Here is a 47,174-nt window from a genome sequence, read left to right on the forward strand (position 1 = left end):
GTTCAGAGTATAATTATAAATAACTGGATTTTACGATTAAGTTTAGGAAGAAATAAAAAAATAAATAGGTGATATATATGCTACGTTCTATCTCGCATAATCCAATTTTATCGCATATACCGCCTGCTACTCAAATGCCGAAAGAAGCAAATGTCAGAACAGGACTTGCATTTTCGGATAATTTGCATGCAGATCCGAAAAAAGATAAATTACTAGAACAAATGGAAGCTTTTGTCGATAATATTGGAGAAATTAAAGAGAAAATTGAAATGGAATTAACGCTTGATAATGTAATGGAATACAAAAATACAGTAAAATCATTTTTGAATTTTTACGTGGATAATGTATTGCAGTATAAAGATGTCATGTCTCGTCACCCGCGTTACGGATATTCACAGAAAATGACGATTGTGAAACAGGCAGAAATGGGATTGAATGAATTAGAAGATGTTATGAATTTAATTAATACGAAAACAGGACATTTAGAAATGTTAAATCAAATTGGAGAAATCCATGGTTTAATTGTGAATTTAGTCTTGTAAAAGGAAGGAAGCTATATGTACATACAATTATATGAAAAACTCGTTATTATTCAAAAAGCGTATGAAAATATTCAAGCGCTTGGAGAGCAAATATATGAGAATTTAAAAAATAAAAATGTAAATGCAGTTCAAAAATTGCAAGTAGAGCAATTGCAGTACATTGATGGTTTAAAAGGGTTATCAAGCTCATTAGAAGAAATGGTTGTTCAGTTCTGTAAAGAACAAGGAGTTGAAGCGTTTCGTGTAAGTGCGTTATTTTCGTATTTTTCTCAAGAAGAAATTGAAAAAATGGAAGAATTACAAAAAAACGTAACTGAATTAGAAGAGAATGTAAAAATGCTTCTTTTGAAAAATCAATATTACTTAAACGTACTATTAAAAACTACAGAAAGTATTGTGGATTCTGTTTCTGAATATAACTTAGAGCGAAACAATAATTCGCAAATCTTTATGAACGAACTATTGTAAAGGAGAAGTGAAGCTTTATGAGATTATCTGATTATAATACACCGCTATCTGGCATGTTAGCGGCTCAAATGGGGTTACAAACAACGAAACAAAACTTGTCTAACATTCATACACCGGGTTATGTGCGTCAAATGGTGAATTACGGATCTGTTGGAGCAAGCAATGGTCATACGCCAGAACAGAGAATTGGTTACGGTGTACAAACGCTAGGTGTTGACCGTATTACTGATGAGGTAAAGACGAAGCAGTTTAATGATCAATTATCTCAGCTCTCTTACTATAACTACATGAATTCAACTTTATCACGTGTAGAGTCTATGGTTGGAACGACAGGGAAGAATTCATTATCTAGTTTAATGGACGGTTTCTTTAATGCCTTTCGTGAAGTAGCAAAAAATCCAGAGCAACCAAACTACTATGATACATTAATTTCTGAAACTGGGAAGTTCACAAGTCAAGTGAATCGTCTTGCGAAAAACTTAGATACAGTGGAAGCACAGACAGCAGAAGATATTGAAGCGCATGTTAATGAATTTAATCGTCTTGCTGCTAGTTTAGCAGAAGCGAATCATAAAATTGGACAAGCGGGTACACAAGTGCCGAATCAACTTTTAGACGAACGAGATCGCATCGTTACAGAGATGTCTAAGTATGCAAACATAGAAGTATCTTATGAATCTATGAATCCTAATATCGCGAGTGTTAGAATGAATGGTATTTTAACAGTAAATGGACAAGATACATATCCACTTCAATTAAATAAAGAAAAAGACCCAATGTCAGTTGAGATTTACGGTTCAGAAATCTCTGTAACTAGCGGAGCGATAAAATCAGCGATTGATACGAAAGCAAAGATTGTTGATTATAAAAAAAATCTCGAAGACTTAATGAGTTCAGTGAAAAATCAAGTGAATACAGTGATGGGAAAAGATTTCTTCGTTGGAGATTATGCAAAAGATATGAAGTTAAATCCAGAATTCCAAAAAGATGTTTCGAAAATGAAAATGTCTGCTGAAACAGCAAATAAACTAGCAGCAGTTACAGATGGAGATTATAAAGAAGGTCTTTCTTATAAACAAGCATTAGACCAATTTATAGTTCGTGTTGCATCTGATAAAAGTGCAGTAAATGGTTATCAAAAAATTCATGGCGATTTACTAGAAGGTATTCAGCAAGAAAAAATGAGCGTTGAAGGTGTAAATATGGAAGAGGAAATGGTAAATTTAATGGCCTTCCAAAAATATTTCGTCGCAAACTCTAAAGCTATTACTACAATGAATGAAGTGTTTGATAGTCTATTTTCGATTATTCGATAAGTGATAATAATTGATTGGAAATATATAAGGAGGAGATAGAAATGAGAGTATCTACATTTCAAAATGCAAACTGGGCAAAGAATCAGTTAATGGATTTGAATGTGCAACAACAATACCATAGAAACCAAGTAACTTCAGGGAAGAAAAATCTTCTTATGAGTGAAGATCCACTTGCAGCGAGTAAATCATTTGCGATTCAACATTCATTGGCGAATATTGAACAAATGCAAAAAGATTTAGCTGACTCAAAAAATGTATTAACACAAACTGAAAATACTTTACAAGGTATTTTTAAATCTTTAACGAGAGCAGATCAATTAACGGTACAGGCATTAAATGAGCCAAATGGTGAAAAAGAATTGAAAGCCATCGGTGCAGAGATTGATCAAATTTTAAAACAAGTTGTATATTTAGCGAATACGAAAGAGCAAGGTCGTTATATTTTCGGTGGTGATAGTGCAGAAAAGTCACCATTTACAGAAGATGGTACGTACCAGGGTGGACAAAATGATGTGAACTGGCAATTAAATGATGGTTATGAATTAAAGGCATTTCGTAACGGAGAAGCATTATTATCACCGGTTATAAAAACGTTAAAACAGATGAGCGAAGCGATGCAAAAAGGTGACCAAAAAGCGTTACAACCGTTATTAGGAGAAAATAAGAAAAACTTAGATGGCATCATTAACCGTACAACTGAAGTTGGTTCAACAATGAACACAATGGAGACGTTTAAAACAATTTTAAGTGAGCAAAATTTAGCGCTTCAAGAAAACCGTAAAGAAATTGAGGATGTTGATTTAGCGGTCGCAATTTCTGACTTGGCATATATAAATGCGACGTATGAAGCGACGCTTAAAGCGGTTAGTACGATGAGTAAAACGAGTATTTTAGACTACATGTAATCTATAAGGAGTGAGAAAAATGGCAGGAACAACGATGACAGGTATTGGTGGTAGACAACAAATTTGGAACCTCGGAAATAATATGATCGATACTTCTAACTTCGTCGAATTAGAAATGAATGCTTTAGATATGAGAAAAACACCGTATACGAAAGAAAAGAATGACCTTACAAATGATAAACTACTATATACAAGTTTAAAATCAGAATTTAGTTCTTTTACACAAACTTTTAAAAACTTAGCGGCTTTTAAAGGAAATGAGAAAAAAGTAACGACAACACAAGACGGTTATATTAATGTAAAAGCTGATGGTGGTGCGATTGCAGGAACTTTTAATATGACGATTACACAGCTTGCACAGCGTCATCAAATAGCTTCAAATGACATTAAAGATATAAATGCGAAGCTTCCTAAAGATGAAACATTAAAACTAGGTGGTAAAGAACTAAAAGTAACAACTGATATGACATATAAAGATTTAATTAATAAGATTAATGATGGAGATTATGGCGTATCAGCTTATACACTTGGAAATAAAATTTTCATGACCTCGAAAAAAGAAGGAACAGATGGAGTAATTAAGTTTGAGGGGAACACATCTACACTATTTCAAGATATTGGTTTAGCTAATGCGGATGGCGTAGCGCTTAATACAATCAATGAAGCACAAAATGCTATGTATACTATTAATGGTATCAAAGGGGAAGGTTCTACTAATACAATTGAAGCTCTTCCTGGTGTGAAAATTGAGTTGTTAAAGGTAACTGAGCCGAAAGTAGAAGGAGCGCCAGATGCTGGTACAACAACAGATCCAAAAGCAAAAGGTATAGATCTAAAATTTACAGTAAATGACTCAAACGTAACAGATGCATCGAATGTTATTAAAAAAATGGTAGCTGATTATAATAAAGCTGTTTCTACAGTAGATATCTTTGCTGGAAAAGGTGGAGCTTTCCAAGGTCAAGCTATTATGCAAAGTGTACGTCAGGCAATGAACAATGTCGTAACATTTTCTCAAGATGGTAATTATTTATTCACATTTGGTATTCAATTAAAGCAAGATGGAACGATGGAAGTTAATGATGAAAAATTAACACAAGCATTAAAAGAAAAACCCGATGCAGCGAAGCAATTTTTCTTTAGTTCTAACGGTTTAGGAAAAATGATGGAAGAACCGCTTGATAAACTATTCGGTGATAAAGGTGTAGTCGGCGAGAGAGTTAAAAACATTGACTCACGTGTAAGTGATTTAGATAAAAAGATTAAAGATATTGAGACGCAAAACTTGCAAAAGCAAGATGAAATCGTGAAGAAGTATCAAAAGCTAGAGAGTACATTGGCGGCGCTTGATAGCCAACTAAAAACAATTAAAGCAATGACAAAACAAAAAAGTGATGATTAATGAAAGTTGAGGAAGTGATCGTATGCAAGCATGGCAACGTTATATGCAAAATGATATTATGACGAGTAATCCGATTAAAAATACAATTTTTATTTATGAAAGATGTATTGTAGAGTTTCGTAATTTAGAAGAACTTTTACATACTTTTAAACTTCAAGAAGGGGACGCACTTCTTGAAAAATTAGAACGTATTTTTGAAGAACTAAAGCTTCAATTAAATCCTGAGATTACGAAAGATTTATATGATAGTCTCTATGGTTTATATGATTGGATTAGCATTCAAATTCAAACGATGAAAGTAACGCGTGAAGCGAAAGATATTGATGCAATTGTGAAAGTGTTACAAGATTTAATAGACGGTTACCGCGGAGCACTTGAAAATGAACAATGATATTTATCGGACGTTTGTCAGCTGTTTTAATGAAATCGGTGAATTGCAAGTGTCAGACAGAGAGTTTGCTGAGAAGAGTGAGATGTTAAATCGCTGGATGATGACATTGGATGAAGAAACGCGTGCACAAGTTGCAGCAGAAGTAAGCCCGTTCATTATTAAGGCAGCACAGCATATTCGGGATAAGCAAAAGATTTTGGAAGAAATGATTATGACAAATGATGGGCGAATGAAGGCTAATTCATTTTACGGTAAATATTAATAATAACGTCTGGAAACAGGTTCCCCTTTTAAAAGGGGGTCTATTCCTTCGTTTACATAAAGAACCCGCTGATTGAGGTTTCATTTTATGACTGTGATGAAATAATAATTGTAATCTAAATAATAGAAAAATGGACTTTAGTTTATATATTGAAATGTTCTATAGGTTACTGTGTGTATACAGTTTTTTGCATTCTTTTTTATATTTTTATATTTTTCTAAAGACAACAATGAAAAAATGGAATAAAATATGTAAGGGTACATAATAGTAAATATTTTAATAAATGCATATAAGAAAATAAATAATGAAGTGAAACTTCTATCAGTGGATCATTACGTTAGAAAAGGAAGGGTGTGGAATATGCCAGATTTAGTGAGTGATGTAAGCCATTATATGAATTATTTAGTGACGAAACGAAATACGGTTTCTAGTAATATTGCAAATGCGAATACACCTGGCTATAAAGCACAAGATGTAACATTTGCTGAGCAGATGAATAAAAGTAGTGCGTTATATAAAAACAATGCGGCTGATTTAAAGAGTAATCCAGATTTATATCAAACGAATGAAATGCACTTGCCGACAGTAAATACGAAAAATACATATGCAAAGATTCAAACAAAATCAATGCAAACGAATAAAGACGGAAATAGTGTGGATGTAACGACAGAAATGCTAGATTTAATGAAAGCAAATCAGTTATACGGTATTTCAGTTAACGCAATTAATACACAATATGCAATTAACCAAGCGGCACGCGGACGTTAAAAGTAGAAGGAGAGACAACGGATGTTTCAGGCAATTAATGCAAGTGGCTCAGGACTAACGACAGCGAGAAAGTGGATGGAAGTTACTTCTAACAATATTGTAAATGCAAATACGACGGCGGCTCCGGGGGCAGATTTATATGAGCGGCGTAGTGTGGTGCTAGAATCAAACAATAGTTTTGCAAGTATGTTAGATGGGGCTCCTACTAACGGAGTAAAAATAAAAAGTATTGAAGCAGACAAAACGGAAAATTTAGTGTATGATCCGACGCATCCGCACGCAAATGAAGAAGGATATGTACGTTATCCCAATATTGATGTAACTGCTGAAATGACGAATGTAATGGTTGCTCAAAAAATGTATGAAGCGAATACGAGTGTATTAAATGCGAATAAAAAAATGCTTGATAAAGATTTAGAAATCGGCCGAGGATAAGGGGGAAGATAGTAATATGAAAATTCAACCAATGTTACATACACAACCATTTGGAGCAATTCAGTCAATTGGTGCACCGAAAACTTCTCAAACATCTGTAGCTCCGGAGAAAAAGTTTATTGATTTATTGGAAGATATGAATCAAACGCAAAACAATGCGCAAACAGCAGTATATGATTTACTAACTAAAGGGGTAGGAGAAACACATGACGTTTTAATTCAGCAAAAGAAAGCTGAGTCTCAAATGAAAACAGCTGCTCTCGTACGTGATAATCTTATTGAAAATTATAAGTCACTAATTAATATGCAAATTTAGGAAAGTGGACGGGTGTGTTTAAATGGAAAAGATGAAAAATGTTATTCAATCGTTAAAAACGTGGCATAAGTTAGTAATTGGTGCTGCGATTTTAGCGATTGTAACAGGAGCACTTTTATACTTCACCTTGCCAGATAAATATGTTGTTGTATATCAAAATTTAAATGATACAGATAAACAAGAGATTACAGCAGAATTATCGAAGTTAGGTGTCGATTATCAATTAGCGGCCGATGGTTCGATTCGTGTGCAAAAGAATGATGCTCCATGGGTTCGAAAAGAAATGAATGGGATGGGCTTACCGTTTAATTCGAAAAGCGGTGAGGAAATTTTATTAGAAAGCTCTCTCGGTTCAAGTGAGCAAGATAAAAAAATGAAGCAAATTGTCGGTACGAAGAAGCAATTGGAGCAAGATATTGTAAGAAATTTTGCGACAGTTGAAACGGCAAATGTTCAAATTACATTGCCTGAAAAAGAGACAATTTTTGATGAAGAAAAAGCAAAAGGAACAGCGGCGATTACGGTTGGAGTGAAGCGTGGACAATTGCTAACAGCTGATCAAGTTGCGGGTATACAGCAAATGATTAGTGCAGCGGTTCCTGGTGTGAAAGCAGAAGAAGTAAGTGTTATTGATAGTAAAAAAGGTGTTATCTCAAAAGGAGCAGATGAAGCACATTCTAGTAGTTCCTCTTCTTATGAGAAAGAAGTAGAGATGCAGCACCAACTTGAAGGTAAATTAAAGCAAGATATTGATGCAACGTTAATGACGATGTTTAAACCGAATGAATATAAAGTGAATACGAAAGTATCTGTAAACTACGATGAAGTTACACGTCAGTCAGAAAAGTATGGTGATAAAGGTGTACTTCGTAGTAAACAAGAGCAAGAGGAAAGCTCTACTGCGCAAGAAGGGGCAGATACGAAGCAAGGTGCTGGTATTACAGCGAACGGTGAAGTGCCAAACTACGGTACGAACAATAATCAAAATGGTAAAGTTGTCTATGATAATAAAAATGGTAACAAAATCGAAAACTATGAAATAGATAAAACAGTTGAAACAATTAAGAAACACCCAGAATTAACGAAAACAAATGTTGTTGTATGGGTAGATAATGATACGCTAGTAAAACGTAGAATTGATATGACAACTTTTAAAGAAGCAATCGGAACAGCGGCAGGACTTCAAGCTGATCCGAACGGTAACTTTATAAATGGTCAAGTTAACGTTGTAACTGTTCAGTTCGATCAGCCGAAAGCCGAAAAAGAGAAAGAGCCAGAAAAAAGTGGTATGAACTGGTGGTTATTCGGTGGAATTACAGCTGGCTTATTAGCGATTGGTGGCCTAGTATGGTTCTTATTAGCAAGACGTAAGAGAAAGAAAGAAGAAGAGGAATATGAAGAATACTTAGCAGAAGAGGAAATTGCTGCAAGTAATGAAAGTATCTTGGAAATTCCTGAAGAAAAAATAGTGCCAGAGCCAAAACCTGAACCAGAAGAACCGAAAGAACCAACGTTAGATGAACAAGTGCAGGATGCTACGAAAGAACATGTAGAAGGAACTGCAAAAGTAATTAAAAAATGGTTAAACGGACAGTAAGGGAGGAACAACGATGTTAGATGAAATCTCCTCCAAAGAAAAAGCTGCCATCCTTATTCGTACATTAGAAGAAGGGGTGGCAGCAAAAGTCATAGAATATATGACAGCTGAGGAAAAAGAAGTATTACTTCGTGAAATCGCAAAGTTTCGTGTATACAAACCAGAAACGTTAGAAAATGTACTAGGAGAGTTCTTATATGAACTAAATGTAAAAGAATTGAACTTAGTCACTCCAGATAAAGAATACATTCGTCGCATATTTAAAAACATGCCAGAAGACGAACTGGAAAAATTATTGGAAGATCTTTGGTATAACAAAGATAATCCGTTTGAATTCTTAAATTCACTTACAGATTTAGAGCCACTTCTTACAGTGCTTAATGATGAGTCACCACAAACAATTGCAATTATCGCTTCTTATATTAAACCGCAACTTGCGTCTCAATTAATTGAGAGATTGCCAGATCATAAGCGCGTTGAAACGGTAATGGGTATAGCGAAACTAGAACAAGTTGATGGTGAGTTAATTAATCAAATTGGTGAGTTGTTAAAATCGAAATTAAATAATATGGCATTTAGTGCAATTAATAAAACTGATGGCTTGAAAACAATCGTAAATATTTTAAATAATGTTTCACGAGGTGTTGAAAAAACAGTCTTTCAAAAGCTGGATGAAGTCGATTATGAGTTATCTGAGAAAATTAAAGAAAATATGTTTGTCTTTGAAGACTTACTTGGTCTTGAAGATCTTGCGCTTCGCCGTGTATTAGAAGAAATTACAGATAACGGTGTTCTTGCGAAAGCACTTAAAATTGCAAAAGAAGAAATTAAAGAGAAATTATTTACATGTATGTCTTCAAACCGTAAAGAGATGATTCTAGAAGAATTAGATGGCTTAGGACCGCTTAAGATGACGGATGCTGAAAAAGCGCAGCAAACGATCACTGGTACAGTGAAAAAGCTAGAGAAAGAAGGAAGAATTATCGTTCAAAGAGGTGAAGAGGATGTCCTTATTTAAAAACAGAATTCCGAAGAATTCTGTTTCTTTTTCTGAAGAAACGTATGAATTACAATTTCCAAAACCAGCTTCAGTTCAAATAGAAGAGGAAGAATTACAAGCTGATCATGCAGAACTTCGCGCCCAGCAAGAATCGTTACATATGGAAATGAATCAGCTAAGGCAAGAGAAGCAAATGCTAGAACGAGAGCGGCAGCAGTTATTACAAGATAAAGAACAATTTCAAATGCATATTCATGAGCAAATGGAACAGATGGAAGCAGCGCGTGTGCAATTTCAAAAAGAACAACAAGAAACAGCGTATGAATGGACAGAGTTGTTATGGAATCAATCTTTTCATCTAGCAGAAAAAATCGTGAATCAAGCGGTAGATTCACGATTGCTTGATGTGTTACCTATTTTAACTGGCATCGTGCAAACATTGCCAACTTCGTTTGAAAAATTAATCATTACAGTACATCCAGAAACGTTTGAACGTATTCAAGAAGAGAAGGAGAATACGAAAGAATATTGGTTACTACAATTAGTAGAATGGAAATATGATTTCTCCCTGCAGTTTGGTGAATTTGTTCTGGAAGAAGAGAAAGAGTTCTTTGAATTTAAATTTGCACCTATATTTGCGAAACTTCGTCAGAAATGGGAAGAAGAGAAGTTATTTGAGGAGCAAAATGTATGAGCCGCCTGTTAATGAATGAGAACGAAAAATGGAATAAGTTCATTGAAACACCGCTGTATACGAAAGTAGGCAAAGTTCATAGTGTACAAGAACAGTTTTTCGTAGCAAAAGGGCCGAAAGCGAAGATCGGAGATGTTTGCTTCGTTGGAGAACATAACGTCTTATGTGAAGTGATTGCCATTGAAAAAGAAAATAATATGCTACTTCCATTTGAACAGACAGAAAAAGTATGTTATGGAGATTCAGTGACATTAGTTTCAGAAGATGTTGTTGTACCACGTGGTAATCACTTGCTCGGAACAGTGTTAAGTGCAAATGGTGAAGTGTTAAATGAGGAAGCTGAAAACATTCCATTACAGAAAATAAAACTAGATGCACCACCTATACATGCATTTGAACGTGAAGAGATTACCGATGTATTTGAAACAGGAATAAAATCAATTGATTCTATGCTAACAATTGGTATCGGTCAAAAGATTGGTATTTTTGCTGGGTCAGGTGTTGGTAAATCAACTTTACTTGGAATGATAGCAAAAAATGCAAAAGCTGATATAAATGTTATTAGTTTAGTAGGAGAACGTGGCCGGGAAGTAAAAGACTTTATTCGAAAAGAGTTAGGCGAGGAAGGTATGCGAAAAAGCGTCGTTGTTGTAGCGACGTCAGATGAAAGTCACCTTATGCAACTTCGTGCAGCGAAACTCGCAACGTCTATTGCTGAATACTTCCGTGATCAAGGTAATAACGTATTACTTATGATGGACTCTGTTACTCGTTTTGCCGATGCACGAAGAAGTGTTGATATTGCTGTTAAAGAATTACCGATTGGTGGTAAAACACTGTTAATGGAAAGTTATATGAAGAAGTTGTTAGAGCGGTCCGGAAAAACACAAAAGGGATCTATAACAGGTATTTATACGGTGCTTGTTGATGGGGATGATTTAAATGGTCCTGTACCAGATTTAGCACGTGGTATTTTAGATGGACATATCGTATTAAAGCGTGAGCTTGCAACGCTTAGTCATTATCCTGCAATTTCAGTATTAGATTCAGTAAGTAGGATTATGGAAGAAATTGTTTCGCCACATCATTGGCAACTTGCAAATGAAATGAGAAAGATTTTATCAATTTATAAAGAAAATGAATTGTATTTTAAGCTAGGAACGATTCAAGAAAATGAAGAAAATGCTTATATTTTTGAATGTAAAAATAAAGTAGAAGGCATAAATACATTTTTAAAGCAAGGTCGATCGGATAGTTTCCAATTTGATGATATCGTTGAAGCGATACAGCATATAGTATAAGGCCTCTGCCCAAGAGGTCTTATTTTTTTGTTTTTTAATATTTCACAGATTTTTTTGGAAAAAAACTATATAATAGAAAAAGAGAACGTTATAATAGAAAGGGGCTATGAAAACAGGTGGATAAACAGCAGTACGACACAATAAAATTACAAATAAACCAAGAAAAAGAACATATTTTAAAAGAAGTGTATGAATTAACAGCTGAAAAAAGAAAAATAGAACAAAAAAAAGAATATGATTTATATGTTGTGAAATCGCGTAGTAAAGTCGTACAAACTGGGCAACGTATTATGGCTGGAATGCTTTCTTCACATACGTTTTCACCTGAAAGAATAGAAGAATGGAATCGAAAAATTAAAAAAACGGAAGGTTTTATTCAAAAAAATGAAAGCCTTTTAGAGCAAGTAAAAGAAAAAGAACGTGTCATTGATGAGATGTATCAAGAAGATTGCAAAAAGCTTGCGAAAGCACAAGAAAAGCTGGAAGAAAAAATGCTTCTGGATTTGAAAATGTGTATGAATGGATGAGGTGAATGTAGTGATACAGTCTGTATTACCGGTGCAACAAAGTTTACCTCCGCAAAAAGAAAAAGGGCTAGAAGTACAATCAAAAAATGAAGATTCTTCATTCGATCGTACGATGAGAATGGAAAATAAAAAACAGCCGCAAACGGAGAAAACGAAACGAGAAGAAGCACCAAAAGAAGAGAGAAAAGATTATATTCTTTCTAAAAAATCGGTAACGGAAGAAGAACCTATTGTAAAGAAAGAAGAAAAAAAAGAGACAGAACAGTTGTTATTAGCTGTATCTGAGCAAATGGTTGCAATTGAGCAATTACATGTGCAGCCGGAATTGTTATATCAATACATACAAAAAATACAAGAGCTATATAAAGAATATGGCAATATTAAACTTAATGAATTACCTGCAGCTGAATTACAACAATTACAAGAACTTCTTTCAAATATGAATATCAAAAATGCTATATGTTTAGAAGATACAATGCAAATGGTATTAGACAAAATGAAGATGCCAGAGCAAGCGATGCAAGCATTGAAGGCTGTAGAAACAGAAACTTGTAATATTGCAAAGAAACAAGAAGAGTTTAAAGACGTAGATCTTCCGAAAGCTGAGAGCGATGATGCAAAGATAGAGTTGCCAGAAGTTGATGCATTAAACGATTCGAGCTCTGCAGGTGCAGAATTATTAAATAAAACGACGAGTACCGAACAAATAGGGAAATCAAATAGTGGTGCTGAGAAAGTTTCATTACCTGACTTAGGAAAGAAAATGGAAGCGCAAGTAGAAGCGCTGCAAAAATTTGTAGTGAAACAAGAACGTGTTTTATTTCAGTTAAATCCAGAAAAACTTGGTACATTAACAGTGTTTATGAAAAAACATGGAGATCAAATTGACGTTCACGTAGAAATGGAAAAACACGATGCGAAAAAACGTGTTGAAATCATTTTTGATGAATTGAAATTAAAGTTAAAAGAAAAAGAAATCAATATTCAAATTAGCTATTCAGATAAAGATGAAAATCGTAAAGAACAGCGAGAACAAGAGCAAAGGCAAAAACAGAAATTAGCAAATACAAATCATGAAAAACAACAATCAACAGAATTTGCGGGATTATTGGAGGAATAACGCGTGCCAACAGTTGGATTAAATACAACGAGTACAAATCATATTCCGTTACAAGCAGGGGCGCAAACAAAAAACGCATCTGTAAATGGTGTGCAATCGCCAGTTCAACAAACAAACGGAGTATCAGCAAGTAATCAAAAAACACCCGGTATTATGGATAAAGATGATTTTTTGAAACTATTTTTAGCAAGCTTTCAACATCAAGACCCGTTTAATGCGATGGATATGAACCAAATGATGAATCAAACGGCTCAACTATCGCTTATGGAGCAAGTACAAAATATGACGAAAGCAGTAGATAAACTACAATCAACGATGTATACGACAGCTCTTGATGGTGGGATGAAATTTTTAGGAAAGTATGTTAGAGGTATAAACAATAAGGGGGAGCAAGTGACTGGTCAAGTGGAAACAGTTCGACTTGCCGAAAATAACGATGTACAACTTATTGTTGATAATCAAGTTGTCTCACTTCGTTTTGTAGAAAGGGTTTCAGATAAACCGATAGCAGAAACAAATCCAGAAGATGAGAAGAAAGATGATATAGAGAAAAATGAAGAGGTTAAGCAAAATTAATCAAAGGAGTGTATATAGGTTATGATTAAAGCGTTATATACGAGTATTACAGGGATGAATGCGGCACAAAATGCATTAAGTGTTACTTCAAATAATATTGCAAATGCACAAACAGTTGGATATAAAAAGCAAAAAGCTATTTTTGATGATCTGCTATATAATAATACGGTTGGTTCACGTGGGGATGGTGCTTATGCTGGTACGAATCCAAAGAGTATCGGTAACGGTGTAAAGTTTAGTGGGACATCTACAGATTTTAGTGATGGTTCTATTACTTTAACTAGTGATAAGATGGAGACAGCCATAGAGGGAAATGGTTTATTTTTAGTTGGTGATCGTAATAGTGGAAATGTAGAGTATACGAGAAAAGGGTCTTTCGGTGTATCGAAAGATAACTATGTTACAAATACAAGTGGACAGTATGTGCTAGGTTATGGTGTGAAAACAGGAACACAAGAAATAGATTTTTCTTCACGACCAAGTCCAATTCATATTCCAATGGGATCAGCTGTTGGTGGAATTCAAACAGATAAAGCAACAATAGGTGGAAACCTTCCTAGAAATCAAAATGCATTATCTCACGAATTCACAGTTTTTGATGAGGAAGGGAACTCGTTAACGTTACGTGTAAATATTAAACAAAAGACTACAAAAGAGACTGTAGATGGTAAAGAAGTTGAAAAGCCTGTGCCAGGTGAATATACATATACAGTTTCTGTAAGAAATGATTCTAAAAACGAAAAAGAGTTTAAGCCTGTTGAAGGCATGACGGGCGAAAAAAATCTTAAATTTGATACATTAGGAAATCTAAAGGAGACAGATGAAGCTGTACAAAAAAATCCAGTAACTGGTGAAATTACTAAAGGTGGAACGGTTAAAATTCCTTTTGGTAAGGGACTGACACTGGACTTAAGTGGTTTAACAAATTATCCGACAGGGAAAACTATTTCTACAACAGAAGTAACGGGGCGTCCAGCTGCAATTGCAAATGACTATTCAATTTCTGACGGTGGTTTCGTTATGATGAGATATTCGGATGGTAGTATGAAGGTTGTAGGACAACTAGCTGTAGCTACATTCCCTAATTCAGGTGGATTAATGAAAACTGGGAATGGCAATTACATTGCCACACCATCAGCGGGGATTCCAGGGATAGGTGTTGCAGGTGAGAATGGTGCAGGTAATGTAAGAGGTTCAGCAAAAGAAAGTTCAAACGTAGATTTATCTGTAGAATTCGTTGACTTAATGTTATACCAACGCGGATTCCAAGGAAATGCGAAAGTAATTAAAGTTTCAGATGAAGTATTAAATGAAGTTGTAAACTTAATTAGATAATATATCGCATGGAAAAAATGTAATGGAGTAGAAAGGGTTTTTTATTCGTATGACAAGACAAGAGCGAATTTTACAATTGCCTTTTTTCGAAAATAAACGTGAACTTGCCGAGCAAGTATTAAAAATAGAACGAGAAGAGCATGTATATTTACCAGATCAATTTGAAATTAAGCAAGTGCCTCCGTATTCATTTGGCGAAAAACAAGCAATCATTGGCCGTATCCATGAGTTTTATTTCATAAGTGTTGGTAGCGATACTGTTTGGAAGTATCAACTGTTTAAGGATGAGATGAAGTGTCGTGAGTTTTTTGTTATGTTGCCAAATATTACGGATCAGCAGATAGCGTTTTGGTTTAATAACATAGAGTTATTGAAAGGCTCTTAAAAGCACTTTTTAGGTTTTGAGAGAGGACCTGGCGATGTTTTGGAGCGGTTAGTGCCTAATAGAGTCCCGACCGATGTGTAAGACCAGAGATATGTAGCGTTACTAGAGTAGTATGGTAGTGTAAGAAGTGGTAATATAAAATAGTTTTAAGTTAATTTAAGGTAGTTTTAGTATACAATTAGACTGAATTTCTATAAAAGGAGAGGTGAGGAGGATGGCGCAAAATAAGTATCGCGTTACATTCATTTCGCCGAGTGAGGTTGAGCAGCGGACTGTAATGGCGGCGAATAGTTTGCCAGATTTAATTCGTAAAGTAGAGAGTATTATCGCAGATCCAAACGGTTATTTTGTGAATGATAAAAAAAATAATTGTTATTTTAAAGTGATTAAAGAAAATGTTACGTTTATTCAATATGAGTTACTATTTTCGGATAAGGAAATTCATATTGAAAAATTAAAACATATAGCACCGGTAGTATTAAAACGATTATTCGAAGAAATAAATGACCCGGAATTATATGCACTTGCGCTACTTGATGTTGATATAGCAACGAAAGAATATGTGCTAGCAGAAATGAATTCTGAGCTGAGAATAAGAGTAGAGACGGAGCTTTCGAAAAAATGGGAAGCAATGCCGACGGAAATTGTAGGAGCACAAGAAGTGTTATTAGAGGCACTTGCTTCGTTTATACAAGATTAATTGTTTTTTAATAAAATGAATCGTTCGACTATCTATATTTTTTATATAGGTAGTTGACTTTTTCGCTTTTATAAAGCTTAATAATTAGATATACGGAATTAATGGAAGGGGAGCGACACCTTTATGTCACAAGCACAAAGTATTTTATTAGAAAGCGGAACAAATGAATTAGAGATTGTTACGTACACTGTTGGTGAAAACCTATTTAGTATTAATGTAATGAAAGTACGTGAAATCATTAATCCATTCCCTGTTACAACTGTGCCAGAATCTCATCATGCAGTTGAAGGTGTTGTTCAAGTACGTGGTGAAATTTTACCTGTTATTAACTTGGCAATGGCTCTTAATTTAAAGTCAACAAAGCCACTTGATCAAACGAAATTTATCATCTCAGAATTAAACCAAATGAAAGTTATTTTCCGCGTTGATGAAGTGCATCGTATTCAACGTATTTCGTGGGAACAAATTGATGAACCAGCTTCATTATCTATGGGACTAGAAGAAACGACATCTGGTATTGTAAAACTAGATGGAAAAATCATCTTACTATTAGATTATGAAAAAATTGTATGTGAAATTAGCGGCACTGGTTATGACAATAAATCGATTGCAGGATTAGAACAAAAAACAGATCGAGCTGAAAAAGTAATTTACATTGCAGAAGATTCAGCGATGCTTCGCCAAATATTAGAAGAAACATTATCATCAGCTGGATATACGAAAATGAACTTCTTCAGCAATGGTGCAGAAGCGTTAGCACAAATTGAAAAATTAGCGAAAGAGCAAGGCGAAAAAATGTTTGAACATATTCACTTGCTAATTACGGATATTGAAATGCCAAAAATGGATGGACATCATTTAACGAAAGTGGTTAAGGATAGTGAAGTAATGAATCGTTTACCAGTCATTATTTTCTCTTCATTAATTACAAATGAATTATTCCATAAAGGTGAAGCTGTAGGAGCAAATGCTCAAGTAAGTAAGCCAGATATTCAAGAGCTAATTGGTTTAGTTGATAAGTTAGTACTTTAAAAGTTTCTATTTAGCCGGAATAGAAGCTCTAGCCAAGTGTTGAGCGATCAGCGCTTAATAGAGCCCTATGCGATGTTGAGAACAGAGATATGGAGTGGTTATAGGTAAGTAGAAGAGCTAGTGTATAACATTTTTCTATTTAGTAGGAATAGAGGAACTACTTATGTAAGAAAGTTTTCAGTGCTTAATAGAGTCTCATGCGATGTGAGTTCAGAGGTATGAAGTAGTTTTAGGTAAGAAGAAGTGAGACTTCGATTGAGGATTTGAAGACTGGGTTTATAACTCTATTCTGTTAGAGAGAGGAAGGAATTAGCCATGTGTAGCATTGGCTAGTTCCTTTTTAGTATTCTATACTTTAAGCTGGCAGAAAAATAAAAGGTTTCTGAGGTGTTTGTCGCTGAATGTAAGTAAAATCTTCATTTGAAGATTTTTGATTTGAAAATATAAGAGAACGTATTTTTTGGATTATTTTAGTAATATTTTCGTGGTAACGCAAATTTTTTCGGTGAAAAAACATTTAAAATACCATATAATATAATTAAATGTAATTAATATGCAATTTTACATATTAATTAAAAAATATTTTCCAAATTTTTATACTTTCTATACATTTTTGTATGTTTATTATTTGACAGATAATTTCGAACTGTTATAATATGGATATGTAAAAATTGCTATTTTCTTAAAAGACATGGGAGTCAGATGAGAATTGTGAAAGGATGAGGGGGAGTGGCACAGATTATGTATCACCACACAGCAATTAATGTATTAGGTCTTTTACAAAACATGTCAAATAATAAAATGAACGATATGCAACTAGAGGCGGAATTAAAAAAAATAGAAAAAGAATTCCAAGTAAAGTATGAAGAATTAGTTGATTTACATAATAGAATGGTATTATTCCAAATAGATATAGAAAAAAATGGCGGGATGCGAGCATATGAAAAATCAACAATTACATGGCTGAAGTCTGAACTAGAGCTACTGTATGAAGTGTATCAATTTTGTCAACGTCACGGTTTAAACATTTTAAATATTTCAAAATACGTAAGTAAAAATGAACTAAATCTTTTTCCTAAAACGGAAAGTCAATTGCAAAATACGTATTATAAATTGAAAAAACGTGAAATACCGTTTGAAAATATTGAAAAACAAAAACCGGGACGAAAGCGAAAATATATACCAGTAAAAGAGACAATCGTTGCAAGAAAACAAGAAAACGAGTACGAATTAAAAGAAGAAATCCAGCATAAAGAGGATGAAAAAAATCTTGTAACAGTTATATCTGGTATCGTTGATAACTTTGAAACAATTAATCAATGTAGTGAAAGGAAAGAAGACGAACTACATCAGTTTATGGAAGGTATTTATAAGCTTTCTAGCATGGCGGCAGGGCGTTCTAGAGAAGCAAAGAATACACGTAGCTTAGAAGGTGAATTGCAGTCGTTACAACTAGAAAATGAAAGGCTAAAACGAGAGAAAGAAGAGCTTGTACAAGATATTAAAGGTATGACGCAGCTTTTAATTCATTTCATTACAAGTTCTGATATCGATCAAATTCGTAAATTACCAACTTTCGTAAAAGATTGTAAAATGGAATTACATAAACTCGGGCTATATAATGCACAAGACGGAAAAATGAAAATAATGGTTGACCGTAGCGGACAAGTTATGACGGTAACACAGTAATAAAATTTGGGTACAAAATAAAAGGGAGATACATAGTTTATATGTATTTCCCTTTTATTTTGTATGGAATCGTTCCAAAGAAGGAAGATGAATTTTTATGATTGTAGTAGTTTAGAGACTATTTGTGGAATTTGGTTCGCTTGTGAAACCATACTAGTTGCAACTTCAGTCAATAATTTGAACTTTAAAAAATCACTCATCTCCTGCGCCATGTCTGTATCTTCAATTAGAGATGCAGCATCTGTTAACGCCATACTTTGGCTATTTAAATTTTCAATATTAAACTGTAAACGATTTATCATAGAGCCAAGGTCGGCACGATGAAGTGACACACTTTGCAAAGCCTCTTCGATTTTACGAATTGTCGTTCTTGCTTCTTGTTCCGTTGAAATCTTGATGTCATGTTGTGTAGGGGAAGGGGAAATAGATTTTGATATATGTACCGTATGACCGATATCGTCTAATGTAACACGGCGGTTTTGACCGTCAAATACAGATAAATCATTAAACTCAGTCGTCTCGCCAATATAGCCAATTTGTTCTGTTAAAGACTGAAACTCTTTATTCAGCGAATGACGGTTTTTATTTGAATTTGTACCGTTCGCAGATTGAACGGCTAAATCACGCATACGCTGTAAAATATTTGTCACAGTTTGAAGGGCAGCTTCCGCCGTGCGAAGCATCGATATCGCATCTTCATTATTACGAATCGCCACACGCATACCACTTGCTCTCGCATGCATCCGAGTAACAATTGCGATATTTGCGGGATTATCCGAAGCGTTGTTCAACTTCTTACCAGTCGCCAAATGCTCCATTGCAACATTCATATGCTTCTCATTCTCATACAACGACTGCCTAGCATTCATACTCAAAACATTCGTACCAATACGCATAATAGACACTCCTTATAGATTGATATAATCAATATTCAAAAGCTAATAAACGGCTATGAAGAGAAAAAGAGACTTATTCTCACTTTATCTTTTTGTTTTCATACACCGAACGAGAATAAAATAGGCCCTGACCGCTACTAAATATGGCTAGAGCTTCTCTTTAAGTTAAAAAATCTTTCAATCTATCTATATAGAAAAAATAAACCTCTCCGCAAGCAGAGAGGTTTATTCAGGAAACTAACTCAAATGGCTTATTGTAATAATTTAGAAACCATTTGTGGAGTTTGGTTTGCTTGAGAAAGCATGCTGATTCCAGCTTCGTTCAAGATTTTGAACTTAGTCATTTCAGACATTTCTTTCGCCATGTCAGCGTCTTCGATTTGAGAAGCAGCTGAAGCCATAGAAGAAGATTGGCTCTTCAGGTTGTTTACGTTAAAGTCTAGACGGTTTAATGTAGCACCTAGAGTTGCACGGTTAGAAGCAATATTTTTTAATGCTGTATCGATAGATGCGATTGCACCAGAAGCATTAGCTTTAAGATCTGTAGTCTCAAGTTTTGTTAATGTAGCAAATTCTTTACCAAGTGCTTGTGCAGCAGCTTGTGCACCAGCATCATTTGCTTTATTGTAGTCTTCAAGTTTCGTTTCAATTTTCTTTACATCGTCTGCAGACATGAATGGTTTAACCTTATCGAATTCTTTCATAGCAGCAGTTACATCTGCATCAAATGCGGCCTTATCAGCACCTGTTTTTGCTCCAAGATCAGCAAATGCTTTTGTAGTTGCATCATATACTGTTTTTTCTACTTTATCAGTTCCAATAGATAAAGTATCAAGTCCTAATTCTTTAGTAGAAACATTAGATAAGTTGATGTTGATTTGCTTACTTGTATCAGCATTATCTAATGTTTGAACTGCGATAGTTTTATTTGAACCATCTAATAATTTTTTATCATTGAACTCAGTGTTTGTAGAAATATAATCGATTTGTTCTTTTAATGCATCAAACTCTTTGTTTAATGCAGCTTGGTTTTCGTTAGTATTTGTACCATTTGCAGATTGGTTTGCAAGGTCACGCATACGAAGTAAGATGTTAGATACTGAGTTCATTGCTGAATCAGCAGTACGGATTAATGAAATACCGTCTTGCGTGTTATTAGCTGCTACTCCTAATCCACTTTCACGAGCACGCATACGAGTTGCGATTGCAAGACCTGCTGCATCGTCAGAAGCGTTGTTGATACGTTTACCGCTTGATAAACGGTCCATAGCGTTGCTCATTTTAGCTTGGTTTTGGCGCATGTACTCTTGAGTACGCATGCTGTTAATGTTTGTATTAATTCTCATGTTAAGAAACCCCCATTTTTTTATATTGACTTTTCTGCAAATTGAAAAACGATAATATGCGAAAAAATCAATTTCGAGATTTATTGTAATCCCTGTCATAGCGGGTGTCAACTAAAAATTCGAATTAATAAATATAAAAAAATAACAGTTTAACAATATATTCATTTTTTTATTACATAATTATTAAAAGGATTATTGCAAACTTTAAAAAAAAACTCTAATATTAGATTATCTTTGTTTTCCGAAAAGGTGATATTATGATAGTTGGAAATATAGTAAAAGAAGTGCTTGCATATAAGAAAGGGCAAATTCAGCAAAAGCTAAGTAGTCCACAAGCATTTGTTAGTAGTCGTTTTCAAGAGAAGTTGCAGAGTGAGCCTGCGAAGGAGACGAAAGAAACTACGCAGCCGGCAAAAGTAGAGGATATGAGTCAGCCGGTACAATCTACGAAAATAGAAACGGTTGTTAATAAGCCGGAACAATCTATTAATAAAGTAGATGAAGCGAGTAAGCCCGAAGAAAAGGGTGAAACGAAGAAAGCAGATGAAGTGCAAGTTGCGCAAAAAGAGTTTGGACGACGTTTCCCAGAAACGAAAAATGAGGCTGCTGATACGTGGGGATTAACGAAGAAGTATAATATTCAAAAAATACGTTCTTCCAATGAAGGGAAGTATGAGGATATTATTGATCGTGTAAGTCGTACATATGGAATTCCAAAAACGTTAATTCAAAAAATGATTGAAGTAGAGTCTAATTTTAATCCGAAAACGGTGTCACATGCCGGTGCGATGGGTCTTATGCAGCTTATGCCAGCGAATGTGAAGGAGATGGGTGTGAAGAATCCCTTTTCACCAGCTGAAAGTATTGAAGGTGGCGTGAAAGAGTTAAGCGGTTATTTAAAGAAAAATAACGGCGACTTAGTATTGGCGCTTGCTTCTTATAATGCTGGTCCTGGTAATGTGAGAAAGTACGGAGGCGTACCGCCATTTAAAGAAACGCAAGGATATATTAAAAAAATATTAAATATCGACGTTTCAAAATAAGAAGTTTCATATATAGAGAGAACATGAAATTTTCGTGAACATGATATGGGAGTTGGCTAGATTTGAAATTACAAGATGATATTCCGTTAACAATTTATTTTGAAATCGGAAATACGAAAAAGAAAATTGAAGATCTGCTTCATATTACGAAAGGTACATTGTATCGTCTTGAAAATTCAACGAAAAATACGGTGCGTCTTATGCTTGAGAATGAAGAGATTGGAACCGGAAAGATTTTGACGAAGAATGGAAAGATGTACGTTGAAATCGTTGAATTGAAAAGGTAGGGAAGGGGATTGTCATGAGTGGCGAAAAATTAAGCCAAGAGCAAATTGATGCCCTGCTGAAGGCGGTAAATGAAGGCGAGGAAATGCCAGCTTTCGCACAAGAAGCAGGAAAGCAAGAGAAATTTCAAGAGTATGATTTTAATAGACCAGAGAAGTTCGGTGTTGAGCATTTACGTAGTTTGCAAGCGATTGCTTCTACGTTTGGGAAACAGACGTCACAGACGTTATCAGCGCGTATGCGTATTCCAATTGAACTAGAGCCTTCAACGGTTGAGCAAGTTCCATTTACGAGTGAGTATGTGGAGAAAATGCCGAAAGATTATTATTTATATTGTGTAATTGATCTCGGTTTACCAGAGCTTGGAGAAATTGTTATTGAGATTGATTTAGCATTCGTTATTTATATTCATGAATGTTGGCTTGGCGGAGATAGTAAGCGTAACTTTACGATGCGCAGACCGTTAACAGCATTTGAGTTTTTAACGCTTGATAATATATTCTTGCTTCTTTGTAAAAATTTAGAGCAATCATTTGAAAGTGTTGTTGCGATTGAACCGAAATTTGTAACGACAGAAACAGATCCGAATGCACTAAAGATTACGACAGCGAGCGATATCATTTCATTACTTAACGTAAATATGAAAACAGATTTTTGGAATACGACGGTGCGTATCGGGATTCCATTCTTATCTGTTGAAGAAATTATGGATAAGTTAACGTCTGAAAATATTGTCGAACATTCTTCAGACAAGCGTAAAAAGTATACGTCTGAAGTGGAAGTGAAAGTAAATCAAGTGTACAAACCTGTTCACGTTGCAATTGGCGAGCAGAAAATGACAATGAGTGAGATTGAACAAATTGAAGAAGGCGATATCATTCCGCTTCATACGAAAGTTTCGGATGAATTACTTGGTTATGTAGATGGAAAGCATAAATTTAATTGTTTTATTGGAAAAGATGGAACGCGTAAGGCGCTCCTATTTAAAAGTTTTGTAGAGTAGGAGGATCCATATGAAGCATGAAGTATCTCCCGTGTCATTAATGGGATTAGAAGATTTTGCAGGAAAGCGAAATGAAGCAGGCAAAGCACATATTGATACTGTTTCAGATATTTCGATTGAACTTGGTGTAAAGCTTGGAAAGTCATCTATTACACTTGGTGATGTAAAGCAGTTAAAAGTTGGCGATGTTCTTGAAGTAGAGAAAAACTTAGGACATAAAGTAGATGTGTATTTAAGTAATATGAAAGTCGGCATCGGTGAAGCAATCGTAATGGACGAGAAATTCGGTATTATCATTTCTGAAATTGAAGCTGATAAGAAACAAGCGGCGCTTATGAAAGCGCAAAGTCAAATGCAAGATAAAGAGTAGAGGAGGAGTCATATGTCGTATATGACGACCTTATTTCAAGTCGTTTTACTGTTTGGTGCGCTCGGCTACGGTGCATATTATATGACGAAAAAGACGCGCAAACAGCAGTTTTTTAAGCAGGGTGAAAATGGCCATATACAAGTAAAAGACGGCGTTTATTTAAATCATCAAACGAGTGCCTTTTTATTTGAAGTGGACGGAAAGCAAGTGTTTACTGTTATTAGTAATAACGGTGTGCAGTCTGTACAATTAACCGGAACAGGAAATCAGTTTCAACAAGCACTAGAAGACGCGGTGAAGAGTGAAACGAAAAAAGTAGAGGATCCATCATGAGAATAAAGAAACAGTTATCATTATTAGCCGTTATTTTCGTATTTTCTATCGTTTTTTCAATTATTTTTGTAAATCCAGCGTATGCAGCCCCGAACGGTTTTATTAATTTCGAAAATGGGAAAGAGTTTACGAGTAATTCAAGTGTACAACTATTTGCGCTCGTTACCCTTTTATCATTATCTTCTTCTATCGTTCTATTATTTACACATTTTACTTATTTTATGATCGTTCTAGGGATTACACGCCAAGGACTTGGGGTAATGAATTTACCACCAAACCAAGTGCTTGTTGGACTTGCATTATTTTTATCACTCTTTACGATGCAGCCTGTACTTGGGCAACTGAAGAGTGATGTGTGGGATCCGATGACGAAAGAGAAAATAACAGTAAGTCAAGCTGCGGAAACGACAGCTCCTATTATGAAAGAATATATGTCAAAGCATACGTATAAGCATGATTTAAAAATGATGCTGAAAGTACGCGGAGAAGAGTTGCCGAAAGATTTGAAAGATCTTTCACTATTTACGCTCGTACCATCCTTTACGTTAACGCAAATTCAAAAAGGTTTACTGACAGGGATGTTCATTTATTTAGCGTTTGTATTTATAGATTTGATTATTAGTACACTTTTAATGTACCTCGGGATGATGATGGTACCGCCGATGATTTTAAGTTTACCGTTTAAAATACTCGTTTTCGTATATTTAGGTGGATATACAAAAATCGTCGACATTATGTTTAAAACGGTCGCCTGAAGCGTTTGATGCTATGTGATAGGAGTCATATAAATGAATACGTCACCAATTATAGATATTTTTCAAACCTTTTTTTATAAAGGGGTTATGATTTTAATGCCGGTTGCCGGCGTAAGTATGATTGTCGTTATTATCATCGCTGTCATTATGGCGATGATGCAAATTCAAGAGCAAACGCTGACGTTTTTACCGAAAATGGCGAGTATTGTCCTCGTTATTATCATTTTAGGTCCGTGGATGTTCCAAGAGTTAACGACGCTTATTTTAGATTTATTTGATAAAATCCCATCGCTATTGCGTTCGTACTAAGATAGGTGAACTGAAATGAATATGGAATTATGGGCGGCGACGTTTTTTGCGTTTTGCCGCATTACTTCATTTTTATATTTTTTACCGTTTTTCTCAGGACGATCTATTCCAGCTATGGCGAAGGTTACATTTGGGCTCGGTCTGTCGATTACAGTTGCCGATCAAGTTGATGTTTCTCATATAAAGACGGTTTGGGATGTAGCTGCTTATGCAGCGACGCAAATTGTCATTGGATTATCTCTTTCAAAAATTGTAGAAATGCTGTGGAACATTCCGAAAATGGCTGGACATATTTTAGACTTTGATATCGGTTTATCACAGGCGAGTTTGTTTGATGTGAATGCAGGATCACAGTCTACTTTACTTTCAACACTTTTTGATATGTTCTTCCTCATTATTTTTATTTCACTTGGCGGCATTAATTATTTCGTTGCCACGATTTTAAAGTCGTTTCAATATACAGAGGCGATTTCAAAATTGTTGACGACTAGTTTTTTAGATAGTCTACTCGCAACGCTATTATTTGCGATCACATCAGCGGTTGAAATTGCTCTTCCGCTTATGGGAAGTTTATTCATCATTAACTTTGTTCTTATTTTAATTGCAAAAAACGCTCCGCAATTAAACGTTTTTATGAATGCATACGTAATTAAAATTACGTGCGGTATTTTGTTTATTGCAATGAGTGTACCGATGCTCGGTTATGTGTTTAAAAATATGACGGATGTATTACTTGAAGAGTATACGAAACTATTTAACTTTTTCTTAACGAAGTAGGGGGACGCGCATGGCAAAGGATAATAAAACAGAAAAGGCCACCCCGCAGAAGCGTAAAAAATCGCGTGAAGAAGGGAATATTGCCCGGAGTAAAGATTTAAATAATTTATTTTCCATTCTCGTATTAGCAGTTGTCGTTTATTTCTTCGGAGATTGGCTAGGGTATGAGATTGCAAATTCCGTAGCGGTGCTGTTTGATCAAATTGGAAAAAATACAGATTCAACCGAGTATTTTTATTTAATGGGGATTTTATTACTGAAAGTATCGGCTCCGATATTAATACTCGTATACGCTTTTCATTTATTCAATTATATGATTCAAGTCGGCTTCCTATTTTCTTCTAAAGTCATTAAACCGAAAGCGTCACGTATTAATCCGAAAAACTATTTTACGAGACTGTTTAGTCGTAAAAGTTTAGTAGATATTTTGAAATCACTATTTTATATGGGATTAATCGGTTACGTCGCTTACGTTCTCTTTAAAAAGAATTTAGAGAAAATTGTCAGTATGATTGGATTTAACTGGACTGCATCACTTACTGAAATTATTAGGGAAATTAAATTTATTTTCTTAGCAATTTTAATTATTTTAATCGTTCTTTCTATTATTGATTTCATTTATCAAAAATGGGAGTACGAGCAAGATATTAAGATGAAAAAAGAAGAAGTGAAACAAGAGCATAAAGATAATGAAGGGGACCCGCAAGTTAAAGGGAAACGAAAAAACTTTATGCATGCAATCTTGCAAGGAACAATTGCGAAGAAGATGGATGGCGCAACGTTTATTGTAAACAACCCGACTCATATTTCGGTCGTACTTCGTTACAATAAACACGTTGATGCAGCACCAATTGTCGTTGCAAAAGGGGAAGATGAGCTCGCATTATATATACGAACGCTTGCCCGTGAACAAGAAATACCAATGGTGGAAAACCGTCCGCTTGCTCGTTCTTTATATTATCAAGTCGAGGAAGATGAGACGATTCCAGAAGATTTATATGTAGCTGTAATTGAAGTTATGCGCTATTTAATTCAGACGAATGAACTTGAAGTATAATAGCGCGTTTGGAGGAGATCTCTTTGTTTAAGATAGATTCTGCAAGAACCTATTTTTCTATCTTTTTAGCAGCGTCATTCGTAGTGGCGCTCTTAATTCCACTTCCACCATTTATACTTGATATCATTATCGTTTTTCTACTAAGTATGTCAGTGCTTATTTATATGCGAGCGACAAGTATTAACGAGTGGGATGAATTAAAGTCATTTCCAACGATGTTGTTATTAATCGGGATTTTCCGCGTATCGATTAACGTTTCGACGACGCGAGCGATTTTGACAGATGGAAATGCAGGTCATGTTATTGAAGAGTTCGGCCAGTTCGTAATTGGCGGAAACTTATTAATTGGTATCGTTATTTTTACAGTATTAATCATATTCCAGTTTATCGTTGCAAACGGTGCGTCTCGTACAGCTGAAGTTGCAGCTCGTTTTACACTTGATTCTTTACCAGGGAAACAAATGTCTATCGATGCTGATTTAAACCAGCGTATTATTTCAGAAAAAGATGCACAAGCAAAACGAAAAAAATTAAATATGGAAACAGAGTTTTACGGGGCGATGGATGGTGCCGGAAAGTTCATTAAAGGGGACGTTATTTTCGGGATTGTTATTTTATTCGTAAACATTATTTTCGGTTTAATTGTCGGAATGATGCAGCAAGGGATGAGCTTTGCGGATGCGGCTCTTCATTATACACAGTTAACTGTCGGTGACGGAATCGTAAACCAAATTGGATCGCTTATGCTTGCAATTTCAACAGGTATTATCGTAACGCGTGTATTTGACGGTTCACCGGATACAGTAACAGAAGGTATCTTTAAAGAGTTATTAGCGCATGAAGTCGTTGTATATGCGCTCGGTGGTTTATTTATCGCAATGGGTATTTTTACTCCGCTACCGTTTCTACCATTCGCACTCGTTGGCGGAACAATTATCTTCTTAGGAATTCGTAATAAAAATCGAATAAAGAAAGAAAAAGAAGACGAGCTTCAAAAAGAAATAGAAATGATCCAAGGCGAAGATGAACAACTGCAACAAGTGGAAGATTCATTCGGAGTATTTACGGATAAATATCCAATTATAGTAGAACTCGGTTTAGATTTAGCAGCACTTGTAAAGCAAAAAATTAACGGGGAAACAGCGCGTGATAAAGTTGTTCTTATGAGGAAGTCAATTATTACTGACCTTGGTATTAACGTTCCTGGAATTAACTTTAAAGATAATACGAGCTTTAGGCCACGCGGACGTTACATTATTCGAATTAAAGGTGCGAAGGCGGCTGAAGGTGTTTTAAAATCAGGTTATTTATTAGCACTGAAAACACCAAACGTAATGGCTGATTTAGATGCAGAGCCAGCGAAAGATCCAATTTTCGGTGAAGATGGATATTGGATTTTAGAGCATATGGTGCAAGATGCACAAATGAAAGGCTATCAAGTTTTAGAGCCACTTAGCATATTAATTACACATTTAGATGTTGTCGTTAGACGTAATCTTCATGAATTAATTCAGCGCCAACATGTAAAAGACTTAATTAACTCGCTTGAAAATGATAATGGCGTTCTATTAGAAGAGATTAAGAAAAAAGAAATTGATTTATCACTTGTTCAAAATGTTATTAAACAACTTCTAAAAGAAGGTATTTCTATTCGTGATTTACCAACAATTATTGAAGGTATTATTGACGGCAAAGAAATTTATCAAAACCACGTGGATGGTGTAACATCATTTGTTCGTGAATGTATTTCAAAAGTTATTTGTGAAAATGCGAAAAATCCAGACGGAAAAATATATGCAGCGCTCTTCTCTGATTCAATTGAGTTAGATGCGGATGTTGTGAATAATTCATATCAAGGTTACCTATTAAACTGGGATTTAGATTTAGAAACACGTGTCGTTGAGCAAGTGCAGCGCGTCTTTAAGCAAGCACGTTTAATGGGAAGAGAACCAGTGTTATTAACACGTAGAAAAGATTTTAGATTTGCGATTGTAAGACTGCTAGAACGTTATCAAGTGGAAGCACAAGTACTTTGTATTAGCGAATTAGCACCAGAAATTGTTGTGGATCAAATTGCCTATATTGAATAGTAGGGGGTGAAGTAATGGAAAGTACAGAAAAAAAAGAAGCGTTAATGCGAATAAAAGCAGCTTCGAAAAATGAATTGTATCGAAAGTTATTTGACCAATATGGTACAGATTATTATTACGTTGTCGATGAAAGTGTAAAACGAAATATACCGTTTTTTTGGAAAAAGGATTATGAAATGTTAGTTGCTTTTCCAGAAGAAAAACAGGAAGAAGTGAATGAAGGTACAGCTCAATTTCATGAACAGTTAATGGATGTTGTGAATGATCCTTCAGAACAAATTGTGAAGGCGAATGGAATTCAATCAGTACTGCACAATTTAGAAAACGTAACGACTTCTATGTCATACGCGGCGATGCAAACAGGAAATAGTGAAGAATGGGCAAGAAAAAAAGAGAAACTATTAAAGCTGTTTGAAAAAGGAATCGTCGTTGTGAAACCGATGAAAGAAACGGAAGTAACGAAAGTAACGAAAAAGAAAAAAGTTGTGAAACAAGTCGTTCCAGTAAAGAAAGAAGAAGTAGCTCCAAATAAAGAAAATCAAGAATCTGTACCGTTTATTATTCAAAAAGTAATTCGGATGCTAGAACAAAATGATGTGGAACAATATTTCATTCATGCATATGCTGAAAAGTTAAAAATAAAGTTTGAAAATGCAACGATGATTACGGAAGAAGAAGTTATCAGGTACATATTGGAAGATATGAAATCTCATTTCAATACGGAAAACGTCTTTGAAAAAGAAGTACAAACAATTGCATTAATCGGTCCAACTGGCGTTGGTAAAACGACGACACTCGCGAAAATGGCATGGCAATTTCACGGTAAGAAAAAAACAGTTGGTTTTATAACGACAGATCATTCGCGCATAGGAACAGTACAGCAATTGCAAGATAACGTAAAGACAATTGGATCTGAAGTAATTGCTGTGCGTGATGAAGCTGCAATGACAAGAGCGCTTACGTATTTTAAAGAAGAAGCACGCGTCGATTATATTTTAATTGATACAGCCGGAAAAAATTATCGTACGTCAGAAACAGTGGAAGAAATGATTGAAACGATGGGACAAGTAGAACCAGATTATATTTGTTTAACGTTATCAGCTTCTATGAAAAGTAAAGATATGATTGAAATCATTACAAACTTTAAAGATATTCATATAGATGGTATTGTGTTTACGAAATTTGATGAAACAGCAAGTAGTGGCGAATTGTTGAAAATTCCAGCGGTATCATCAGCTCCTATTGTATTAATGACAGATGGCCAAGACATAAAGAAAAATATACATATCGCTACAGCTGAACATTTAGCAAAACAAATGTTACAAACATCGTAGAAAAGAGGTGAAGAATAAGGCGCTTGCCTTATTCAAACGAATATGAACGGTCTTTATATAGGTTCTATGGGCATGATGAATTACATGCAGCGCATTAATGTTCATTCGAATAACGTTGCAAATGCTCAAACGACAGGATTTAAAGCAGAAAATATGACGTCTAAAGTATTTGATGTACAAGACACATATCGCCGCGGAGATGGGGCGGTAACAAATATCGGTTCGGTCGATTACGCTGTAGTACCAGCTGCAACGCATGTGAATTTAGTACAAGGAAATATACAAATGACAAATAGCGCTACAGATTTCTTTTTAGATGACGGCGCGGCCGGCACAACATCATTTTTTGTTACTTCTAAAAATGATGAAACGTTTTTAACGAGAGATGGTAGTTTCACATTAAATAGTGATCGATATTTACAAACATCTTCAGGTGCTTTCGTAATGGGAGAGAATAATGAGCGTATTCGTATTCCAGAAGGAGCAAAGGTTGCTGTACAAGCAGACGGTACATTATATGATGAAGCAACACAAAATAATATTGGTCGTTTGCAAACAAAAACAGTAGATGCAGAAACGAATGCACGTCTCGTGCAACGTGAAAACAAAAGCTTTACACTAGCAGAAGGAAACATTGCTAATTTACCGAACGGAACAGGAATAGTAAAAAATCATATGCTAGAAAATTCAAATGTAGATATGACGAAAGAGATGGCAGATCTTATGACAGATCAAAAGATGATTCAAGCATCACAGCGTGTTATGACGTCATTTGATAAAATTTATGAAAAAGAAGCGAATGAAATATTGAGATAGTGGACTCCTAATAAAGGAGTCTTTTATTAATTTAAAATTTCAGAATTATCAATTGACTTTATGGAGCTTCTTTTTTATATTAGTAGGTATAACTATAACTACTAAAGAGGTGAGAGTATGACAACGGCATTATATTTAGAAGATGCATACAAAACGAGTTGCGAAACAGAAGTGATAAGAGTAGAAGGGAATAAAGTATTTGTAAAAGAAACAGTTTTTTATCCAACTGGTGGAGGACAGGAATGTGATACGGGTGTCATTGTACAAGATGGGTCTGTATTTGAAGTTGAAAAAGTAAAGAAGGAGCAAGGAGAAATAGTTCACTATATAAAAGATGAAGCTCAAGTAAAGTTAGGTCCAGTTAAATTAGAGATAAATTGGGAAAGACGTCATAATTTAATGTGTCATCACTCTTTACTGCATCTTATCGGAGCTGTTGTTTATGAAAAGTATGGAGCTCTATGCACTGGAAATCAAATTTATCCTGATAAAGCACGTATCGATTTTAATGAGTTACAAGAGTTATCGAGCGTGGAAGTAGAAGAAATTGTTGAGGAAGTGAATAAACTTATTAAGCAAAATAAAGAAATTTCCACTCGTTATATGAGCCGCGAAGAAGCAGAAAATGCTGTAGGAATGATTAAAACAGCAATAAATCTCCTGCCAACTACTATCCAAGAAATCCGCATTGTTACAATTGAAAATTTAGACGAACAAGCTTGTGGAGGCACACATGTGAAAAATACGAGTGAAATAGGAACACTTGTTATTGATAAAGTAAAAAGTAAAGGGAAGCAAAATCGTCGTTTTGAAGTAAGGGCGATTTAGATTGTGAGGGGTTACCGATGGATGAAATTATAAAGGAATTACAAAAGTTAGGATTTTCTCAGTATGAATGTAAAGCGTATATTGGACTACTAAAACATTCCCCAGTAACGGGCTATGAAGTGAGTAAACAAACAGGAGTACCTCGTTCTATGATTTACGAGGTACTCGGTAAGTTAATGGATAAAGGAGCGGTGCATATTGTACCTTCTGAACCAGTTAAATATGTACCAGTACCAGCTACCGAATTAATGAATCGAATGCGAAAAGACTTTGAAAAGTCCTTTGAATTTTTAGATGAGAAATTAAATTGTTTAGAACAAGAGCGACAAATAGATGTAATTTCGCATATTCGCTCAAATGATCGTGTTTTAAAAGAAATATGCAATATAATTAATAGGGCAAAGGAAGAATTATGGATTTCTGTATGGGAAGAACAAGTGCATGAAATTGAGCCATACATTCATCAAAAGGAAGAGGAAGGCGTACATATATTTTCAATCTTATTTGGAGCTCCAGAAACAAAAATAGGAGCGACGTTTCATCATAATTATATGACGCCCCACGTTGTTGAAAAGAGAATGGGTGGTCATTTAACTGTTATTGCTCGTGATGGAGAGGAAGTATTAATTGCGAACTTCTCAAATGATAGCACTTCATGGGCCGTTACAACGTATGACCCAGCGCTAGTTCTCGTTGCTACAGAGTATGTGCGGCACGATATTATGGTTGAAGAAATCACAAAGGAATTTGGAGCTGATAAGTTAGATACGTTATGGCGTGAAAATATAGATTTAGTTCATGTTGTAACAGGAAAACGAACTTTAGAAGGAATGGAGGATGATAGAGATGAGTAAAGCTCAGGCACATGTAGCTTTGCAGAGTGACGATACATTTCAGCAAGGAGTAAAAGATTGTTTACCAACTGTATTTGGTTACTTGAGCATCGGTATAGCAGCTGGTGTAATTGCAAAAACAGCTGGTTTCTCCATCATTGAAATTGCATTTATGTCCACTTTAATTTATGCAGGTTCTGCCCAATTTATATTAGCTGGTATGTATGCAGCCGGTGCTCCTGCTTCCGCAATTATTTTTACTGTATTTTTTGTTAACTTGCGCCACCTTCTTATGAGTGCTGCACTTGCACCGTACTTTACGAAAATTCCTCTATTTAAAAACTTAATCATCGGTTCGCAAATTACAGATGAAACTTTCGGCGTTGCAGTGCAGCATGCTGCGCAAAAAGGATATTTAGGTGAAAGATGGATGATAGGGCTTAATGTAACAGCGTATTTAAATTGGATTCTTGCCACTATCATTGGCGGGCTATTTGGTGAGTGGATACCAGATCCACATACATACGGCATGGATTATGCATTACCAGCGATGTTTATCGGATTATTTGTTCTTCAGCTCATAAGTAGTAAACCGAAACTAGCAATTCATTTAAGTGTTGCAATTGTAGCGATTATTATCGCATACGTTTCACACTTATTTATGCCAGATAGTATAGCGGTTATTATCGCAACCTTACTAGCTGCGACGATTGGAGTGTTGATTGAAAAATGGAAATGAGATTAGATGTATTATTACTTTTACTAGCAGCAGGAGCTGTTACACTCGTGCCACGTATTTTACCTCTACTCGTATTTAGTAAACTACAAATTCCAGACTGGGGTTTAAAATGGTTAAATTACATACCAATTGCAATATTAGCAGCACTTTTAGCACAAGTTTTATTTATGCACGAGACGATGCAGTGGGATTATTTTATTGCAGCAATTCCAACATTTCTTGTAGCGATATATACTCGTAGTTTATTAGGTACAGTATTAACGGGAGTGATTGTGATTATTTTGTTACGTTTCCTTTTCTAAAAAGGATTACGCTCATATCATAGCGAAAAGTGTAATAACATAAAAAATATAGGGGTGGTGTTATGATACTTTTAACGATAGGAGCAATTTTGTTAACGTTGTTTATTTTCTTTATTATCGGTTTCGTTACGTTTATGATGTTTGTTGATAAGGCGACACCTCAAATATATTATACACCTTGTGAATCAGTGACAGTGAAAACTAAAGGTAAACATAGAAGGAAGAAAAGTTGAAAGTTGGCTTTTCTTCCTTCTTCTATTACATCCCCGAAAGAATTAACAACAATAATCCAAATAAAAAACTAGTCAAGGAAAGAAAACCGATACATATTGAGAATACACGATTATTTCCCCATTCGCGCCAGAAAGTTATAAAACCTAAAATACAAAGGAAAAACCAAATGGGTAAGAATATGAACTCACTAATTTTCTCGGGAAGTAACGAATAAAAAGTTGTTACATATAAGATCCAATTAGTAAAAAATAAAATGCAAACGATAATAGATTGTAAGTAGAGGCGGTTGAAAAATCTCCTTTTTTTTACGGTTATAAAAATGATAGTTAGCGCTGAGATAAAGGCAATGAGTATGAAAATAAGTAAGAGTAATGTCAGCGTCATTTTGAGTCTCCTGTATAAGATTGTTTTTATCACGCATGGGCAGTAAGACCCACACCTTAAAACTCAGCGTAAGAAAAGAGATTAGGTGGGGGATGAACCCCCCCCACTGATTGAAGTTTCACTTTACAAGAAATGAATCTATTAAATTGTATGCTTGTTTTGTAGAGTGCCCGTTATATTTTTCAGTGTACGGATTTAGAAATCCATGTTCACCGTGTAGTTGTTTTATTTCTAATAAAGGATTCTTTTGTTGCTGCAATGTGTGAATTAAAGAGGATACTGAAAAACTAGCCTCTTTTTCAGGGAATATAAGTAATGTAGAGCATGTAGGCTTTATGTGAACATAGTCGCGTATACGAGAACCGTAACATCCGATAATAAAATCTATTTTCGGATTGTTACTACATAGCCATGAGATGGTAGCTCCAACACTAAAGCCGATAAGTCCAATATGTGTATAACTACTAGAAAGATGGGAAATGAATTCTTCAATTTGCTTTTTTCCATCATCAAATCCAATATGATTTACAAAATGTTCATATGCTTTTTCTTCATCACGATAATGAAATGCGTGTTGTGATTGTAGAAGATTAGGACAGAATACATCTATATGAGATGAAGTAAAGTGCTGGGTAACGTGATGCATATGGTCGTTCACACCATATATTTCATGAACAATAACGAGAGCTAATTTTTCCTTCATAGTTATAAATTACCTCTATGAAACTTAAATTCTTTCTCAACAAGGCAAATACGCAGATGGAAGTTTTCATACCATTGCTCACGACCTCTTTTTTTCGCTTCTTTATGTAAGGTGTTCTTCTTCCAATTTTCAATCGCATCAAGTGATTCCCAATAAGAAATTGTTATTCCGAGTCCAGAATTACCTCGTGCACTTTCTACACCTAAAAATCCAGATTGTTGCTTTGCAAGTTTCTCCATTTCTTCGGCAACGGTATTATAGTCAGTTGTATTATTTGATAAATTAGAAGTGAATATAACTGCATAATAAGGCTTGTTTTTTTCTAAATTAGATGCCATTATTTTTCCCCCTTAATGTATAGTACAAATAATTAATCCATAGTTTGTATTTTAGCAGGTCACAAAAAGAAAAGAAGTAGAAAATTCTTATTTTTTTAGCTCATGTAAAATAAAGGATTGAAGAACTTTATAATAAGTAATCTGAAAGAAGAAAAATGCCACTTCAAAAGAGAAGTGGCATTTCTTATATTTCCTCTAAGCTATTAACTGGAACAGTTAATTCGCGTCCTGGGTTTTTTACTTCATATATGCGGGCGGTTTCATTGCTTTCATCGACGTGTTGAATCATAACAGGCATGCCTTGAAAATTGACATTGGCTTGTTCTGCTGACATAGAAAGCTCTATTGCACGTTGTATATTCATTTATATTCCTCCCATCATTATTATCTTTGCTAAAAAAGAGGAATAATATACCATTTAGAGACATTCTTAAAGTTTTTGTATTATTTGTAATATTTCTTTAATAAATGAAGTGAAGATGGAATCAGGATAGCTATCTATTGCTTGAACGGCTTCTTTTGCCTCTTTTAAGGCAGATTTTTTATCTTGAAGTTCTATATAGCAAAGGGCACGATAAGACCCAGCTGTTAATACCCACGATTGATCAAGTGGATGACTCATATAATCTGGTATGGTAGCGTGTTTTAATATTGCCAAAGCTTCCTTATAACGTTTTAAGCCATACAAAGATTTTCCTTTTTCAAGATAATATAATCCATCGTCTTGAAAGATTGGTTCATCTTTTAGTTTTTCTCGAAATTGTTCTAGATGTTTTAATGCGATTGTATATTCATTAGTAATTGTGTTGTAATAGTATGCTTTTAAAATATCAATAATTGCGATGGATAGAATATCTTCTGTAAAAATGGCAAATTGCTCAGATTTTTTTATGTAATATAAATATTGTTCTTTATCAGCTGTAATGACTTTTTGGTAAGATAAAATCCGGTAAAATTCATCTGTTTTATAATACACTTGATGCTTTTTTGAAAATGCAAGTGCATCTAAAATGACTTTTTCACATTTTTCATAATTGCCGTATGCGAGTAAAATAATGGCTTCTTTTAAGTATAGTTGTATATGTGTAATCAGATCCATTTCTAAATTCTTTGCTTTATATTCATCACGAATTGTAGCAATCATCTGTAAACATTCTTTATATTTTTTACGTTTGAAGAGCATATAGTAAAACAGTAGTTTCGTTTCAGTGCTTTCTCGATATAAAGTATATTTTTCAAATATAGAAACAGCAGTTTCAACGTAATATTCAATATGATAATCGTTCATAATAACTGCTCCTGTTAGGAACTGTTTATATAAGCGAGCTGTATTTAAAGTAGAAGGTAGCTCTGTTTGAACGATAGGTAGTAAAGTCTTGTATACTTCATCGCATTTATTTGCTTTTATTAATGGCTCCATTTTTTGAATGAGTTCTACAATTTCTCCTTCATCTTCTTCTAATAAAAAGCTCATTTCACATTCAAGTTTTTCAGCAATATATTGTAATGTTTTCATAGAAGGTGTAGCTTTTCCATTTTCAATTTGACTAAGCATACTTTTTGTCAGTTCCGAACCTACTAGCTCTGTTTGTGTAAGCTTTTTTTCTTTTCTTAATGTTTTAATTTTTTCGCCGAGAGTTGCCATATTATTGCTCCTTTATATTTAAAAAGTTAAATTATATTTAACTTTATGTTGTGGAAATCGGAAAATTGATTATATAATAAGTTTAACACAATTTAACTTTTAAGGGGAGAGAGTCAAAAATGGGAGATATAAGTATAGGACAACATGATTCAAGAATGAAGATTGCAACGAGAAACATCATTTTAATGATGATTGGAAAAATGACGTCTTTATTAGGCGCAGGTATTTATACGTTCGCAATGGGGTTATACGTATTAAAGACTACTGGTTCAGGGATGGGGTTTGCAACTACGCTCGTTTGCGGATCACTTCCAAGGATGATCTGTGGTCCAATTGCTGGTGCTGTAGCAGATCGCGTCAATCGAAAATGGCTTGTCATTGGTACTGATTTATTAAGTAGTTTAACGATGCTTAGTATGTTTATTCTTGCTACTATATTTGGACCATCACTTCTTTTTATTTATATTTCAGCAGCATTATTATCAATTTGTGCAAGTTTTTATTCCGTTGCATTAACTTCGTCTATTCCGAGTTTAGTAGATGAAGGACGTATTCAAAAAGCGAGTGCTTTAAATCAAACGGCGGCTTCTTTATCAAATATTTTAGGGCCGATTATTGGCGGAGTTGTATTTGGTTTCTTTTCAATTCAGTCGTTCTTTTTGTTGAATAGCATTACATTCTTTTTAGCGGTTATTTTGCAATTATTTATTGTATTTGATTTATATAAAAAAGAAGTGGCTGAGAGTAAAGAGCATTTCTTGACGAGTATAAAAGAAGGTTTTTCATATATAAAACGAAAACATGAAATATATGGTTTAATGAAAATAGCATTGTGGGTAAACTTTTTTGCGTGTGGTCTAACCGTTGCACTTCCATACATTATCGTACATACATTACATTTATCTTCAAAGCAACTTGGTACTGTAGAGGGAATGTTAGCAGTCGGGATGTTAATTGGTGCGATTGCTTTATCGGTGCGTAAAGAAGTGAATAATCCGTTTCGTTCAATTTATACTGGACTGTTTTTGTTTGCAGGTTTAAGTTTATGTACAGTCTTTCCGTTGTTAGTTATCATTCCAAAAGTAGCAAGTTTTATTTACTATATTGCTTTTATGATGTTAACTGGTATAGCAATTATGATTGTAAACATTCCAATGCAAGTACATATGCAAAAAACGACAGATCCGAACTACCTAGGGCGTGTGTTTGGCCTACTTGAAACAATTGCGACTGCAATCGCACCACTTGGTATGATTGTATATGGACTACTATTAGATATGTTGCCAACTAGCATTGTTATGATGACATTAGGCGTAGGTTTATTGTTAGTTGTATTAGTAGGAGTAAAGAAGCATGTAATGAAAAAGCAAGTGGATGTGTCTGTCTAAAAGGAAATGTGACTTAATAAAATAAAAATGACTAAATTAGTATTTTAGTTTTTGAAACTCTTTTTCATGTATGTTAAAGTAAAGTGAGCTTGCAAAGAAAAGGAGACAACAGCATGAAAAAATTAAGTTTTGTTATGCTTTTTCTATTAGTCGTAATGGCTGGATGTAGCAATTATGACACATATATTGAAACAGGTATGCAATCATTGAAAGATGAAAAATATAGTGATGCAACAATGTGGTTTGAAAAAGCAGAAAAAGAGAAATCCGGGAATGAAGCGAAATCATATAAAGAAATGGCCGAGAAAATGGATCACGGAGCAACAGCATTAAAAGACGGTAAGTATTTAGAAGCGAAAGACATTGCAAATGAAGTGTTACAAATGAAAAAAGACGATGCACTTGAAAAAGCTGTAACATCAAATGCAGAGAATATGCTTCAAAAAGCAAAAGATGTGGAAGAGAAAGTAAATGAAAGAGTGGCAAAGCGTAGAAAGGTAGAAGAAGAAGGAATCGATAAAATTATTAAAGCTGTCGATAGTATAGATGAAGTGAAAGAAAAAGAGAAGAAAGTATCAGAAGCATTAGATAAGGCTGAAGAGGCGCAAGCGAAAATTGAGGCAAAGAAAAATAAATAGATTTATAGTTTAAAAGGCTGTCGTGCATAACGACAGCCTTTTAATTTTTTGTTGCAAATGAAGTGATGCTCTGTAATAAAAAAGAAATGATTTTAGAATTCCATCTGTCCTCATGATGAATCGTATAAATATTACGCTGAAATTCAAATTCAGGGATTGGTATATAGCATAGCTCATTTCGTTGTATTTCTTGTTCGATAGCAAGTTTAGAAATCAAGGCAATTCCATTACCATATTTTAAAATTTGTTTCATCGTTTCTAATGAATCTAATTCAATTTCTGATTGGAATGTAATGTTGTGCGCTAACGTCCATTGTGTAAGTAAATCTCTCGTTGTAGATGGGTTACGATGCAATAGTATGCGTTCCTTTTCTATATTTTGTAACGATACATTGTCTTTCTTTGAAAAATGATGTTCTTTGGAAAAAGCAAGAACAAGTGTATCGGGCATTATATTCGTTTGTTTTAAAAGTGGTTCATCAAATGGAGCAGCGGAAATTATCCTAAGATCGATTTCGTGATTTTGTAGCATCATTCGAATTTCAGGGGCTGTTTTCACTAGTAGCGTTATTTTTATATTGGGAAATTCACATTGAAATTGATGAACGACTGCTGGCAAAAGATAAGTCGCTGGTACATAACTAGCGCCAATTGTTATAGCACCTTTATGAAAATCTTTAAACTCTTGCGTGACACGTCTAGCTTCTTTCATAAGTGCATCTATTTTACAAGCATAATGGTGCAAAGCCTCACCAGCCTCTGTTAAGAAATACCTTCCAGAACGTAATTCGAATAAAGACACACCGAGTTCTTCTTCTAAGCTTTTTATATGAAAAGTAATAGTTGGTTGTTTAACGCCAAGTTTTTCTGCAACGATTGTAAGCTTTTTGTATTTCTTAATAAGTACTACAATTTCTAATTTTAAGAGATTCATTATGAATTGCCGCCTTTTTTATTTTAACTATAGAAAAAATCTATAGAAATAAATAGTTTATTAGAAGTTTTTTAATTTAATCTTTACAGTGCATTAACATTCAGTATAAATCTTCCATATAGAATGAAAGCAGGTTAAGAATGAGGGGAGAGAGGTGAGACGATGGATATTAAAATTAATGGATTAGAAAAAACATTTGGAAAAACACAAGCGTTAAAGCCGTTGCAGATTGTAATGAAAAAAGGGGAATTCACTACACTTTTAGGACCTTCGGGATGTGGGAAAACGACTTTACTTAGAATGATAGCAGGACTTGAAGAACCGGATAAGGGAGAAATATGTTTTGGAGACCAATGCATGTATTCTGCTACAAAAAAGATAAAGACATCTCCTCATGAACGGAATATCGGTATGGTATTTCAAGATTTTGCTTTATGGCCGCACATGACTGTTTTTGAAAATGTTGCATTTGGTTTAAGAGCTACAAAGCAAACGAATCATTTACGAGAAAAAGTAGAGGATGCGATAAAGCGAGTTCGCCTGCAAGGTATGGAGAAAAGGTATCCACACGAACTTTCTGGTGGACAGCAACAACGTGTCGCATTCGCTAGAGCAATTGTAACAAAACCTCATTTTATTTTGTTTGATGAACCGCTAAGTGCACTCGATGCAATTTTGCGAGAAGAAATGAGAATAGAGCTTATGGATATCGTTCATTCCATTGGTTTAACTGCACTGTATGTCACTCACGATCAAACAGAAGCAATGTCAATGTCAGACCAAATTATTGTCATGAAACAAGGAGAAGTATTACAAAAAGGAACACCGGAAGATATTTATGTGAAACCGTCTCATGAATTTGTTGCCAAATTTGTTGGTAAGGCGAATTGGCTTGTAGAGGGTGAAAAAATGATTCGTCCAGAGCATGTGAGTTGGACAAAAAATGATGTGTGCGAAATGTATACAGGTGAAATTCAGCACGTTACATACGTAGGAGAGCGTTATGAAGTGAAAGTAAATATGGGGACTTTAGGCATCTGGACAGCCTATCACAATAGTAAGCTAAGCATCGGGAAACCAGTATCGTTATATGTACCCAAAAAATGTATTCATCATATAGGGGGAGAATCGTATGAAGAAATTCAGTTCGCTTAAGTCTTTATTTGTATGTACTTTACTATTTTCTACTGTAGTAACAGGTTGTAGTTCAAAGACAGGTAATGCAGATGCAAAAAGTAAAAATATGAATGAAAAGAAAATTGTTGTATATAGTGCAGGGCCAAAAGGGTTAGCAGAAAAAATTCAAAAAGACTTTGAAAAGAAAACTGGTATAAAGGTGGAAATGTTTCAAGGGACAACTGGTAAAATTTTAGCGAGAATGGAAGCTGAAAAGAAAAATCCAGTCGTTGACGTTGTCGTACTCGCTTCCTTACCAGCGATGGAAGGATTAAAGAAAGAGGGTCAAACGTTAGCTTATAAAGAGGCGAAACAAGCTGATAAGCTGCGTTCTGAATGGTCAGATGATAAAGGCCATTATTTCGGGTATAGTGCTTCAGCATTAGGGATTGTGTACAATACAAAAAATGTGAAGACGGCGCCTGAAGATTGGAGCGATATAACGAAAGGAGAATGGAAAGGGAAAGTGAATCTTCCAGATCCAGCACTTTCAGGTTCAGCTTTAGACTTTGTAACAGGATACGTGAAAAAGAATGGACAAGATGGATGGAATTTATTTGAGCAGCTTAAGAAAAATGAAGTTACAGTAGCAGGAGCAAACCAGGAAGCGTTAGACCCAGTTGTAACAGGTGCGAAAGATATGGTCATTGCGGGTGTTGATTATATGACGTATAGCGCAAAAGCAAAGGGTGAACCTGTTGATATTGTATATCCAAAAAGCGGAACAGTTATTAGCCCACGTGCAGCGGGGATTATGAAGGATAGTAAAAATGTTGAAGGTGCAAAAGAGTTTATTGATTATTTATTATCCGATGATGTACAAAAACAAGTTTCTAAAGCGTATTTATTGCCTGGTAGAACAGATATAAAAGCTGAAAATAGACCAAATATAGAAGAGATTCCAGTATTAAATATTGATTGGAAAACAGTTGAGAAAGAGCAAGATGAAATAGGAAAACAATTTAAGAAAGTATTTCAATAAGATGGTGATTCCATGGTAAATCGATTCGTATCAGTAAGACAAGTTGGAATGACGGTAGCGTTATTACTTGTGGCGATGTTAATCGTCATTCCACTTTTTCTTATTTTATTTTCTAGTGTATATGAAAATAGCAGTTGGAATTTTTTAAAGCCTTTTGAAGTGATGCAGAGTGGTGGATTAGCTGGGATTTTTCTAAATTCGATGCTTCTAGGTGCACTCGTTGTAATAGGTGCTACAATATTTGCATTTCCATTGGCATTTATTATGAGCAAAACAGATGTAGGAAAGTATAGTAAGTTAGGTATTGTTTTTATGATTCCATTTATGACACCGCCGTATATTGGATCGATGGGCTGGATTTTGTTCATGCAACCTAACGGCTATTTTGAACAATTTTTCCCGATGTTAAAGACAGTTTCATCATCGTTTTTTAGTTTAGGAGGTATGGTATTAATTATGAGTCTGCATTTATTCCCATTCCTTTATTTCATGCTGAAAAACACGTTGCTTCAGATTGGGAGTAGTAAAGAAGAAGCTGCAGCAGTTCATGGCGGAAGTTTTTTCTATCGCTTAAGAAAAATAATATTGCCGTTATTAGTATCAAGTTATGTAATGGGTGCTTTACTCATTTTCGTAAAGACGATTGCTGAATTTGGAACACCGGCTACATTCGGACGTAGAATAGGATTCCACGTGTTAACATCAGAAATTCATAAATTTATTTCGAGTTGGCCAATTGATTTCAGTAGTGCAACAGCATTATCTTCTTTATTACTTAGTGCTTGTATGCTTATGTGGTATATACAAAATGTATTGAATCGAAAGTATTCATATGCAATGGTTAGTGGAAAAGGTGTGAAATCTAAAAGATATACTTTGTCTATATTTACGCGCGTTGTAGCATGGATGTATGTAATTGGTTTATTAATCGTATCGATTGGAATTCCATACTTTTCTATACTTATTGCTTCTTTTTCAAAATTAAGAGGCGGCGGTTTACATGTAAATAACTTTACAACAAGTCATTATGAGGCATTGTTTACAATGGGGTCTCCGGGATTAGAGGCTTTATGGAATAGTTTTCTTTTTTCACTCGTAACAGCGATTATTGCGGTAATGATTGGAGTCTTTTTGGCACTTATGATTCGAAAGGGGAAAAAAACCTCTGAAAAATGGCTTGATATGTGCGGTATGTTACCGAATATGGTACCAGGAATAGTTATGGTTGTAGGTCTTATTCTATTTTGGAATTCACCATATATGCCTATGTCAATTTATAATACACCAATCATGGTTATCGTAACGTATGTTGTTCTGTTTTTACCTTACACGGTGCAATATGTAAAATCATCACTCGGACAAATTGATGATTCTCTCGTGCAGGCAGGAAGTATTTTTTCTGGAAATTATATTTATATTTTTAGAAAAATAATATTGCCTCTTATTATCCCAGGCATTCTTGCCGGATGGGCGATGACATTTACAATTTCAATAAGAGAGTTAGTAGCATCACTTCTCGTATTACCTCCATCAGTAGAAACGTCAGCAACGTTTATTTTTGCTCAATTTGAACAGGGTGAAGTATCTATAGGAATGGCGATGGCCGTTGTTTCTGTTGGACTTACAACAATGTGCTTATTACTGCTGCAACATATGGAGCAAAAGCGAAAAGGGGTAGCATGATGAGAGTGGAAGTATGGGGAGGAGCAGGAGAATACGGTCGCTCTTGCTATTTTGTAAAAAATAAAGAGACGAAAATAGTATTTGATTGTGGTATTAATCGATCATATGAGAATAGTTATCCAAAAATAGAGGGAGAAGTTGTTCAATTTTTAGATGCGGTATTTTTATCACATATTCATGAAGATCATACGATGGGTTTACCTTTATTGGCGAAGTATGGATATAAGAAAAAAATTTGGACGACTCGTTATACGAAGGAGCAACTGCCGTTATATTATGAAAAATGGAGAAACTATAATGTGATGCAAGGGTGGAAGTTACCTTATAGCGACCAACATATAAAAGATTTAAATTATGTATGTATTGATGAGATTAGTAATCCAAATGAATGGATACAAATTACTCCTACATTGCGGTTTCAGTGGGGGTATAGTGGGCATGTATTAGGAGCTGTTTGGTTTTTAGTTGATATGTGTAATACATACGTATTTTATTCAGGCGACTATTCAGCAGAGTCTAATATACTACGAGCTAATTTACCTGAGAAATTGGGCCACAATATAAAAGTTGCAATTGTAGATGCCGCTTATCACACAGATGATGTTTCGCAAAATGAAAGATTAGACGATCTATGTGCAGAAATTGAACGAGTTATGCAAAATGAAGGAATAGCATTATTACCGCTGCCACAACTTGGTAGGGCGCAAGATATAGTATTGTATTTATATGAACGATATAAAGAATTTCCGCTTATAGTAGATAAAGAAATTTTGGCTGGATTTGAAGAGATGTTCATATATAAAGGTTGGATAAAAAATAATGAAGAACTTAAATGGATTATGGAGAGTTTAAAAAGAAACATAATAGTGATGGATAATGACATTAGTATGCAAAATAGTTACGGAATAGTTGTAATGAGTGATGCGAATATGCAAACGAAACGAGCACAGTTATACTATGAACAACTTCGGAATGAAAAACGGAATGCCGTTATTTTTACTGGGCATATTGCGAAAGGGAGTTTTGCAGAAAAAGTTATGAAAGAACATGTAAGGAGTACATGTAGGGTGAAGAGAGTTCCGTATAAAGTTCACCAAAGTATAAGAGACGTTAAAGAGATGCTAAATACATTATTACCAGAACATACGGTGTTAGTGCACGCTTTGAAAGAGGATACGGATCGATTACAACAAAAGCTAAGTACAGCAGGGTATGAAAATGTATATTCACTTGCAATGGAACGTATAGAAGTCATTTGAAATGTAAAGGGGATAGGTATATGAAAAAAGTATTTGTATTCGTAAGCATTTTCTTTTGTTGTTTCCTTTATAACGTTAAGGAAGGGTTTGCAGCTAGTCCAATGAAACCTAGTTTTGAAGTAAAGTTATTATTGAAGCCAGAACAAGTATTAGGTGATAACAAAGAGATGAAGCAAGAGGTGCTAGAACATTTCCAGGCTGGTACAAAATATGAAAGAATACAAGTGCAATTTTTAGATACTGCGAATAAAAGTTTAAGCGAGGAAGGTTGGTTTGCTAGAATTCGAAAGAAAGAATTTAGTAAAGATTTTGAATTAACATATAAAAAAAGATATCCTATTCCAAATGGTGTAATTCAAGATGCACTAGAAGTAGCTAAAAAAGAAGGATTCGATAGTAATACGGATAGTTATGAGGCGGAAATAGATTGGGGATTTGAGAAGAAAACATTAAGCATTTCAAATAAGAAAAGTTACAGCGCTAAAGGATATGGGATACTTGATTTACCAAATGAACAAGCTGCTCAAAACATGTTAGTAGAAAAATTACCAGGGAAAATGAACAAATGGTTGTATACAAATTGGGGAGAGGAAATGTTAAAGAATTCCCGTATTTACGGTCCTGTATTAATGAAACGATATACAGGAGAGTTTGAAAACATAAAAGCAAATATTGAAATTTGGCCATTAAGTAATACCGGAAAATTAGAAGATGACTTCGTAATAGAAGTGTCATTTAAAACAAATGAAGAAAGTATTGCGACAAAACAAAGGGAATTATTAATGGCGAGTTTAGAGAAAAAAGGCTGGTTGTTACCGAAAGATAGTTTGAAGACAGAGCTTATTTTTCAGTAAATGAGAAAAAAGGAATCCATATTTCTTGGATTCCTTTTTCTAATATATGAGTATTAAGCTAAGTCAGCTGACACGAACATATCACTATTTTGAAGGTTTTTAGAGCGTAAACTATAAGCAACTACCTTCTTTTTATATTGTTTTACAACATCAACATGCTCCTCGTGACTATAAATATAAAATGTAAAATTCTTTTTGCCACGTTTTGCATTGATAATTAAAGGCGTACCCTCATTGTGTGGTGGTGCATAATAGCGATCTAAAAATAAACCTTCGTTAAAATCATGAATAATTTTTGATTTCTGTTCGCCTTCTACGTTATTTCCGTGAATTGTAATAGTCACATTCTCTTCTTCAAGTTTTGGATGTGTTTCGTACTTGCTAATAATGGATTCAATAACAGTGTTAGGAAGGCTAGAAACGATAATTTTAAATGCTCCAAATACAACTAACATTACAATAAACCAAGTCGCCATAGTATATCATCCCCTTTATTCTATTTAATAATATAACTCATATGGTAATAGTACATATGGTGAAGTTTTGTATAATTTGTGAAAAATATGCCATTTTCACGAACGAAATGTTAGAAAAATCAATTTTGTTACAAAAAGTTGAAATCGAAGTATTTTAAAAGAAAAAGGTTTATAATAAAAATATAACTAATAACCACATTACTAATTATAAGGAAGTGTAACTATGAGTACTGTAGCAATCGTATATGGTATTATTCTTTCCACAATTATTGTTTTGTTTTTCGTTGGGGTTTCACGTTATATTCATAAATGGAAAGAAGGCGTTGCGAAATTAAATCACATTGAAGAAGAACTTAGTGATTTAATGTTACATCATGGTAAGTAAACATTTATTTTTTAACTAAACAATGTGAAGAATATCACAAAACGTGCTTTCCTAATGAAGGCATGTTTTTTTGTTGTTTAAGAAAAGAAGTGTTTTTGTATAAATAATCTAATTATTACTTAAAAAGGGAAATTTATTTAGTATAATATATAATATGTTTATTTTAGGGGGAGTATCATGAGGGGATTAAAAGTTGTTGGAATTATAGCTGGAATTAC

57 protein-coding genes are annotated in these 47,174 nt (G+C 34.6%); 48 read left to right on the forward strand and 9 right to left on the reverse strand.

Annotated features, from left to right (window positions below; translation table 11 throughout):
* Nucleotides 1-77: 77 nt before the first annotated feature.
* From GBN78_RS15330 to GBN78_RS15435, 22 genes are all read left to right on the forward strand, one after another.
* Nucleotides 78-542 (forward strand): YaaR family protein, encoded by a 465-nt coding sequence (locus tag GBN78_RS15330; protein WP_000946323.1) that lies wholly within the window; start codon nucleotides 78-80, stop codon nucleotides 540-542.
* Nucleotides 543-557: 15 nt separating this feature from the next.
* Complete coding sequence (locus tag GBN78_RS15335; protein ID WP_000275882.1) at nucleotides 558-1,010, forward strand: hypothetical protein; 453 nt, start codon at nucleotides 558-560, stop codon at nucleotides 1,008-1,010.
* 17 nt (nucleotides 1,011-1,027) lie between these two features.
* Nucleotides 1,028-2,326: a flagellar hook-associated protein FlgK gene (flgK, locus tag GBN78_RS15340; RefSeq protein ID WP_001239714.1), complete on the forward strand. Its 1,299-nt coding sequence runs from the start codon at nucleotides 1,028-1,030 to the stop codon at nucleotides 2,324-2,326.
* A 41-nt stretch (nucleotides 2,327-2,367) separates the two neighbouring features.
* Nucleotides 2,368-3,231: a flagellar hook-associated protein 3 gene (locus GBN78_RS15345; RefSeq protein WP_001266405.1), complete on the forward strand. Its 864-nt coding sequence runs from the start codon at nucleotides 2,368-2,370 to the stop codon at nucleotides 3,229-3,231.
* 19 nt (nucleotides 3,232-3,250) lie between these two features.
* Nucleotides 3,251-4,633: a flagellar hook-associated protein 2 gene (locus GBN78_RS15350; RefSeq protein WP_000929291.1), complete on the forward strand. Its 1,383-nt coding sequence runs from the start codon at nucleotides 3,251-3,253 to the stop codon at nucleotides 4,631-4,633.
* A 22-nt stretch (nucleotides 4,634-4,655) separates the two neighbouring features.
* Nucleotides 4,656-5,024 (forward strand): flagellar export chaperone FliS, encoded by a 369-nt coding sequence (locus tag GBN78_RS15355; protein WP_001149516.1) that lies wholly within the window; start codon nucleotides 4,656-4,658, stop codon nucleotides 5,022-5,024.
* Nucleotides 5,014-5,286, forward strand: a complete 273-nt coding sequence (locus GBN78_RS15360; RefSeq protein ID WP_001058088.1) for a hypothetical protein — start codon at nucleotides 5,014-5,016, stop codon at nucleotides 5,284-5,286. The genes GBN78_RS15355 and GBN78_RS15360 overlap by 11 nt, the downstream gene beginning before the upstream one ends.
* Before the next feature lie 309 nt (nucleotides 5,287-5,595).
* Nucleotides 5,596-6,054, forward strand: coding sequence for a flagellar basal body rod protein FlgB (gene flgB, locus GBN78_RS15365; RefSeq protein ID WP_372588481.1), 459 nt, complete (start codon nucleotides 5,596-5,598; stop codon nucleotides 6,052-6,054).
* A 21-nt stretch (nucleotides 6,055-6,075) separates the two neighbouring features.
* Nucleotides 6,076-6,489: a flagellar basal body rod protein FlgC gene (gene flgC, locus GBN78_RS15370; protein WP_000484680.1), complete on the forward strand. Its 414-nt coding sequence runs from the start codon at nucleotides 6,076-6,078 to the stop codon at nucleotides 6,487-6,489.
* A gap of 16 nt (nucleotides 6,490-6,505) precedes the next feature.
* Entirely contained in the window at nucleotides 6,506-6,805 is a 300-nt protein-coding gene (fliE, locus tag GBN78_RS15375) for a flagellar hook-basal body complex protein FliE (RefSeq protein ID WP_000701670.1), read from the forward strand.
* Nucleotides 6,806-6,827: 22 nt separating this feature from the next.
* Nucleotides 6,828-8,402, forward strand: a complete 1,575-nt coding sequence (gene fliF / locus GBN78_RS15380) for a flagellar basal-body MS-ring/collar protein FliF (protein ID WP_098300379.1) — start codon at nucleotides 6,828-6,830, stop codon at nucleotides 8,400-8,402.
* Nucleotides 8,403-8,415: 13 nt separating this feature from the next.
* Entirely contained in the window at nucleotides 8,416-9,420 is a 1,005-nt protein-coding gene (fliG, locus tag GBN78_RS15385) for a flagellar motor switch protein FliG (RefSeq protein WP_000883364.1), read from the forward strand.
* Entirely contained in the window at nucleotides 9,407-10,096 is a 690-nt protein-coding gene (locus GBN78_RS15390) for a FliH/SctL family protein (RefSeq protein ID WP_000051692.1), read from the forward strand. The genes fliG and GBN78_RS15390 overlap by 14 nt, the downstream gene beginning before the upstream one ends.
* Nucleotides 10,093-11,397 (forward strand): flagellar protein export ATPase FliI, encoded by a 1,305-nt coding sequence (locus GBN78_RS15395; protein WP_000088698.1) that lies wholly within the window; start codon nucleotides 10,093-10,095, stop codon nucleotides 11,395-11,397. The genes GBN78_RS15390 and GBN78_RS15395 overlap by 4 nt, the downstream gene beginning before the upstream one ends.
* A 116-nt stretch (nucleotides 11,398-11,513) precedes the next feature.
* Complete coding sequence (locus GBN78_RS15400; protein ID WP_000360855.1) at nucleotides 11,514-11,924, forward strand: hypothetical protein; 411 nt, start codon at nucleotides 11,514-11,516, stop codon at nucleotides 11,922-11,924.
* A gap of 10 nt (nucleotides 11,925-11,934) precedes the next feature.
* Entirely contained in the window at nucleotides 11,935-13,044 is a 1,110-nt protein-coding gene (locus GBN78_RS15405; RefSeq protein WP_128267217.1) for a flagellar hook-length control protein FliK, read from the forward strand.
* A gap of 3 nt (nucleotides 13,045-13,047) precedes the next feature.
* Nucleotides 13,048-13,620 (forward strand): flagellar hook assembly protein FlgD, encoded by a 573-nt coding sequence (locus tag GBN78_RS15410; RefSeq protein WP_001143477.1) that lies wholly within the window; start codon nucleotides 13,048-13,050, stop codon nucleotides 13,618-13,620.
* 21 nt (nucleotides 13,621-13,641) lie between these two features.
* Complete coding sequence (gene flgE, locus GBN78_RS15415) at nucleotides 13,642-14,955, forward strand: flagellar hook protein FlgE (protein WP_000588310.1); 1,314 nt, start codon at nucleotides 13,642-13,644, stop codon at nucleotides 14,953-14,955.
* Between the two features lie 49 nt (nucleotides 14,956-15,004).
* Entirely contained in the window at nucleotides 15,005-15,340 is a 336-nt protein-coding gene (locus GBN78_RS15420) for a DUF3964 family protein (protein ID WP_000198169.1), read from the forward strand.
* 214 nt (nucleotides 15,341-15,554) lie between these two features.
* Complete coding sequence (locus tag GBN78_RS15425; RefSeq protein WP_000068298.1) at nucleotides 15,555-16,040, forward strand: hypothetical protein; 486 nt, start codon at nucleotides 15,555-15,557, stop codon at nucleotides 16,038-16,040.
* A 123-nt stretch (nucleotides 16,041-16,163) separates the two neighbouring features.
* Nucleotides 16,164-17,072 (forward strand): chemotaxis protein, encoded by a 909-nt coding sequence (locus GBN78_RS15430; RefSeq protein WP_000075943.1) that lies wholly within the window; start codon nucleotides 16,164-16,166, stop codon nucleotides 17,070-17,072.
* 741 nt (nucleotides 17,073-17,813) lie between these two features.
* Nucleotides 17,814-18,761, forward strand: coding sequence for a DNA-binding domain-containing protein (locus GBN78_RS15435; protein ID WP_152127499.1), 948 nt, complete (start codon nucleotides 17,814-17,816; stop codon nucleotides 18,759-18,761).
* A 95-nt stretch (nucleotides 18,762-18,856) separates the two neighbouring features.
* Here the strand turns inward: GBN78_RS15435 and GBN78_RS15440 are convergent, their stop codons facing one another.
* On the reverse strand, nucleotides 18,857-19,657 hold the full coding sequence (locus GBN78_RS15440) for a flagellin N-terminal helical domain-containing protein (protein WP_001219687.1): 801 nt from the start codon (nucleotides 19,655-19,657) through the stop codon (nucleotides 18,857-18,859).
* A gap of 251 nt (nucleotides 19,658-19,908) precedes the next feature.
* Nucleotides 19,909-21,003 carry a flagellin N-terminal helical domain-containing protein gene (locus tag GBN78_RS15445; protein ID WP_001222338.1) on the reverse strand — a complete coding sequence of 365 codons (1,095 nt, stop codon included), beginning with the start codon at nucleotides 21,001-21,003 and terminating at the stop codon, nucleotides 19,909-19,911.
* A gap of 257 nt (nucleotides 21,004-21,260) precedes the next feature.
* Here GBN78_RS15445 and GBN78_RS15450 point away from each other — a divergent pair, with 257 nt between their 5' ends.
* From GBN78_RS15450 to GBN78_RS15530, 17 genes are all read left to right on the forward strand, one after another.
* Nucleotides 21,261-22,046, forward strand: a complete 786-nt coding sequence (locus tag GBN78_RS15450; RefSeq protein ID WP_000635234.1) for a lytic transglycosylase domain-containing protein — start codon at nucleotides 21,261-21,263, stop codon at nucleotides 22,044-22,046.
* Nucleotides 22,047-22,108: 62 nt separating this feature from the next.
* Nucleotides 22,109-22,333 (forward strand): flagellar motor switch protein FliN, encoded by a 225-nt coding sequence (locus GBN78_RS15455; RefSeq protein WP_000775712.1) that lies wholly within the window; start codon nucleotides 22,109-22,111, stop codon nucleotides 22,331-22,333.
* Nucleotides 22,334-22,347: 14 nt separating this feature from the next.
* Nucleotides 22,348-23,334, forward strand: coding sequence for a flagellar motor switch protein FliM (fliM, locus tag GBN78_RS15460; protein WP_000012360.1), 987 nt, complete (start codon nucleotides 22,348-22,350; stop codon nucleotides 23,332-23,334).
* A 10-nt stretch (nucleotides 23,335-23,344) separates the two neighbouring features.
* Nucleotides 23,345-23,704 (forward strand): flagellar motor switch protein FliN, encoded by a 360-nt coding sequence (gene fliN, locus GBN78_RS15465; protein WP_000680010.1) that lies wholly within the window; start codon nucleotides 23,345-23,347, stop codon nucleotides 23,702-23,704.
* A 12-nt stretch (nucleotides 23,705-23,716) separates the two neighbouring features.
* Entirely contained in the window at nucleotides 23,717-24,037 is a 321-nt protein-coding gene (locus GBN78_RS15470; protein ID WP_000121176.1) for a hypothetical protein, read from the forward strand.
* Nucleotides 24,034-24,792: a flagellar type III secretion system pore protein FliP gene (locus GBN78_RS15475; RefSeq protein WP_001220582.1), complete on the forward strand. Its 759-nt coding sequence runs from the start codon at nucleotides 24,034-24,036 to the stop codon at nucleotides 24,790-24,792. The genes GBN78_RS15470 and GBN78_RS15475 overlap by 4 nt, the downstream gene beginning before the upstream one ends.
* 33 nt (nucleotides 24,793-24,825) lie before the next feature.
* A complete protein-coding gene (locus tag GBN78_RS15480) occupies nucleotides 24,826-25,101 on the forward strand; it encodes a flagellar biosynthetic protein FliQ (protein WP_001098085.1) in 276 nt (91 codons plus the stop codon).
* A gap of 15 nt (nucleotides 25,102-25,116) precedes the next feature.
* Nucleotides 25,117-25,878 carry a flagellar biosynthetic protein FliR gene (locus tag GBN78_RS15485; RefSeq protein ID WP_001055706.1) on the forward strand — a complete coding sequence of 254 codons (762 nt, stop codon included), beginning with the start codon at nucleotides 25,117-25,119 and terminating at the stop codon, nucleotides 25,876-25,878.
* Between the two features lie 10 nt (nucleotides 25,879-25,888).
* A complete protein-coding gene (gene flhB / locus GBN78_RS15490; RefSeq protein WP_001030111.1) occupies nucleotides 25,889-26,935 on the forward strand; it encodes a flagellar type III secretion system protein FlhB in 1,047 nt (348 codons plus the stop codon).
* Between the two features lie 23 nt (nucleotides 26,936-26,958).
* The gene (gene flhA, locus GBN78_RS15495; protein ID WP_000472534.1) at nucleotides 26,959-29,025 is read left to right on the forward strand and encodes a flagellar biosynthesis protein FlhA; all 2,067 of its coding nucleotides are present in this window, start codon (nucleotides 26,959-26,961) and stop codon (nucleotides 29,023-29,025) included.
* 14 nt (nucleotides 29,026-29,039) lie between these two features.
* Nucleotides 29,040-30,359, forward strand: coding sequence for a flagellar biosynthesis GTPase FlhF (gene flhF / locus GBN78_RS15500; RefSeq protein ID WP_000446172.1), 1,320 nt, complete (start codon nucleotides 29,040-29,042; stop codon nucleotides 30,357-30,359).
* A 42-nt stretch (nucleotides 30,360-30,401) separates the two neighbouring features.
* On the forward strand, nucleotides 30,402-31,175 hold the full coding sequence (locus GBN78_RS15505) for a flagellar basal-body rod protein FlgG (RefSeq protein WP_001013932.1): 774 nt from the start codon (nucleotides 30,402-30,404) through the stop codon (nucleotides 31,173-31,175).
* A 117-nt stretch (nucleotides 31,176-31,292) separates the two neighbouring features.
* Nucleotides 31,293-32,003: an alanyl-tRNA editing protein gene (locus GBN78_RS15510; protein ID WP_000205395.1), complete on the forward strand. Its 711-nt coding sequence runs from the start codon at nucleotides 31,293-31,295 to the stop codon at nucleotides 32,001-32,003.
* A 17-nt stretch (nucleotides 32,004-32,020) separates the two neighbouring features.
* The gene (locus GBN78_RS15515) at nucleotides 32,021-32,857 is read left to right on the forward strand and encodes a TrmB family transcriptional regulator (protein ID WP_000343357.1); all 837 of its coding nucleotides are present in this window, start codon (nucleotides 32,021-32,023) and stop codon (nucleotides 32,855-32,857) included.
* The gene (locus tag GBN78_RS15520; protein ID WP_000030478.1) at nucleotides 32,850-33,575 is read left to right on the forward strand and encodes an AzlC family ABC transporter permease; all 726 of its coding nucleotides are present in this window, start codon (nucleotides 32,850-32,852) and stop codon (nucleotides 33,573-33,575) included. The genes GBN78_RS15515 and GBN78_RS15520 overlap by 8 nt, the downstream gene beginning before the upstream one ends.
* Nucleotides 33,566-33,877, forward strand: a complete 312-nt coding sequence (locus tag GBN78_RS15525; RefSeq protein WP_128266915.1) for an AzlD domain-containing protein — start codon at nucleotides 33,566-33,568, stop codon at nucleotides 33,875-33,877. The genes GBN78_RS15520 and GBN78_RS15525 overlap by 10 nt, the downstream gene beginning before the upstream one ends.
* A 62-nt stretch (nucleotides 33,878-33,939) precedes the next feature.
* Nucleotides 33,940-34,110 carry a DUF3951 domain-containing protein gene (locus tag GBN78_RS15530; protein ID WP_000602244.1) on the forward strand — a complete coding sequence of 57 codons (171 nt, stop codon included), beginning with the start codon at nucleotides 33,940-33,942 and terminating at the stop codon, nucleotides 34,108-34,110.
* A 25-nt stretch (nucleotides 34,111-34,135) separates the two neighbouring features.
* Here the strand turns inward: GBN78_RS15530 and GBN78_RS15535 are convergent, their stop codons facing one another.
* From GBN78_RS15535 to GBN78_RS15555, 5 genes are all read right to left on the reverse strand, one after another.
* A complete protein-coding gene (locus tag GBN78_RS15535; protein WP_098300382.1) occupies nucleotides 34,136-34,495 on the reverse strand; it encodes a hypothetical protein in 360 nt (119 codons plus the stop codon).
* 118 nt (nucleotides 34,496-34,613) lie between these two features.
* A complete protein-coding gene (locus GBN78_RS15540) occupies nucleotides 34,614-35,198 on the reverse strand; it encodes a dienelactone hydrolase family protein (protein WP_044584282.1) in 585 nt (194 codons plus the stop codon).
* A 2-nt stretch (nucleotides 35,199-35,200) separates the two neighbouring features.
* Nucleotides 35,201-35,536 (reverse strand): antibiotic biosynthesis monooxygenase family protein, encoded by a 336-nt coding sequence (locus tag GBN78_RS15545; RefSeq protein WP_000157880.1) that lies wholly within the window; start codon nucleotides 35,534-35,536, stop codon nucleotides 35,201-35,203.
* Between the two features lie 184 nt (nucleotides 35,537-35,720).
* Nucleotides 35,721-35,900 (reverse strand): H-type small acid-soluble spore protein, encoded by a 180-nt coding sequence (locus GBN78_RS15550; protein ID WP_001025731.1) that lies wholly within the window; start codon nucleotides 35,898-35,900, stop codon nucleotides 35,721-35,723.
* A 66-nt stretch (nucleotides 35,901-35,966) separates the two neighbouring features.
* A complete protein-coding gene (locus GBN78_RS15555) occupies nucleotides 35,967-37,181 on the reverse strand; it encodes a helix-turn-helix domain-containing protein (protein WP_030024885.1) in 1,215 nt (404 codons plus the stop codon).
* A gap of 119 nt (nucleotides 37,182-37,300) precedes the next feature.
* Between GBN78_RS15555 and GBN78_RS15560 the strand changes: the two genes are divergently transcribed.
* Entirely contained in the window at nucleotides 37,301-38,569 is a 1,269-nt protein-coding gene (locus GBN78_RS15560; protein ID WP_025967108.1) for an MFS transporter, read from the forward strand.
* A 113-nt stretch (nucleotides 38,570-38,682) separates the two neighbouring features.
* Complete coding sequence (locus GBN78_RS15565; RefSeq protein WP_000736428.1) at nucleotides 38,683-39,207, forward strand: DUF4398 domain-containing protein; 525 nt, start codon at nucleotides 38,683-38,685, stop codon at nucleotides 39,205-39,207.
* A gap of 40 nt (nucleotides 39,208-39,247) precedes the next feature.
* Here GBN78_RS15565 and GBN78_RS15570 read toward each other — a convergent pair whose 3' ends face one another.
* Complete coding sequence (locus tag GBN78_RS15570) at nucleotides 39,248-40,141, reverse strand: LysR family transcriptional regulator (RefSeq protein WP_152127496.1); 894 nt, start codon at nucleotides 40,139-40,141, stop codon at nucleotides 39,248-39,250.
* Nucleotides 40,142-40,303: 162 nt separating this feature from the next.
* Here GBN78_RS15570 and GBN78_RS15575 point away from each other — a divergent pair, with 162 nt between their 5' ends.
* Genes GBN78_RS15575 through GBN78_RS15595 form a run of 5 tightly spaced genes read left to right on the forward strand, consistent with a single transcriptional unit; the run spans nucleotide 40,304 to nucleotide 46,095 of the window.
* Nucleotides 40,304-41,296: an ABC transporter ATP-binding protein gene (locus GBN78_RS15575; protein WP_000351795.1), complete on the forward strand. Its 993-nt coding sequence runs from the start codon at nucleotides 40,304-40,306 to the stop codon at nucleotides 41,294-41,296.
* Nucleotides 41,274-42,299, forward strand: coding sequence for an ABC transporter substrate-binding protein (locus GBN78_RS15580; protein WP_000714716.1), 1,026 nt, complete (start codon nucleotides 41,274-41,276; stop codon nucleotides 42,297-42,299). The genes GBN78_RS15575 and GBN78_RS15580 overlap by 23 nt, the downstream gene beginning before the upstream one ends.
* A 12-nt stretch (nucleotides 42,300-42,311) precedes the next feature.
* Complete coding sequence (locus tag GBN78_RS15585) at nucleotides 42,312-43,982, forward strand: ABC transporter permease (RefSeq protein WP_152127497.1); 1,671 nt, start codon at nucleotides 42,312-42,314, stop codon at nucleotides 43,980-43,982.
* The gene (locus GBN78_RS15590; protein WP_043308210.1) at nucleotides 43,979-45,241 is read left to right on the forward strand and encodes an MBL fold metallo-hydrolase; all 1,263 of its coding nucleotides are present in this window, start codon (nucleotides 43,979-43,981) and stop codon (nucleotides 45,239-45,241) included. The genes GBN78_RS15585 and GBN78_RS15590 overlap by 4 nt, the downstream gene beginning before the upstream one ends.
* A 20-nt stretch (nucleotides 45,242-45,261) precedes the next feature.
* Nucleotides 45,262-46,095: a hypothetical protein gene (locus GBN78_RS15595; protein ID WP_044584287.1), complete on the forward strand. Its 834-nt coding sequence runs from the start codon at nucleotides 45,262-45,264 to the stop codon at nucleotides 46,093-46,095.
* Between the two features lie 53 nt (nucleotides 46,096-46,148).
* Here the strand turns inward: GBN78_RS15595 and GBN78_RS15600 are convergent, their stop codons facing one another.
* Entirely contained in the window at nucleotides 46,149-46,571 is a 423-nt protein-coding gene (locus GBN78_RS15600; protein WP_152127498.1) for a YfmQ family protein, read from the reverse strand.
* 41 nt (nucleotides 46,572-46,612) lie between these two features.
* Here GBN78_RS15600 and GBN78_RS15605 point away from each other — a divergent pair, with 41 nt between their 5' ends.
* Together GBN78_RS15605 and GBN78_RS15610 are read left to right on the forward strand one after the other, a co-directional pair.
* A complete protein-coding gene (locus tag GBN78_RS15605; RefSeq protein WP_001987133.1) occupies nucleotides 46,613-46,729 on the forward strand; it encodes a hypothetical protein in 117 nt (38 codons plus the stop codon).
* Between the two features lie 65 nt (nucleotides 46,730-46,794).
* Nucleotides 46,795-46,956 carry a hypothetical protein gene (locus GBN78_RS15610; protein WP_000108701.1) on the forward strand — a complete coding sequence of 54 codons (162 nt, stop codon included), beginning with the start codon at nucleotides 46,795-46,797 and terminating at the stop codon, nucleotides 46,954-46,956.
* Nucleotides 46,957-47,174: the final 218 nt, after the last annotated feature.

Origin of the sequence: Bacillus sp. B2-WWTP-C-10-Post-4, from assembly GCF_009183805.1 — a bacterium.
GTDB classification, from domain to species: domain Bacteria; phylum Bacillota; class Bacilli; order Bacillales; family Bacillaceae_G; genus Bacillus_A; species Bacillus_A cereus.

Excerpts from the sequence above, each read along its gene's own strand:
- GBN78_RS15330 (WP_000946323.1), top strand. The coding sequence starts at position 78 with ATGCTACGTTCTATCTCGCATAATCCAATTTTATCGCATATACCGCCT.
- GBN78_RS15335 (WP_000275882.1), top strand. The coding sequence starts at position 558 with ATGTACATACAATTATATGAAAAACTCGTTATTATTCAAAAAGCGTAT.
- flgK (WP_001239714.1), top strand. The coding sequence starts at position 1,028 with ATGAGATTATCTGATTATAATACACCGCTATCTGGCATGTTAGCGGCT.
- GBN78_RS15345 (WP_001266405.1), top strand. The coding sequence starts at position 2,368 with ATGAGAGTATCTACATTTCAAAATGCAAACTGGGCAAAGAATCAGTTA.
- GBN78_RS15350 (WP_000929291.1), top strand. The coding sequence starts at position 3,251 with ATGGCAGGAACAACGATGACAGGTATTGGTGGTAGACAACAAATTTGG.
- GBN78_RS15355 (WP_001149516.1), top strand. The coding sequence starts at position 4,656 with ATGCAAGCATGGCAACGTTATATGCAAAATGATATTATGACGAGTAAT.
- GBN78_RS15360 (WP_001058088.1), top strand. The coding sequence starts at position 5,014 with ATGAACAATGATATTTATCGGACGTTTGTCAGCTGTTTTAATGAAATC.
- flgC (WP_000484680.1), top strand. The coding sequence starts at position 6,076 with ATGTTTCAGGCAATTAATGCAAGTGGCTCAGGACTAACGACAGCGAGA.
- fliE (WP_000701670.1), top strand. The coding sequence starts at position 6,506 with ATGAAAATTCAACCAATGTTACATACACAACCATTTGGAGCAATTCAG.
- fliF (WP_098300379.1), top strand. The coding sequence starts at position 6,828 with ATGGAAAAGATGAAAAATGTTATTCAATCGTTAAAAACGTGGCATAAG.
- fliG (WP_000883364.1), top strand. The coding sequence starts at position 8,416 with ATGTTAGATGAAATCTCCTCCAAAGAAAAAGCTGCCATCCTTATTCGT.
- GBN78_RS15390 (WP_000051692.1), top strand. The coding sequence starts at position 9,407 with ATGTCCTTATTTAAAAACAGAATTCCGAAGAATTCTGTTTCTTTTTCT.
- GBN78_RS15395 (WP_000088698.1), top strand. The coding sequence starts at position 10,093 with ATGAGCCGCCTGTTAATGAATGAGAACGAAAAATGGAATAAGTTCATT.
- flgE (WP_000588310.1), top strand. The coding sequence starts at position 13,642 with ATGATTAAAGCGTTATATACGAGTATTACAGGGATGAATGCGGCACAA.
- GBN78_RS15420 (WP_000198169.1), top strand. The coding sequence starts at position 15,005 with ATGACAAGACAAGAGCGAATTTTACAATTGCCTTTTTTCGAAAATAAA.
- GBN78_RS15425 (WP_000068298.1), top strand. The coding sequence starts at position 15,555 with ATGGCGCAAAATAAGTATCGCGTTACATTCATTTCGCCGAGTGAGGTT.
- GBN78_RS15430 (WP_000075943.1), top strand. The coding sequence starts at position 16,164 with ATGTCACAAGCACAAAGTATTTTATTAGAAAGCGGAACAAATGAATTA.
- GBN78_RS15435 (WP_152127499.1), top strand. The coding sequence starts at position 17,814 with ATGTATCACCACACAGCAATTAATGTATTAGGTCTTTTACAAAACATG.
- GBN78_RS15440 (WP_001219687.1), bottom strand. The coding sequence starts at position 19,657 with ATGCGTATTGGTACGAATGTTTTGAGTATGAATGCTAGGCAGTCGTTG.
- GBN78_RS15445 (WP_001222338.1), bottom strand. The coding sequence starts at position 21,003 with ATGAGAATTAATACAAACATTAACAGCATGCGTACTCAAGAGTACATG.
- GBN78_RS15450 (WP_000635234.1), top strand. The coding sequence starts at position 21,261 with ATGATAGTTGGAAATATAGTAAAAGAAGTGCTTGCATATAAGAAAGGG.
- fliM (WP_000012360.1), top strand. The coding sequence starts at position 22,348 with ATGAGTGGCGAAAAATTAAGCCAAGAGCAAATTGATGCCCTGCTGAAG.
- fliN (WP_000680010.1), top strand. The coding sequence starts at position 23,345 with ATGAAGCATGAAGTATCTCCCGTGTCATTAATGGGATTAGAAGATTTT.
- GBN78_RS15470 (WP_000121176.1), top strand. The coding sequence starts at position 23,717 with ATGTCGTATATGACGACCTTATTTCAAGTCGTTTTACTGTTTGGTGCG.
- GBN78_RS15475 (WP_001220582.1), top strand. The coding sequence starts at position 24,034 with ATGAGAATAAAGAAACAGTTATCATTATTAGCCGTTATTTTCGTATTT.
- GBN78_RS15480 (WP_001098085.1), top strand. The coding sequence starts at position 24,826 with ATGAATACGTCACCAATTATAGATATTTTTCAAACCTTTTTTTATAAA.
- GBN78_RS15485 (WP_001055706.1), top strand. The coding sequence starts at position 25,117 with ATGAATATGGAATTATGGGCGGCGACGTTTTTTGCGTTTTGCCGCATT.
- flhB (WP_001030111.1), top strand. The coding sequence starts at position 25,889 with ATGGCAAAGGATAATAAAACAGAAAAGGCCACCCCGCAGAAGCGTAAA.
- flhF (WP_000446172.1), top strand. The coding sequence starts at position 29,040 with ATGGAAAGTACAGAAAAAAAAGAAGCGTTAATGCGAATAAAAGCAGCT.
- GBN78_RS15505 (WP_001013932.1), top strand. The coding sequence starts at position 30,402 with ATGAACGGTCTTTATATAGGTTCTATGGGCATGATGAATTACATGCAG.
- GBN78_RS15510 (WP_000205395.1), top strand. The coding sequence starts at position 31,293 with ATGACAACGGCATTATATTTAGAAGATGCATACAAAACGAGTTGCGAA.
- GBN78_RS15515 (WP_000343357.1), top strand. The coding sequence starts at position 32,021 with ATGGATGAAATTATAAAGGAATTACAAAAGTTAGGATTTTCTCAGTAT.
- GBN78_RS15520 (WP_000030478.1), top strand. The coding sequence starts at position 32,850 with ATGAGTAAAGCTCAGGCACATGTAGCTTTGCAGAGTGACGATACATTT.
- GBN78_RS15525 (WP_128266915.1), top strand. The coding sequence starts at position 33,566 with ATGGAAATGAGATTAGATGTATTATTACTTTTACTAGCAGCAGGAGCT.
- GBN78_RS15530 (WP_000602244.1), top strand. The coding sequence starts at position 33,940 with ATGATACTTTTAACGATAGGAGCAATTTTGTTAACGTTGTTTATTTTC.
- GBN78_RS15535 (WP_098300382.1), bottom strand. The coding sequence starts at position 34,495 with ATGACGCTGACATTACTCTTACTTATTTTCATACTCATTGCCTTTATC.
- GBN78_RS15540 (WP_044584282.1), bottom strand. The coding sequence starts at position 35,198 with ATGAAGGAAAAATTAGCTCTCGTTATTGTTCATGAAATATATGGTGTG.
- GBN78_RS15545 (WP_000157880.1), bottom strand. The coding sequence starts at position 35,536 with ATGGCATCTAATTTAGAAAAAAACAAGCCTTATTATGCAGTTATATTC.
- GBN78_RS15550 (WP_001025731.1), bottom strand. The coding sequence starts at position 35,900 with ATGAATATACAACGTGCAATAGAGCTTTCTATGTCAGCAGAACAAGCC.
- GBN78_RS15555 (WP_030024885.1), bottom strand. The coding sequence starts at position 37,181 with ATGGCAACTCTCGGCGAAAAAATTAAAACATTAAGAAAAGAAAAAAAG.
- GBN78_RS15560 (WP_025967108.1), top strand. The coding sequence starts at position 37,301 with ATGGGAGATATAAGTATAGGACAACATGATTCAAGAATGAAGATTGCA.
- GBN78_RS15565 (WP_000736428.1), top strand. The coding sequence starts at position 38,683 with ATGAAAAAATTAAGTTTTGTTATGCTTTTTCTATTAGTCGTAATGGCT.
- GBN78_RS15570 (WP_152127496.1), bottom strand. The coding sequence starts at position 40,141 with ATGAATCTCTTAAAATTAGAAATTGTAGTACTTATTAAGAAATACAAA.
- GBN78_RS15575 (WP_000351795.1), top strand. The coding sequence starts at position 40,304 with ATGGATATTAAAATTAATGGATTAGAAAAAACATTTGGAAAAACACAA.
- GBN78_RS15580 (WP_000714716.1), top strand. The coding sequence starts at position 41,274 with ATGAAGAAATTCAGTTCGCTTAAGTCTTTATTTGTATGTACTTTACTA.
- GBN78_RS15585 (WP_152127497.1), top strand. The coding sequence starts at position 42,312 with ATGGTAAATCGATTCGTATCAGTAAGACAAGTTGGAATGACGGTAGCG.
- GBN78_RS15590 (WP_043308210.1), top strand. The coding sequence starts at position 43,979 with ATGATGAGAGTGGAAGTATGGGGAGGAGCAGGAGAATACGGTCGCTCT.
- GBN78_RS15595 (WP_044584287.1), top strand. The coding sequence starts at position 45,262 with ATGAAAAAAGTATTTGTATTCGTAAGCATTTTCTTTTGTTGTTTCCTT.
- GBN78_RS15600 (WP_152127498.1), bottom strand. The coding sequence starts at position 46,571 with ATGGCGACTTGGTTTATTGTAATGTTAGTTGTATTTGGAGCATTTAAA.
- GBN78_RS15605 (WP_001987133.1), top strand. The coding sequence starts at position 46,613 with ATGGTAATAGTACATATGGTGAAGTTTTGTATAATTTGTGAAAAATAT.
- GBN78_RS15610 (WP_000108701.1), top strand. The coding sequence starts at position 46,795 with ATGAGTACTGTAGCAATCGTATATGGTATTATTCTTTCCACAATTATT.